Consider the following 43827-nt stretch of genomic DNA (forward strand, 5'->3'; position numbering starts at 1 on the left):
AAGTTGATTCTTGGACACCTGATCATCAGGATGCTGCCTATCCAATTTTAGTTCCTGAAGCGAACTCTGCTGATAACTTTGTTGCATCAGATAAATGGGTTAAAAACGGAGCTTACCTAAGATTGAAAAATATTGTTTTAGGATATAGTCTTCCAAAAACATTTTTAGAAAAAGCACATATTGACGGTCTTCGCCTTTATGTAAGCGGACAAAACTTATGGACTTTGAGTCATTTCTTTCCAGGATATGATCCAGAAGTAAGTTACGGAGGAAATCTAGGAGGAGAGTTTTACCCAATCATGCAGACGGTAACAGTAGGTGCTAACTTAAAATTTTAACAAGATGAATTTAATTAAGAAAACAGTTATAGGATTAAGCCTTATCGTTGGGTTAGGATCTTGTGATGATTATATAGACAAAGAGCCTTTGAGTGATTATTTATCCTCAAACTTTTACAACAACGAAGCAGCAATTAAACAAGGTACGAACGGTTCGTACCAAGGTTTATACATGGAAAGCAGCCAATTGCCGTTTTTCACGCTTTATGATATGTACACTCCAATGGGAATTGAAAGAGCCGATAACAGCTCGATTGGAGTAAACAATGTAAACTTGGAAAATAACTTTATTGTAGAAGCACAATGGGCCAACTTTTATAAAGGAGTTGCCAGAGCAAATACGGTTATTGAAGGTTCTGCACCATACATTGACGATTTAAGCGATAAAGCAAAACAATATGTGGCTGAAAATAAAGTAATCAGAGCGACTCACTATCATTATTTGATTTCTTTATACGGAGATGTACCTTTCTTTACAAAATCGGTTACGCCAGAAGAGCAAAAAAGTGCCACAAGAAAACCTTGGATGGAAATTGTTGATTATTTATTAAATGATCTTGAAGAGGCAAGCACGCAATTGCCTTGGCAAGCTACAGAACAAGGACGTGCAGATAAATCGTATGCTTTGGGTCTAAAAGCTAGAATTGCTTTATACGCTGGATCTTGGTGCAAAGAAGGTTTCGGTCAAAAAGGAACAAAAGACGCAGCAAAAGCCGCTTATTATTTCGACATTGCAGCTCAGACTTCAAGAAGGATTATTCAAGAATCAGGGAGAGGTTTAGCACCAAATTTTGATGATTTATTTACAAGAGCAGGACAGCTTACTGGACCAGCAAAAAGAGAAAATATTTTCGCACTTGCTTATTCTGATCAAGCATCAAAAAAGACACATTATCAGTCATTTGGTGAAATGGCAAGAACAGTTGGAGGACAATCAGGAAGATTCCCAACGCAATTATTAGTGGATACTTTTGAAATGGCAAACGGAAAAAGAATTGACGAACCAGGTTCTGGTTATGATCCTAAAAATCCATTTGCCAATAGAGATCCTCGTTTAAAAATGTCTATTTATACGCATAAATCTAACATAATCGCGAACAATGGAGGAGTAAAATTGAACATCACTATGGAGTTGTACAAACCAACCACTTTGTCATTTGATGCGGCAAATAATTCGACTTCAATTTCAAATCTTGATTATACAGGATCTGTGGCTCAGTATGGTTATATTCAGAGTGGTGTTGGATATTTATGGAGAAAATACAATTATTTTAATGATGAAATTGTTTCTGAGCCTTCATACAATATTTTGATGATGCGTTATGCAGAGATTTTGTTAATGTATGCAGAAGCAAAAATCGAATTGAATCAAATTGATGGTACAGTAACAGGTGCTATCAACGAAGTAAGAGGGAGAGTAAACATGCCAGCAACAACACTTACAGATCAAGCAAAATTAAGACAATTGGTTCGTAGAGAGCGTAAAGTAGAACTTATCAGAGAAGCAGGTTTGCATTTCTTCGATATGAGAAGATGGAGAACAGGAGCTTTAGAAAATGCTGAAAGAACATACGGTTTCCCAATTGCGACTGGAGTAAATGCGGCTACGAATACTTATCCTGATGGATATACTCAAGTTACTGCAGACATGGTTCCAACTTATGGAGCGGCAGGTTCTGAAAGAGATTTGAATGATTTGGCGCTTTACGGTGCTTATGGCAGCAAATTACGTCAAAGAGATGCCGACAGACCAAACAACTGGAATGACAAATTCTATTTATGGCCAATTCCACAAGTAGAAAGAAACAAAGCGCCTTGGTTGACGCAAAATGATGGCTACGGTCAATAATCGTTAATTAAAAAGATAAAGATAGAAAATGAAAAAAATATTTTATTTGCTTATGAGTCTGCTGCTATTGTCCTCGTGTGACGATAGTTTTAAAGACGAACGCAGCTATCAATCGGCGAAGATTGTAGCCGTTAAATTGAATAATGTTTTATATAACATTGCAGAGAATGACGCGAACGAGGCAAAGGTTGTTTTGCCTGCTGGTACTAATCTTAAAGATGTTAAAACAGAAATATTAGTAACTAATGGTACTGTTGTAAGTCCAGAAAACAATGTTAATCGTGATTTGACTAAACCAGTAGATGTTTCTATTTCGGGTCAAGACGGTGAAAATAGTGTTTGGAAACTTATTGTACAATCACCTCCAAAATTGACAAATCTTAGTGTTGTTGGACTTCCAATCGCAAAAGACAAAATCTTCTTTGGAAAAACTTCGATAATTGTTCAAGTTCCAGTTGGAACAGACATTACGAATTTGGCTGTTACTTATGATTTCTCAAATGGTACATTGAAAAATTATGTAAATGGAACAGCGAAAGATTATAGTTTTAATCTGCCAAGTAAAGCGCCTTTTAGCTTAGAAGTGCTTGGAGTTGACGGTGTAACAGTTTACAAATACGATGTAGTATTTACTTCAGAAGCTGTTGGTCCTGCAAAAATCAATAGTATGGTAATTAATGGAGATGTAACTTCTGAAATTATTATCGTTGATGCAGCTAAAAATATTGTACAACCTGTTGTTCCTTATTTGACTAGTTTCTCAGACGCAACAGTTGTCATTAATGCTTCTTTTGGAAATACAATTGATCCTGCTTTCAAAGGAACAAACGTAAATACATTAGCTGGATTTAAAGTTAAAATAACGGGAACTGACGGAATTGAACGCGAATTCACAGTGAAGAATCCTTTGATTAAATCAAATCCAATTTTGGAAAAATCTCACGCTGATTTTGGTTTTGCAGCAAATGCAGGTTCATCTGCAGGATTCAGTGGAAACAATATCGTAATTGCGACAAATGCAATGAATGCAGGACAAACTGCGGTGTTAGGTATCAACGCTTACGACTTGTCAGGAAACTACTTAAACGGACTTGCGAAAACAGGTACAAATTTCGACGGTGGTGCAGTTACAGGTATTAGAAAATTAGCTACAGATGACAACGGAAAAATCCTTGGTGTACAGCTTGGAGCTGGAGCTGGTGCCGCAACCACTTTATCAATCATCAAATGGAATTCTATTTCAGATGCAGCGCCAACGAACTACATTACGTATTCTCAAAACAGTTTAGGTTTAACATTTGCACCAAGAAGTGCTGGCATCAGCATCTCGGGATCATTGGATGGAAATGCTACAATTACAGTTCCTTTGGCACAAAAAACAAATGTATTAATCTGGAAAGTAGTTAATGGAGTTTTAAATCCAACACCAACACAGCAATCATTCCCTTACTCAGGAACTGGTTTCTACTATAGTGTTCAGCCAGATGATACAGGATTTGTTGGAGCTTCGACAGGAACAGCATATAGCGGAATCAATTTGATGAGTGGTTCTTTCTCTGAGACTTTTAAAACAACTTCAGGATCAGTAACAACAGATTGTAAAACAATTGTTTATAAAGGAAGAAAATACATTGCTTATGTTGCATTTGTTGGCGGTAAACACGTTTTCAGATTAGTAGATTACACTACAGCAAGTACAGCTGCTCTTGAAAGTCCAATTTTAGAAATTACAGGAGCTGCAGTTTCAAATGCTAATAATACTGTAGATGCTGACTTTGCAGTAATAAATGGCAAATTGCATGTGTTGTATTATGGAACAAACGATAAACTAGCAGTTTACAAATTAGAAAAATAAAACTTTAGGAGATTTTCTTTGAAAAGAGAAAATCTCCTTTAAAAACAATAAAAATGAAAAAGTTATTAATCTTATCTCTTGCTGTATTATTTTTTGCGTGCAATAGCGAAGAACCGCCAAGAGTTTATCCAAACAATCCAGTTCAAACAGGAAAAGCCATGAAGGGTGTTTGGGTTACCAATGTAGCTTCAACGGCTTTGGGTTCGTTAAATGCCATTAAAGAAACGGTACAGACCTGCAAAAAATCAAACATTACAGATATTTATGTGGTGGTTTGGAATAAAGGAAGAACGCTTTATCCAAGTGAAATCATGAATAAAGAATTTGGTATTTCAATCATGGAAGGTTATGAAGGGAGAGATCCATTGCTGGAAATGATTACCGAAGCACATAAAGAAAAAATAAAAGTTCATGCTTGGTTTGAATATGGTTTTGCTGCTTCAAATGGACAGCAAGGTGGCGTGATTTTGAAAAAATATCCGCAATGGGCTGCTAAAGATGCTTCTAAAAATTTATTGGTTTCGTCAAATGGTTTTGAATGGATGAATGGAATAAATCCAGATGTCCAGAATTTTATGAAATCTTTGATTTTAGAAGTGGTAAAAAAATACGATGTTGACGGTATTCAAGGTGACGACAGACTTCCAGCAATGCCAATCGCAGGTGGATATGACGATTATACTGTTCAATTGTATAAGACAGAAAAAGGTGTTAATCCGCCAACAAATGAAAAAGATGCAGCATGGCAAGATTGGAGAGCAAATAAATTGACTGAATTCTTAGGCGATTTATACAAAGCTGTAAAAGCCGCAAAACCTACTGTAATTGTTTCAATGGCACCAAGTGTGCATCCGTGGGCAAAGGATAATTATTTGCAGGATTGGCCAACTTGGTTGGATAAAAAATATTGCGATTATGTAATTCCACAGATTTATAGTTATGATTTTTCAGCTTATTCACAAACATTAAAATCACAAGTTTCTTATGTTAAGAATAGCGCAGACCGTTCAAAATTGTTTGCTGGGGTTTTGATTCAATCTGGAACGTACAACGCCACGAACCAGTTTGTAGAACAAATGGTGAACGAGAACAGAAACAATTATGTAAACGGAGAAATATTCTTCTTTTTTGAAGGATTAAAATACAATTCTGAATATTTTACTACCAAATACGCTTCAAAATAATTTAAAATATACTACTGCCAGAATCTATTTTTGGCAGTAGTATTTACATAAAAAAATCAAGCAGAGAAAAATTTAGATATGCGCCAGAGAAAAAATACAATATTATTTTTTGCACTCATTTTCTTAATGAGTTTGACTGGTTATGCTCAAAATCAATTTGCTGCTTTTGCTAAAAAAGAATCGAGAGAAAAGTTAGTAGTAAAACTAAAGGATTCCATAATCAATCAGGAAGCGACGGCTTATTTAAATTTCAATAAAAACATAAACTGGAATAGCTATGCATGGGCAACTGCTTTCGTGATAGATAATTCCGAACAGAATTTTAAAGTCCTAAAAAAGGCATTATCAGACTATAAACTACTATCAAAACGTGATCTAAAGAAAGTTTTTGAATCGGTATTTGCTTGTTTTCCAAATGAATTTGTTTTAGAAATGACTGATATTGCAAAAAATGAAACTGAGAACGTTTCAATCTTTGCAACATCAATACATTATTTAGCACAAAATAACATAGAGGTAAAACAGCTTTTACAAACGAAGTTTATTGATGATAATAGCGCTGTAATGCAGGCTCTGCGAAATGAATTGAAATCAGATTATAAACCAATTTCAATTGCTGATTTGATTGAGTTGGTAAAGTTTAATGCCGCTAAAAAAGAGAAATTTTTATACTCCATTCAACATACAAACAGAGATTTGCCAGGAAAAGCTTTTGTTCAGAATGAAAAAGGTTTCTTAGAAAAAGAAAATGGAAAAGTTATTCTTGTAGATCAATTGGCCAGAAGTGCTACTAATTTGCCAATGTACATTACAAACGGCAATACACCGACTGGTTTGTTTAAAATTGAAAGTCTTGCCAAGTCGGAAAATGTTTTTATCGGACCGACTTTGAGTTTTGTTACTTTTTTGCCTTTTGAATGTGACGCTTCGGTCTTTTACAATAATGATAAAAAGGATTTTCTTTTGGAAGATTATCTGAAGTTTTTCCCAAAAAAACTGCATTCAAATTTAAGCATCCAGCAAACTTTTTGGGCAGGAAAAGCAGGAAGAGACGAAATTCATTTTCACGGAACAACTATAGATCAAGAAATATACAAAAAACAGATTTTCTACGGACAAACGCCTTCAATGGGGTGTTTGTGTGCGAAAGAAATTTGGAATGAAAACGGTAATTTGACTCAAAGCGATCAGCAAAAATTAGTTGATATTTGGCAAAAATCCAATATTGAAAAAGGTTATGCCTATGTTTTGGAACTACAAGAATCAGATTGGATAAAATTTGAAAAAAGCATAAACACAAAATTATAATGAAAAAGTTAATCCCAGTTTTAATCTTAGCCTGTTTGTTTATTTCGTCAGGCAAAATGGACAAAATAAATGACGTTACCCAATATGTAAATCCGTTTATTGGTACCGGCGGGCATGGCCACACTTTTCCCGGAGCAGTAGTTCCTTTTGGAATGGTGCAATTGAGTCCAGATACTAGAACGCAAGGCTGGGATGCTTGCAGTGGTTATTATACAGAAGACACCAGTATTTTAGGATTTTCACACAGACATTTAAGCGGTACCGGAATGACCGATTTTGCAGATGTACTTTTTACGCCGTTTACGGGTAAACTGCAATTAGAAAACGGGAATCTGAAAGAATATTATCCATTGAATTTTTCGCATGAAAATGAAAAAGCTTCAGCTGGTTTTTATACGGTGAATTTTGATAATGGCATAAAAGCTTCTATGACAGCATCAACAAGAGCGGGATTTCACGAATACAAATTTCCTTCACAAGAAGCCGGAATTATCGTCGATTTGCATCATAATCTGAACAATCAAAAGGTTTTGCAATCTTTTATAGAAATTGTCAGCGATACCGAAATTAGAGGAATGAGATTGACTGAAGGCTGGTCAAAAAGAGATTATGTTTATTTTCATGCGAAATTCAATAAACCGTTTAAAGTTGAATTGTACAAGGATAATAAAATTGTTTCCGCAAAACAGCTAAATGCAGATCATATCAAAGCGGTTTTATATTTTGAAAATCCGAAAGAAGTGAAAGTAAAGGTTGGAATTTCTCCAGTTGACGAGAGAGGCGCTTTGCAAAATCTGGATGCTGAAATCCCGCATTGGGATTTTGATAAAACCCAAAAGCAAGCAGCAACATTATGGAAAAATCAGCTTGAAAAATTTAAAATTGAAGGCGGAACAGCAGATCAGAAAACTATTTTTTACACTGGATTGTACCATGCTTTTATTCATCCGTCAACGTATTCAGATACAGATAAAAGATATAGAGGACAAGACCTAAAAATTCATACGCTTGATTCTGGAACGTATTACACGGTATTCTCGCTTTGGGATACCTACAGAGCGCAAATGCCTTTAATTGATTTGATTACGCCTTCTAAAACAAATGAATTTATCAATTCACTTTTGATAAAATACCAACAAGGCGGTTTGTTGCCAATGTGGGATTTGGCAGCCAACTACACAGGAACAATGATCGGAGCACATTCGACATCTTTAATTGCGGATGCTTACGCCAAAAACATACGCGGTTACGATACAGAATTGGCCTATAAAGCCATGATGCGTTCAATACCTTATGACACAACAGGAGTAAAAGTAAATCATCCTGCAATCTGGGAATGGCTGATGACAAAAGGAAAAAAATACAATCAAGAAATGGGTTTTATTCCTGCTGATAAAGATGTGATTTTTGCTACTTCAAGAGGTTTGGAATATGCTTACAACGATTGGGCTTTGGCTCAAGTGGCAAAAGATATGGGAAAAACGGAAGATTATAAATGGCTTTCAGAACGTGGAATGCGTTACAAAAAATACTACGACAAAGAAACCGGTTTCATGCGTGCCTTAGACAGCAACGGAAAATTTATTGGGCCATTTAATCCTTCTTATTCAGATCATATGAACAGTCCATATTGTGAAGGGAATGCTTGGCAGTGGACTTGGTTTGTACCACAAGATGTAAACGGACTTATTGATTTGATGGGCGGTAAAGCTTCTTTTGAAGAAAAATTAGATGCCTTGTTTAATACGACTGCTAAATTGGAAGGAGCAGATGCATCTGCCGATATTTCGGGACTAATTGGGCAATATGCACACGGAAATGAGCCAAGTCATCACATTATTTACTTTTATAATTATATCAACAAGCCTTTTAAAACACAAGAATTGGCCGATAAAATCATGAAAGAGCAATATCGAAATGCTCCTGATGGTTTAAGTGGCAATGAAGATTGTGGACAAATGTCGTCATGGTATATTTTGAATGCAATTGGTTTTTATCAAGTTGCGCCAGGAGATCCTACTTATACGATTTCTAGACCATTGTTTGATAAAGTTACAATCAATTTAGAAAAAGGAAAAAAGTTGATTGTGAAGACTATAAATAATGCTCCAGAAAATAAATATGTCGAATCTGTGACTTTGAACGGAAAGACTTTGAACTCGTTATTTTTTAAACACGACCAAATTGCATCTGGCGGAGAATTAGTTTTCAAAATGACAAACAAAGCTCCAAACAATTAATTGTACAAAAAAAATAGTATTATGAAAAAAAATATAATCTGTTTTGTTCTTTTTTTAAATGCTCTGATGCTTTCTGCACAGGGGAATAAGTGGGACGTTTATCGTACAATTCCGTTGGCGCAACGAATAAATGAGGTCGAAGGAAAGCCTTTCATCCTCAATTCAGATTCAAAAATATTTTATCCAAAAAAGAATGACAATTTAAAGCAGATTGCTGTTTTTTTATCAGAATACATTCAGATTGCAAATGGATTAAAAATTGAAATTTCAACAGAAAATCCGAAAGCTAATGGAATTATTTTACAAGATAATTTCAAAAATGATAATAAAGAAGCATACAATTTCGCAGTTAATCAGAATCAAATTTTGATTGATGGAGCAACAAGTGCAGGAACTTTTTATGGTGTGCAGCTTTTGCGAAAAGTATTGTTGGAAAACGAAACTAAATCGGTTATTGAACTTCCAAGTGTACAAATTACAGATTATCCGCGATTTGCTTATCGTGGCATGCATTTGGATGTTGCGCGTCATTTCGCATCAGCAGAATTTGTCAAAAAATATATTGATTTGCTGGCTTTGCACAATATTAATACTTTTCATTGGCATTTAACCGATGATCAAGGATGGCGTGTCGAAATTAAAAAGTATCCAAAATTAACTCAAATAGGATCTGTACGAACAGAGACACAAGTAGGAAAACAGGTTGGAGTTTATGATGGGAAACCGCACGGAGGATTTTATACACAAGAACAGATAAAAGAAATTGTTGCGTATGCACAAAAACGCTTCATTACTATTATTCCCGAAATTGACTTGCCGGGTCATATGGTTGCGGCTTTGGCATCTTATCCAGAATTGGGTTGTGTTGGAAAAGGATATGAAGTGTATAAAAAATGGGGAGTTTCAGACGATGTTCTTTGTCTTGGAAACGAAAAGACTTTTACTTTTTTAGAAGGAGTTTTTACAGAATTAATTCCGCTTTTTCCTTCCAAATATTTCCATATTGGAGGTGACGAATGCCCTAAAAAAAGATGGGAAAAATGCCCAAAATGTCAAGCAAAAATCGCCGAATTGGGTTTGCAAAAAGACAGCAAACATTCAGCTGAAGAAAAATTACAGAGTTATTGTATGTCTAGAATTGAAAAATTCTTAAATGCAAAAGGAAAACAAGTCATAGGCTGGGATGAAATACTCGAAGGAGGAATAGCGCCAAATGCTACGATAATGTCTTGGAGAAGTGCTCAAGCAGGAGTAGAAGCTGTTAAACAAGGGCATAAAGCGATTATGACACCGAGTTCGCATGTTTATTTTGATTATTATCAAAGTACAGATGCAGCTTCTGAACCTTTGGCAATTGGCGGTTTTACAAATTTAGAGCGTGTCTATTCCTTCGAACCAATTCCAGATGGATTGACCGAAAATGAAAGAAAACTTGTTATTGGCGCACAAGCAAACCTGTGGAGAGAATATATTGATACGGATGCGCAAACAGAATACATGATTTTGCCAAGACTTGCCGCTTTAAGCGAAGTGATTTGGACAAATGCCGATAAAAAGAATTACAGTAATTTCTTGAATCGTTTATCTGATTTTTTAAAGATCTATAATAAACTGAACTACAATTATGCGAAACATATTTTGGAGGTTTCACCAGAATACAAAGTAGATACAGAAAATGGTCAATTGATTTTAAATTTAAGAACGTCTAGCAAATTTCCTATTTATTATACTTTGGATGGTTCAGAACCAACTTTGCAAAGCAAAAAATATACAGAAGGAATAATTGTCAATAGCGCCGTAACTGTAAAAGCTGCCGTTCTTTCAGAGAATTATAAAAGCAAAGTTTTCATCAAAAAGTTTGAATTCAACAAAGCGACTGCAAAACCTATTGTTTTAAAAAATGAGCCTGTTGATCGTTATCGTTTTAATGGCGGAAAAACGTTGGTTGACGGAAGAACTGGAACAACAGCTTTTAGCACGGGAGACTGGATCGCACTTTACAAAGATGATTTTGAGGCAACTATAGATTTGAAATCAGTTCAACAAATTTCAGAAGTTACTATGAATAGTTTTACGTCTCCAAACGACTGGATTTTTGGACCTAAACAATTTCAGGTTTTAATCTCAAACGACGGAATAAATTTTAAGGAAGTTCATACTCAAGATTTAAAAATCGCTCAAAAAGAGGATGGGCCAAAGATTACAAATTTAAAAGCTGTTTTTGCCAAACAAGACGCAAGGTTTATTAAAATAAAGGCTCCAATTTTTGAGAAAATTCCAGAATGGCACTATTCTGCGGGACAGCCTACATTTTTATTTGTTGACGAAATTTCAATTAACTAATACCATATAAATAACCATGAAAAAAAGCTGCTTATTTCAATTATACGCCCTTTCATCAATGCTTTTTCTGGCTGGTTGTTCTGAAAGCAATTCACAGTCGAAACCAACTGTAAAAACAAGCATAGAAGAACAAATTAAAACCAAATTTGAAAAAGAAACATTGCCTGCGCCTTCGAGTCCTTGTTTTGCAGGAGCTTATTACAGAAAAGCTTATTCCAGCAAAGATTATTGGTTAGGAATTGGAGGAACAGTTGTATTGCCAGTTTTGACGTACGATCCTTCAAGAACAAATCCGAATAAACCTGGCGCATATTTAGACAATGCTTCAATTTATTTAGGCGGAAATTCTGATGAGCAAGAAACCGATATCGGATTGACTTGGGAAGTAATTCGCGAAGCAGATGGCACAGTAAGTAAAGAGCATAAAGCATTTCGCCCGTTTTTGCGACGTACAGGTTATAGATCTGGACAAAAAGTACTTTACATGAATGCACCTGCAGAACCTGCTTATTATTGGTATCCAGGAGAAACGGTTACCATCAGTATTCAGTTGATAGAGTCGAAAAAACTAAAATTCATTGTCGAAGGTGCTGGAAAAAAATATGAGCAAATATTTGATGTTGATGGCTACGATCCAACATTTATGGCACAGTACAAACGTGTAAACGCCATTGATCAGGTAGCAAATGAAGGAAAACCAGCACAACCGACTACAGCAAAAGTAACGGGAGCAAAATGGACAGAAACTTTTTTGTTTCGCTCTGTAAATGGAAGTGTAGTAAAAGCGCCAATGCATACGAAACGCTTTACAGATATGCAATGCCCGGCAAAAAGTTACTTTAATTTAGCTCCATTTGGTGAAAGTGGCGAATCAATTGATATTTTTGGTTCCAGATAAAATTTAAAATTAATATTAAACACATAGAAACATAGTTTTTTATAACCTGAATTAAGATGATTGAAAAAGCCAGCTTTCACACATAGAACTATGTGCATTAATGCAAGTGAAACGCCTTTTTTAGACTGCAAAATCTATGTTTCTATGTGTTAAAAAATAATAACGCATAAAGAAGTTAACTACTAAGCTATAAAAACATAAAAAATGAAAACCAGAAGAGATTTTTTAAACCAATTAGGATTGGGCGCGGCATCTGCAATGAGTATTCCTTTATTGAGTTCTTTTGAAAGTGCTTCAGCTATAAAAACTGAAGAAAGACCAGAATTAATTACACAAGATCGTCCAGAATTATTGGTTCCAAAAGGAAATGCATTACGAATTACGGGAACTTTCCTTGACGAAATTTCACACGATATTCCGCATCAAAACTGGGGAGAAAAAGAATGGGATCAAGATTTTGCGCACATGAAGGCTATTGGTATTGATACCGTTATCATGATTCGTTCAGGCTATAGAAAATTCATTACCTATAATTCTGATTATTTGATCAATAAAAGAGGCTGTTATAAACCGGGCGTTGATCTTTTGGATATGTATCTGCGTTTGGCTGACAAGCATAAAATGAAGTTTTATTTCGGATTATATGATTCTGGTGTTTATTGGGATACGGGAGATATGACAACTGAAATCGAAGCCAATAAATTTGTTATCGAGGAAGTTTGGAAAAAGTACGGACATTACAAAAGTTTTGCAGGTTGGTATTTAAGTGGAGAAATTAGCCGTAAAACCAAAGGTGCAATTGAATCATTCAGAACTTTAGGTCAGTTGTGTAAAGATGTTTCTGGAGGTTTGCCAACCTTTATGTCGCCTTGGATTGACGGCAAAAAAGCAGTAATGGCTGCTTCAGGAAAACTTTCTAAAGAAGATGCAGTTTCAGTTCAGGAACATGAAAAGGAGTGGGGCGAAATTTTTGACGGAATCAAAGGTGCTGTTGATGCTTGTGCGTTTCAAGACGGGCATATTGATTATGATGAATTAGATGCTTTTTTCTCTGTAAATAAAAAACTTGGAGATAAATATGGTTTGGAATGCTGGACAAATGCGGAGACTTTTGACAGAGACATGCCAATCAAATTTTTCCCAATCAAATTTGAAAAATTGAGATTAAAATTAGAAGCTGCACAAAGAGCAGGATACCAAAAAGGAATCACTTTTGAATTTTCACACTTTATGAGTCCGCAATCTGCTTATTTGCAGGCAGGTCATTTGTACGACAGATACAAAGAGTATTTTGGTATCAAATAATAAAGTCTTAAAATTTTAATCACAAATAAAAAAATGAATCAAAAAGAGAATATTAAGTATATAATTTTCCTGTCGGTTATTGGCGCTATAGGAGGATTTCTTTTCGGATATGATGTAGCTGTTATTTCTGGAACTATAGAGCAAGTAACCAAACAATTTTCACTTGATAATGTTTCAGTGGGTTGGTACGTTGGTTGTGCTTTAATTGGTTCTATTATTGGAGTAGCCTTTGCAGGCAAAATCGCCGATCTTTTAGGACGCAAATGGACAATGCTTTTGGCTGCCGCGCTTTTTACAACTTCGGCAGTTGGATGTATGTTTGTTTCGAGTTTTGAAATGTTAATCTGGGCGAGAATCCTTGGCGGAATGGGAATCGGAGTAGCTTCAATTGTTTCTCCTTTATATATTTCAGAAGTTTCGCCGGCACGTTTTAGAGGAACTTTGGTAACACTTTATCAATTGGCAATCACAATTGGTATTGTGGCTTCGTATTTTGCGAATGCTAAAGTTTTGGCGTGGGCAACATCAGGCCATTTTGAAGCGCAATGGGCAACAGTTATTTTCCAGACAGAATATTGGAGAGGAATGTTGGGATTATGTGGTGTTCCATCTCTTTTATTTTTTATAATCATCTTCTTTATTCCAGAAAGTCCAAGATGGCAGATTTCTAAGAATAATTTGGCTGCAGCCGAAAAAACATTAACACAATTATTTGGTGCAGATGAAGCTAAAGAACAAATCGAAAACAACCAAAAATCACTTTTAAATAAAGAAAAAACAGACTGGAGAATATTATTTCAACCAGGTTATAGGACGGCTTTATTTATTGGGATGAGTTTGGCGATTTTGGGACAGTTTATGGGAGTTAATGTGATTTTCTATTACGGACCAATAATTTTCAAAGAAGCAGGAATGGCTTCGCAAGGCTCATTAGATTTTCAAATCGTAATTGGAGTCGTGAATGTGCTTTCAACTATTTTAGGAATGTATTTAGTAGATAAAATTGGAAGAAAAAAACTTGTATATATTGGCGTAACAGGAATGTTTGTAATGCTTATTGCTATTGGGGCTTATTTCTATTTAGGTTTCAACAATCCAAATATTTTGTTGTACCTAATTATCGGATATATTTTCTTTTGTGCAATTTCTATCTGCGTGGTAATCTGGGTGTTGATTTCAGAAATGTATCCAGTAAAAGTGCGCGGATTGGCAATGTCAATGGCAGGTTTTTCGCTATGGATAGGTTCTTATCTTATCGGACAACTAACGCCAGTATTATTAGAATCATTAAGTCCAGCAATTTCATTTTGGATTTTTGCAGTAATGTGTATTCCATATCTTTTGATAACACGTTTTTATGTCCCTGAAACCACAGGAAAATCTCTTGAAGAAATTGAAGATATCTGGATTGCACATTAATTTTTATATTTACTATTCCGTTGGATGTAATTTTAAAAAAATACATTCTAACACATAGAAACATAGATTTTTTCTTCTCCATTTTGAAGGTAATAAAAAAAGCCAGCTTTCACACATAGATAACTATGTGTGTTAATACAAGTGGAACGCCTTTTCTACAGAGAGTTAAACTATGATTCTATGTGTTAAATAAATTGTACACAACGGTTATTTACTACTAAACACTATCAAACCAAAACCAATTATGAAATTCTTTTCAAAGCTCCAAACCAAAGAACCAAAGTCGATTTTAAATGCTGCCGTTATTGTAGCTGCTTTAGGTTATTTTGTTGACATTTATGATCTTTTATTATTCGGAATTGTCCGAACAGATAGCCTCAAGGATTTAGGAATTACTGGCGATGCCATCCGAAATCAAGGCGAGTATCTCATCAGTATGCAGATGTTCGGAATGTTGTTTGGAGGAATTCTGTGGGGAATTCTTGGAGACAAAAAAGGAAGAATTTCAGTTTTGTTTGGCTCTATTCTGATTTATTCTGTTGCTAATATTGCTAACGGAATGGTAACCACAATTGATGGTTATGCTTTTTGGAGATTGATCGCAGGAATTGGACTTGCAGGAGAATTAGGCGCCGGAATCACACTTGTAGCAGAATCTTTGCCAAAGGAAAAACGTGGTTACGGAACTATGATTGTAGCTTCGGTTGGAGTTTCTGGAGCAGTTGCCGCTTATATAATTTATGAAGTTTTCCAAGACTGGCGTTTGTGTTATTATGCAGGTGGCGTTTTAGGAATCTTATTATTGTTTTTGAGAATCAGCATTACAGAATCAGGAATTTTTAAAAGAGTTCAGGAAGAGAATGAAAAGAAAGGAGATTTTTTGTCCTTATTTACAGATAGAAAGCGATTTTTTAAATACATAAACTGTATTTTGATCGGAATGCCTCTATGGTTTTTGGTTGGCGTATTGATTACATTTTCCCCTGAATTTGCAAAAGCATTAAACATACAGCAAGCCGAAACGATTGAAGCCGGCAAAGCGATTGCATTTTGTTACGCAGGATTGGTTTTTGGAGATATCGCCAGCGGACTTTTGAGTCAGTGGCTGAAAAGCAGAAAAAAAGTAATGTATTGGTTTTTGGCTTTCAACCTATTAATGGTATTTGTTTATCTGAATGTTTCTGCTATTTCAACAAATGTGTTTTACTTTCTTTGTCTTTTAATGGGAGTTTCTGTTGGGTATTGGGTACTTTTTGTAACCATTGCAGCAGAGCAATTTGGAACAAATATTAGGGCAACGGTTACTACAACGGCACCAAATTTTGTGAGAGGGTCGCTTCCCTTGATCATCTTGATTTACTCTTATTTCAGAGATTCGATTTTTGAAGGAGATATTATCAAATCGGGAATGGTCGTGGGATCTTTATTATCTATAATTTCATTGTTGGCTTTGTCACAATTAAAAGAAACTTTCTCTGTAGATTTAGATTATTCTGAAAAAGCATAATAAAAAATCAATGTTAAATTATTTCATTTACCTAAGTTGAGTGCTTAATGGTTTGGTTATCAATTGCACCAGTCGAATTCAATAAAATGGTTATTTTTTAGTAAATTTAATTTTACTTGTAGATTATTGATGAAGATTGTTTTTGTAAATAATTTAATAGAAAAGGAAGGTAGAAATGCCTTCCTTTTTAAATATTAATTCAATTGAATATGAACCGAACTGCTAAAATAAATTTTATGAATAAATTCCTTTTTTTATTTTGTCTTCTATGTTTTCTTTCAGGTTGTAAATCAGCAAAAAATAGTCCTATTACTCAAATTTTAAAAAGTGATAACAGTGCTATTAAAAAAGTGGCAGAACAGCCGGAACATTATGAATTGCAGATTATTTATACTTCGATAAAAAGAAAAAGCGATGGAAAAGTTATTTTAAAAGATTACAAATACAACGTCGATGCTTCAAATTATTTTTACCCGGCAAGTACAGTAAAACTTCCGATTGCAGTGCTGGCTTTGGAAAAATTGAACAAGATGAAAGATGTTGATGTAAATACCGTTTTTACCGTTGATAATGATACAACCAAAGCATCTTTTTCAGACAATTTGCGTAAAATTTTTGCGGTGAGTTCAAATGAGGCAAGTAATGATTTTTATGAATTTATGGGACGCGATTATATTAATTCAAAACTCCATGAAAAAGGATTAAAAGAAGTTCAAGTAAATCATCGTTTATCAACTCCGAACTCAGGAGCTTCGCAGACAAAAAAAATAACGTTTTATAAAAAAGATGGTGAAAAAATAATCATTCCAAGTGTTAACGATAGCAAAATTATTCCGTTGAAATTAAATAAAACGTTAAAAGGGAAGGGCTATCTTGAAGACGATAAACTGGTTAATTCTCCAATGGATTTTAGCAGAAAAAATTATCTTCCGTTAGAAACTTTGCACGGAGTTATGAAAAGAATTGTTTTCCCGAATAATTTTTCAAGCAAAGAACGTTTTGATTTGTCAAAAGAGAACAGAGAACTTCTTTTGTTTGATATGCAGAATTTGCCTAGAAATGCAGGTTTTAATCCAAAAGAATATTACGACGGATACTGCAAGTTTTTAATGTTTGGCGATACAAAAGACCCAATTCCAAGTAACATAAAAATATATAATAAAGTTGGTGATGCTTACGGAACATTAGTCGATTGCGCTTACATTGTAGATGAAGTTAATCATGTCGAATTTATTCTCAGTGCTACTTTATTGGTCAACGAAGACCAAATTTTCAATGATGGGATTTATGAATACGAAAAGATAGGATTGCCTTTTCTTGCACAACTTGGACGCGCTTTTTATGATTTGAATTTAAAGGAAGGTAAAAAAGATCAGTTGTAATCAAATTTTAGATTTTTAAAAGTATAATTGGCTTTATTTGAAAACAATAGAGTCAATTCGTTTATAGTTTTATTATTAAAATATTTTAATAATAAAATATTTAATGGTAAAATATTTTATATATTTGTTTTTGTAAAATAAATTTTGAAAATATCATTAACCATACTTTCACATAGTCTAGTACCAAAATATTTTAACTTATTTTAATGAAAAGCAAAACCGTTTCTATAAAGAATATTGCCGACGAATTGAAGATTTCAATAACGACGGTTTCTTTTGTATTGAACGGTAAAGCTGCAGAAAAGCATATTTCAAAAGAAGTGACGAAAAAAGTGCTCGATTATGCGAAACGAATAAATTATAGACCCAATTTAATTGCCCAGAGTCTTAGAACAGGAAAATCAAAAATCCTGGTTTTCATGGTTGAAGATATTTCAAATAGTTTTTTCTCGAAATTGGCAAGGATCTTTGAAGATATGATTTATGAAAAAGGCTATAAAGTTATATTTTGCAGTAACGAGAATAATGACGAGAGATCGAGAGAACTTATAGAATTGTTTCATTTCAGGCAAGTTGATGGATTTATAATTGTTCCATCCCCAGGAATAAAAGATACGATCGAAGGACTTATAAAAAATGATATTCCAGTTGTTTTAATGGATCGATTTTTTGATGATCTAGCTTGCAATTATGTTGGAATTGATAACGAGCGCGCTTCAAACGATGCTGTAACGCATTTGATTGACAATCAGTTTAAGAATATTGGTTTTGTTACAACAACATCCAATCAGTCTCAGTTGAGAGATCGTTTGCAAGGATATGAAAAAGCTATTGCGGCGCACGGATTAAATCCTGCAATCTTGCGAATCCCAGAAGACAAATTGATGGATGGAAAAGAATACATAAGCGATTTTTTCAATAAAAATACGGATCTAGATTCTGTTTTTTTCTCCACGAATTATCTTGCACAACACGGGTTAGAGACTTTTAAGGATAATGATTATCATTTATTAAAAAAACTTGGAATAATTTCTTTCGATGATCACGATATGTTCCGTTTATGCCCAACTTCGATTACCTGCGTATCTCAACCTCTTTCTGAAATTTCTGCTAAACTTATAGAAAAGATGCTATTTCTGCTAGATAGCAAAGAGGAAAACAAATCATTTAAAAAAGACGTATTAAAAGCAGAGTTAATTATACGTGAGTCATCATTAGCGAAAAAATGTATTGAAAATCAGATTGTATAGAACAAAATGCTTTTGTTTATTTCTATCTTAACTTAATAGACTGCGACATCCCAAACATTCGCCATACGCGCTTTTCCTGAAGGTCCTTCGATATCGAGTATTACAATATATTTGCCGGCATTTTTATATTCATGAATAGGATTTTGTTCATTTGAAGTGGTGCCATCTCCAAAATCCCAATGCCATTTAGTAATCTTGCCCGTACTTTCGTCTATAAATGATACCTGTCGTTTGTTCATATTTGTCACTTTAAATGACCATTTCGCATCAAATGCTTTCTGATATTTCTGGTCAAGTGGTTGTAAGGTAAAAATGGTTCCCAAACTTGAGTTGCCATACATTTTGTGATTTTTAGATAGGTTCCAAAAGCCTTTTTTCTTTTCGTCGTTTACATCATCATAATCAATTACCGCCCAAGTAAGTCCAATTTTTTTATTATCATACAAATTAGATTCGACGGCTCTTTCCGGGCTTTCGCCAGCATAATCAAAAAGTGTAATCCAAAATTCTGCAATAAGTTTTCCGGGTTCGCCAGGCTTAAAGTTATAGGAATAGGCAATATTTGAATAAGGCATTTTTTTGATCCATGGCTGACTGCCCCATGCAAGCGCCCAATCTTTGCCAACAGCCGGCGTAAAGATGTGGTAATTCTGTGCGTGTACACCGTGAAAATCAAAATAGCGTTGGCGCCAAGAAAGGTCTTGATTCAAATGTAGTTGATCAGTTAAAGGGCCACCAGAGAGATCGCCATCTACTACAATTTCAAAAATATCATTGTGGAGATCGGGTAAAGAAAAATCCCAATAATCATCATAAGCTTCATATAAAAAGTATAATCGGTTTAGGCCTTTTACCCATGCTACTCTCACTTTTACATCTAAATTTGAAGGATCTGTCTTTGGATAATGTTTTGAATCATCCCACAATTGGTCTGTTCCTACAATATATTCTGCAGGAAAAGCATCCCAATCCTCTGTATTGCCATCAATTCTTGGAATCATATTGGCTGGAAACTGATATATTTTATAGCCTCTATCTTCTTGGGAATATGACTTTGAACTTAAAAATAAGAAAGCACTAATTAGCAAGAGAAATTTGATTTTCAAAATGACTTTCATTTCTAAAATGTTTTCGTTGTTGTTTTTTGAATTTCTAAATCTTTGAAAGGTTTGCTGTCTTTAATGGAAAATTCGCTAACATCTTTTAAGACAAGGATTCCTGATTTTCGATTTTCTGGCACATTTACATTACGCATTTTTATATTTTCTATATCTGTTAGCATTATAGCGGGGCGCATTTCTTTCCCTAACAAATAAAGATTGATATTCATAAGTTCCATGTTTTTTGCATGCCGAATAAAAAATCCATAAGCAGGCAATATTCCAAATTTTTGTGGTTCGGGATAGGCTTTTTCAAATTCAGGAACTTCTTGCTGTACATTGGTTTCCAAAGAATCAAGAGCTCGATACCAGATACTGATATTGCTAAGGCGAATGTCCTCAATTGGATGATTAGGGATTCCGCTTATAAGAGTCGCAAAACGGGAATCGGCATTATATACATTTATGTTGCTGATATTTATACGACGCAACACGCCAATGGGAGTGCCATCTGGCGCTCTCATTCGACCACCAAGACGAAGAAAAATAGGAGAGTTGACAATATCTCGCATGGTTATATTGGTAATAGTTACATCTTCTAATATGCCACCGTCAACGGTTTCGAGTGCAAGTCCGCGACAGTTTTCAAATGTGCAATTGCTTATAGCAATATTTTTAAAACCACCGTTTGATTCTGTACCAAACTTGATTCTCCCAGTAGGGCCTTCTTTATCTGGAACTAAATGTCCTTCATTGCGTAAGTAAGTGCCATTGTAAAAAGTGCCACGATCAAAACCGCTTACGCTGCAATTTGTTATGGTGACATTTTCAGTAGGCCGGGAGTAGCCGAGGGCAAATGAACTCTTAAGACAAATTCCATCATCCCAAGGAGAATTTACGGTGCAGTTTGATATTCGAACATTTTTGCAACAGTCAATATCTATTCCGTCACGATTGGTGTCAATTTTTAGATTGTCGATCGTAAGATTGTCAACGCCAGTGGCAAGAATACCAAAATGACCGCCAAATAGTATAGTAAAATCTTTCAGTGTTACATTTCGGCAAAGTTTAAGTGCAATTGCCTTATTCCCGATTGGTGCCTTAAAAGGTCCACTTCGGGACAATCCTTTTCCGTGAATTATTCCTGGTCCAAGAATCGAAATATCTTCTAGATTTTCGCCCCAAATCAAACTATTGCGCCAATGACTATGTCCAAAATCCTGAAACTGATCATTTAAAGCTGGTTCTGGTGCATCATAACCAATCTCTCCATCAGGTGAAGCGCCAATAAGAGTGGCTCCTTGATCTAGATAAAGTGCAATATGGCTTTTCAAACGGATAGAGTAACTTAGATAAGTTCCTGCTGGGAAATATACTGTGCCACCGCCTGCTTTTGCGGCTGCTATTATTGTATTGTTTATAGCATCAGTATCAAGTGTAGTGCCATCGCCTTTGGCACCATAACTCTTAACATTGAAAGTTGTTTCTGGAAATGCCCAAATAGTGTTGATTGTGATAAAAAACAAACACAAGCTAAAAATGTATCTATAGAATAATAGGGAAGAAGCAGTAAGAGGAGTTTTCATATAGCTGAGACAAATTATAGACTAATTGTTTCTAAAGTAGTAGTTTGTTTAGAAACAAATATCCTGTACCATCCTGCTTTCTAAATCATGTGGTTGCTGTTTTTGTATGTTTATAAAAAAAAGCGATTGAAAAATTCAACCGCTCTTTAATTTTAAATGCTTCTTAAAGATTATTTTCCAGAAATCAATTCCATGATTTTATCATAAATAGCAGTATTTTGATAAACACCTTTAAAATTATCAGCTCCAGGCCCATAAGCAAAAACAGGAACCGGAACTGCTGTGTGATCATTTGTGCTAAAACTTCCATGAACATAACCTTTTTCAATACTTCCGTCGATTAACGATAATCCGCCCGTTTCATGATCTGCTGTTACGATTATTAAGGTTTCTGGATTTTTGTCTGCAAATTCCATTGCTTGTCCTACTACTTTATCAAAATCCAACATTTCTCGTACAACATATTCTACATTATTCTGATGCCCGCCATAATCAATTTGCGCACCTTCGGCCATGATAAAAAACGGATTTTTGGTTTTTGAGAAAGTGGCAGTTGCTTTCGCTAAAGATTTAGTTAGAAAATTTCCTCTTCCGTTTTTGATTGAAACCACAGCTTGATCTTCTAAAACTACAAATTGGCTGTTTTTTATTGTATCTAAACTTGCAAACTTATCCGAAAAAGTATATCCTTTTTCAGTCAAAATTTTAGATAAATCTTTGCCGTCTTTTCGGGATTTAAATTCATTTTGTCCTCCTCCAATTAAAATATCCGAAGGATTTGCTAAAAAATCATTTGCTATAGGTTCGCTGTAACTTCTTTCTGGTTGATGCGCATAAAACGCTGCGGGTGTTGCATCTGTAATGTTTCCTGCAGAGATAATGGCAGTTTTATAGTTTTTCTTGGATAATTGTTGTGTAATTAATTCAAGCGGTTTTCCTAGTTCATCGACACTGATAAATCTATTGTTGGTTTTGTGTCCCGTTGCCATTGCTGTTGCGCCCGCAGCAGAATCGGTAATATAGCTGTCTGATGCTTTTGTGATAGAAAATCCTTGAGTTGGAATGTTAAAAAGGTTTAACTGTCCTTTGTTTGCCGTATAACCAGCATAAATCTGAGTTAGTCCCATTCCGTCGCCAATAAGCAAAATAACATTTTTAGGGCGTTTATTTTTGAATGCATTTTTTGGGACATAAGCTTGGTGAAAATCTGTATTCTGGTAAAACGTAGTTTTAATGCTGTTAATGAATTGAGTCAATTCAGCGACTTTATCAGTTCCAATAAAATCGACTTTTAAATTCATTAAAGTCATGTAAGTATTCACATTGTCTTGTGTTGCCCAAAATCGCACTTTTTTGTTTTGACTGTGGACTTTCTTTATGATTGCCTGAATTTTTTCAGAATCAGCCTGGGTCAATACTCCTTTTCCGTTCCAAATGGTAATTTCTTTTAAATCTTCACTAATCATTTCCACACGAGCTAGTTGATCTGGCGTGTATTCTTCGTTTATTCTTCCATCAAAATAAATGAAATCAGGAAAATCTTTCCAAAGAGAAGGCAGCGGTCTATTTCCTGAAATGACCACTTTTATATTTTTATTCGAAATGATGTCGGGAAAAGTTTTTAACTGTTGCACAATTGTTTTCAAGGTAGCATCAGCATCAGACTTAATATCGATCATTAAAATTAAAGGCTTGTTGCTTGGATAGGCTTTTCCTTCTAATGTTTTTAATTTAGAAGAAAGTGGTTCAAGATATAAACTTTTAAGCGTGTTGTAATTTTTGATCTCTTTTGAAGTATGAGCAACAAATAACTCATTATTTACAAAAAAAACATCGGCTTCGATAACGCCGGTTTCATTAGAATAAGCGCCATAAAAAGGCAGTTTGCTTTCATAATCGTTATGAGAATGAATATTGGAAGAACTGTATTCCTGCGCTTGCGCAAAAAAGAAAAACTGAAGGCAAAAAAGGGTGATTATTTTTTTCATCGAAAATTGATTTGATTCTTTTAAAGCTGTAGGTAGCTTTATTAGAAATTGGTTTATGTTATTTATTTTTAACACACAGAAACATAGCTTTTCTTTATTCATAAAGGGGTTTCACCTTTTTAAATGCACATAGTGAAAAATATTAAGTTTTATTTGTCATTCCGAGGAACGAGGAATCGCACTCGGGATTCGACAAAGATTGTGGGATTCTATGCGGAATTTCTAGTGCGATTCCTCGTTCCTCGGAATGACAAACTTTACTTTTTTACAACCGCAGTCTCCTGACTAAGACTGCAGCGTAAAAAAAACTAACAACAAAAAATGAAACTATTTGTTACCAACCCTGGTTTTGAGTCAATGATCCTTTGCTTACAGCAATTTCATCTGGCGGAATAGGCCAAACGTGGTGAATCGCTGGATTGAAATTACGTGCTGGGTAAATTACGCTTCCGTTATAATGATGCAATGGTTTTGCATAGGTTTCTTTTGCATCGCCCCAGCGCACTAAATCAAAGTGGCGATCTGTCCATTCTCCTGCTAATTCACATCTTCTTTCTCTTTTCAAGTCGGTCATTGTAGCTCCTGAAAGATCTCCAAGTCCGGCACGACGACGAATCATATTGATTTCGGTATCTGCATTTTGGCCTTTCATTAATTTGGCTTCAGCCAACATCAGAATCACATCAGCATAGCGCAAAAGCGGTACATTTAAAGTTGTTGAAGGTTTGTCTCCGTTTGCATTTACGTAACGAATATCTACAGCTCCAGATCCCGTTTTTGGATAACTGAAAGGCTCCATGTATTTTTTAAACTGATATCCTGTTCTGTTGCTTGAACTTACAGTATATTTTCCTTCATTAAAAGTCACTTCCTCGCCAAAATAAACGAATTTGTCTCCTTTTTGTAAAATAGTAGCGCCACGTCTTTTATCAGTTGGAGCATAGGCATCAAACAATTCTTTTGTTGGGTAGAAATTTCCCCATCCGTTATAAGCTCCCCATCCTTTATCTTCTAGACATACTCCAGGAAAAATAGAACCTAAAGAAGTATTATCAGCACTTGATGTTACAGACCAGATATATTCTGTTGACCAGTTATTTTTGATTTTGAAAACATCTTCAAAATTGTCTAGCAACTTGTGTTTGCCACTGTTTACAATCAAATTGGCGTATTTAATTGCATTATCCCAATCTTTAGCATACAAATAGGTGCGAACTAAATATCCCCAAGCCGCAGTTTTATGAGCACGGCCATAATTGTCAGGTGACAATTCATTGAAGTACGGAAGCAAATCAGCAGCTTTAATCAAATCGGCAGCAATATAAGCGTAATTTTCAGCTACGTTTTTTGCACGAGGCACATAAACGTTTGATGGATTTGTTCGGTCTTGAATTGGAATTCCTGCACGGTCATCTCCATAATGGTAAGCTAATTCCAAATGCATTACAGCATGATTAAAATAAGCTTCTCCCAACATTCCGTTTTTTGTTTTTTCATCCAAAGGAATATTCGGAATATTGCGAATGACATCATTACAGCGTTTCATGACTTCGTAGTGTAGTCTCCAAATATCTTTAGTATCTGATTCTGCTCCGTCAACAATAAAGTTTTTGATACGTTCTGCATTTTGTCTTGGTTTTGTTCCGATATCATCACTGGCATTGTTAAGCCAGAAAAAACCGCGACCGTACATATTGTCATCAGAATATAAAGCATACATTGCATTTACTCCCGCCTTTGCATCTGCTGGAGTTTTCCAGAAATTCCCGCTTGAAGGCGCTCCTTGTGGAATCACATCAAGTTCGCTTTCGCAAGCTGAAGTGCTTACCAACAGCACAAAACTTAATACTAATAGACTTAAATTTTTCATTTTGTTAGTTTTATATTTTTAAAATGTTGCGTTTACACCCGTCATATAAATGCGAGAAAGTGGATATTTGCCTAAGTCTAGACCAAAATTGGTAAGTCCAACTTCTGGATCCATTCCTGAATATTTTGTAATCGTAAATAGGTTTTGTCCTGAAAGAAAGAATCTCAGTTTTGCTTTTCCGTTTAACCAGCTATCTTTAATGGTATAACCAATAGAAACGTTTCTTAATCTTAAGAAAGAAGCATCTTCGATATAAAAGTTCGAGATTCTTCCGAAGTTGTTATTGTTATCGGTTGCCGAAAGTACTGGAATATCAGTATTTGTATTTGTCGGTGACCATGCATTTTTTGATTCTGCCAATAAATTGTAGCCAGGGAACGAACCATTTAATCCAGTATATTTTATTGCATTAAAAACACTATTTCCGGCAGCTCCACTAAAAAAGATATTCATATCAAATCCTTTGTATTTAAAGTTTGCATTTAAGCTGAATGTCGTTTTTGGAAACGGACTTCCTAATACATGTCTGTCGCTATTATTAATTACGCCATCACCGTTAAGATCTTTAAATTTGATATCTCCAGCAACAGCATTTGGTTGATATACTTCGCCTTTAGAGTTTACATAAGCTTTTGCTTCGGCAGTACTTTGAAACAATCCGTCAGTTTGATATCCGTAAAAAGCACCAACTGGACTTCCCACCTGATAGATATTCGCCAACGGCAAACTTCTAACTCGGCTTAAATTCAAAGGTTCAAGTGAAGTCAAATCATCTTTAATAGAAACAATTCTGTTGCTTAAGAATCCTGCATTTGCAGTAACATCAAATTTAAATTCACCACGTGTTTTTTGGTATGTCAAACTAACCTCAATACCTTTATTTTCAACATCACCAGAGTTCACGATTCTTCCTTGCGGCGTTCCTGAAACACCTGGCAATTGGTCGCGGACAAGCATATCTTTATTTGTTTTTACATAAGCATCAACAGATCCTAAGAATGTATTATTGAACATGGTGAAATCCAAACCAACGTTTGTCTGTTCTGAACTTTCCCACTTTAAATTCGGATTTGAAAGTTCTCTTTCAGAATAACCGTAGTTGATAACAGGAGTCGCTCCAATTAAAGCTGTAGTTTGAGTCAAAGGAACACTAAACTGGTATGGTCCAAGATTTCCTAAGTTTCCTATTTCTCCCCAGCTTGCACGTAATTTTAAACTGCTTACAATTGGATTGATGCTTTTCATAAAACTTTCTTCGGAAATCAACCAACCTGCAGAAACAGAAGGATAAACTTTCCAGCGGTTTTCAGATAAAAGTTTTGATGTTCCGTCACGACGTACAATTCCGGATAATAAATATTTTTGATTAAAATCGTAATTGATTCTTCCAACATAAGATGAAATAATCTCATCTGACATTCCTGCACCGGTCTGCTGAATTAATTTCGCATTCAATAAATAACGTTGCGATGGATCTTCATTGTCAAATCCTGTTCCTTCAACGGTATAAAAGTCTCTTTTAGTTTCTTGGTACGTGTATCCTGCTAAAGCTTTCAGATTGTGTTTTCCAAATGATTTCTCATAAGAAATTGTCTGTTCGCTCAACAAATCACTTATTGTCAAAGATTTTTTAGTCAGACGATTGAAATCGAAAATTTTTCCAGGTTCTGTAATTTTAACTGTAAAATCTGTTGCGTTATCTTGTATTCTGGTATATCCCCAGTTTGATTTTACTTTTAAGCCTTCGATAATTTCCCATTCTGCATACGGATTGATCAAAATTGTAGAAACCGGATTTCTATTGTCCAATCTTTTCAAATATGCTACAGGATTGATCACATCTCCATAAGATCCAATATATTTTGTAGGAACACCGCCAAATTGCCCCGAACCATCTTCTTTATAAATAGTAGCATTTGGCGGATAAAAAATAGCTCCCAAAATTGCTCCAGTATAAGCACTTGACGTATTAGCACTCTGGCCATCTGTCAAGGAGTACGATAAATTTTCGCCCAAAATAAAGTTTGGCGCCAATTTAAAAGAAGAGTTTGCTCTAACAGTATAGCGCTCTGAATAAGTATTTAGCAAAATCCCCTCATTTTTTCTATAACTTCCAGAAAGAAAGAAGTTTGATTTTTCTGTTTTTCCATTTACAGAAAGAGACAAATCCTGAATTTCTCCGGTATGAAAAATTTCATCCATCCAGTTTGTCTTCGTTGTTCTTGCTGTTGGTTCAAAAGCAGTATTAAAAGCAGGAATTCTAGGCAGTCCTGCATTATCTGTGGCAGTATTCATTGCATCGGCATATTCTGCAGCATTTAAAACTTCTAATTTTTTTGCTACATTTTGAAAACCTCCCTGATAGTTTACATTTACATTAATACGATCAGAAACTCCTTTTTTAGAGGTAATTAAAATCACCCCGCCAGAAGCTCTAGCTCCATAAATTGCTGCAGAAGCCGCATCTTTCAAAACACTGATTGAGCCAATATCATTTGGATTTATCGTATTTAAAGAACCACTGTAGATAATTCCGTCCAAAACAATCAATGGTGTTTCGGCATTCAAAGAACCAATTCCACGAATATTAATTGTTGGCGAAGCTGTTGGATCACCTCCGTCGCTTATTACCGTTACACCGGCAACAGTTCCTTGCAATAATTCAGCAGCATTATTATACGTTCTGCTTGAGCTTTCTTTCATAGAAACAGTACCAACAGCTCCAAGAACCTCATTTTTTTTCACACTTCCGTATCCCATTACAATTACTTCCTGAAGTTGCTTAACATCAGCAGCTAGTTTTACCGTAATGTTTTGAGTGCCGTTTATTTTTACTTCTTGAGTTACATAACCTACATATGAAAAAATAAGCGTCGCTTCAGATGCATTGATTTCCATTTTGAATGTTCCGTCAAAATCTGTAGTTGCAGTTGCTTCAGAAGTTTTATCTTTAATTCCGACACCTGGCAAAGGCATATTGTCATCTCCTCCAAAGACAGTTCCCGAAACTGTAATTTTATTCTGATCTGAACTTGCAACTTTCTGATTTTTTTTGATTACGATATTATTGCTTACAATTTCGTATCGAAGTGCAACACCGCAAATTTTGTCGAGTGCTTGTTCAAGTGTTACATTATTTAATCTTAAGCTTAATTTCTGATTTGTGTTTACTTGACTGCTCTCGTACATGAAATGCACATCAGCTTGATTTTCAATTTTATGGAAAATATTTTTTATACTTTCATTTTCAACTTTTAAAGTTACTCTTTTGTTAATGTCAACATTACCGGCATTTACTGTTAATGATGCAAAAAATAAAGTAATAAAGAGGAATAATTTGATTCCCATTGTCCTTATGCTTTCACACTTTACGGTATTCCGCATTTGTTTTTCATTCATAATTTTTAGTTTTAATTGTTTTGTTTGTGGGTTTTCTACGTAGTTTTATTTTTGATTCGTTTATTCTATTTTATATATTCCAGAATCTATTTTATAATTAGCATTGATGATATTGCAAACAAGCCCTATTACTTGATCAGCTGGTAATTCTTTGAAGTAGGCGCTAATTTTTAATTCGTTTAAATTTTTGTTTTTGATTTCAATCGCCACATTATAATTGCGGTTTATGGTCGCCACAACTTCTGCAAGGGGTGTTTCTTCAAATACCATAATATTTTTCCGCCATAGCGAAATGGTGTTTACAGGAACATCTTTAAAAGCTTGCAGTTTGTTGTTTTGAGATCTAAAAACCGCTTTTTGGCCAGGAGTTACATACACATTTTCTTCTGTAACTGTAGATTTTACATTCACTCTTCCGGTTAAAACCGAAACTTCTTGTGTTCTTTGATCCGGATAGGCCTGAACATTGAAACTGGTTCCAAGAACTTTGGTGTCCATTTTATTGGTATGTATGATAAAAGGATGTTTTTTGTCTTTGGCAACATCAAAAAAAGCTTCACCGCTCAGGTAAACTTCTCTGGTATCTCCTTTAAATTCTTTCGGATATTTTAAAACGCTTCCTGCATTTAGCCAGATTTGAGTTCCGTCGCTTAATTTTATTTTGGCATGTTCACCGAGTTTTACGGCAAATTGTTTGTTCTCAACCGATGTGGATGATTGGTAAAAGAAAATTGATAAACCAATTAATAAGGTTAAAGATGCAGCAACGGCCCAGTTTTTATATGGAAGCGAAATGACGTTATTGGTATTCTTAATAGCTTTTAGTTCTTTTTTAAGTTTCGAACGATTCGATTGAATCATTTCCATATTTTCAAAAAAATCATCGGTACGGTCGTACCATTTGTTCCACATTTCTTGTCCTTTTGGAGAATATTTTCCGTCTAAAAAATGTTTTATTTCTTGTCTTAATTTATCAGGCATTATAATTTCTTTATGTCTTTAATAGTATGTCTTCGGAATTGTAATTTCAGGTAGGCGCAAAAGGTTACGCTTTTGTTAAGAAAAAAGCTGGTTACTTAATCTGAATTTTACTTTTTAATTAAACTCACCTAAATAAGTACGCATGAATTTCAGCGAATATGTAATGTGATATTTTACAGTTTCAATTGAAACATTGAGTTCGTCCGCTATTTCTTTGTTGGAATAATGTTTTATGCGGCTTAGGATAAAAACTTCTTTTGATTTTTTAGGAAGAAGCATAGTCGCTTTATCAACTGCTTTTTGTAATTCTTCATAATAAATAAAATCTTCGGTTGCGTTATGACTGGAAAACGAAACCGTGTTTTTATCTAAAACTTCTTGTATGTATTGATCAGTAACACTGTGTGATTTAAAGTAATCTAAAGTCATATAGCGGACAGAGGTATAAATGTATGCAGCAAAACTTTTTTGAATTACGATAGTCTTTCGACGTTCCCAAATACTGGTGAAAACTTCCTGAACGATTTCTTCAGAGATTGCGACCGATTTCATTCTGAGGTAAACAAATCGCACAAGGATATCGCGGTATCTAAAATAAAGTTCGTCAAAAGCTTTATCCTTGCCCGATTTTAATAATTCGACAAGTTCTTCGTCTGTAAACTTCTTATACATGAGACATTATTTTGGTGTGGATAATCAAATGAATCGTGCAAGATGGATCACTCTTTCTGATTTCGTTTGAATAATGATCATGCGCTTTTAAAAATGACATATATAAAGTTTTGGGTTCTTTTTATATGTCTTCAAAAGTAAAGATGAGGGTAGGTGTGAAAGGTTACGTTTACATTAATAAAATCACCTTAAAACAAAACATATTATTAACATTTGAAACCAATGTTAGCTAAACATTTGAGGATTAAATTTCTTAAAGTATAGGTAAATGTCTTTTAAAAGTGATTTTTCGGGTTATTTTTTAAACCATTACGGGGGTGAATATAAATGTGTTTAAGTGGTAATTGTTTATTTATTAATGTTTTATGTAGGAAAAAGATAGTGAAAAAAATAAATAATAACACCATTAGATGGTAAAAAAAATAAACATTAATCGGTTGATTATTAATTGATTAGCTATAAAATGAGAGAAATTTGAATATTTACGAAAATAACCACGTAATGGTTATGAAAAAATAAAATGTAAACAATTGATTTTCAGTGGATTTGCTCTTTTTGATTCAGAAAAAGGATTCATTTCTGAAAAAAAAGAAAAAAAAGTAAGAAATTATCATAAAGAGAAAATAATATCAATCGTTTTGAAAAATATATTTGTAATGTCAAACTGCAGTTGAAGACAAAGAAAGATGAAAAAATATAAAAAACTAAAAACTAAAATTATGTCAGACTTTTTAAATCAATTCGGAGAGGATCTAGAAAAAAATTGCCCAGGTTTTATTGCAGTATCAATTGCAGAAATTCAAAGTGGTATGTCGTACTTCTCACTTTCAGCAGTAAAAGATTTTGATCCTGAATTAGCTTCTGCTTTCAACCTTGAAGTTGTTAAAGCGAAACTTAATGCAATCAGCGCCTTAGGACTAAAAAATCAAATTGTTTCAGATATCATGATTACCTTATCATCTCAAATTCATATTATTGACATTTCTGATAATAATTTGTACATGATTTATCTTGCAGTTGACTCAACTAAAGCTAATATGGGAATGACAAAAGCAATTCTTAATAAGTATAAAAAAGAGATTGCTTCCAAATTATAATGGATTTTGAAATTGTGGGAAGGCTGACTTTATATGGTTAGCCTTTTTTTTAAAATAATTTAAAAAGAAGAAGTTATGAAAAAGAAAATATCCCTACTTGTATTTTTTACTTTCACATTATTGGGTAACGCCCAAAACATCAAAGGTATCAGCGGCGATACGAATTGGTTAAATATGTGGACAAACTTCAACCCCAAAACCACCAGTTATAATGAGGCTTCTCAAATTATAACTGGTGTAATTACTTCAAACATGACATTAAAAAAAGAAAATGTCTATGTTTTGGTAGGGGCGGTTTATGTTGCCCCAAATGTTACTTTGACTATTGAACCCGGCACGTTGATAAGATGTGATACGAAAACGTTGAGCATATTAATCGTCACCAAAGGCGCCAAAATTATTGCCGAAGGCACTGAAACAGACCCAATTGTGTTTACTTCCGACAAGAACTCAGGAGACAGAAATCCGGGTGATTGGGGAGGTATTATTCTTTTAGGAGATGCCCCAATTAATAAAACTGGAGGAATTGGTATTTTAGAATTCGATCTTGATCCGCAAAAAGCAATGTATGGCGGAGATAATAAAGACAGTGATTCCGGTATTTTAAAATATGTCCGAATTGAATTTTCAGGAAAAAAAACAACGACGAATAAGCCTTTGAACGGATTATCATTGGCTGGAGTTGGCAAAAAAACAAAATTAGAATACATACAAGTCACCTTTTGTGATGACGATTCTTTTCAGTTTTACGGAGGATATATAGATACTAATCATTTAATATCTTTGCGTTCGGCTGATGATGATTTTGATTTTACTCAAGGTGTGCAATGCAATATCTCTAATAGTATTGCAATTAGAAGTCCGTTTTTATCTGATAAATACGGATCTCGTTGTTTTGAAATGGAAACTGTTGATACCAGAAAAGGAGAGGCTTTAGACAGTAGAAAAGAAATGACAAGAGTTAATGCTTCAAATTTTACAATGATGCATACGGAAGATATTGGGCCTGAAATCCAAGGTCTTAAATATGAAGCAATTCTAATTCGAGAAAATACCTTTTTGACCTTAACGAATTCGGTGATATCTGGATTTAGCCAACTCATCGTATTTGCAGACACAATTCCGATTACAAATGAATATTTGGACAAAATAATCTTAAAAGATTTGCTTGTAAATGATACCAAGACTCTTGGAATAACTCAAAATAAAGACTACAATTTCCTTATCAACAATTGGTATCAGGACAAACAATACGGAATTGAGTTTATAAAACTTAAAAACAGTGAGTTGTTTGCAAGTGCATCCATGAAGAAAAAACCTGATTTTAGAATTAAAAACTAAGTTATCCTTATAGTAGGATTTGCGAAAATATACTTGATTTTAAAAAATAAAGCGTTTTTTATAACTTATCTACCTACCAAAAAAATCAACAAAAAACCAGTAATCGATTCGGTTACTGGTTTTTTTATTGATTCAATATTTTTAAGTGTATCTTGATCTTCGTAATCGTTGTCTAAATATAGAAGTACAACTTTATTTTAAATGGAATTTTCGCAAAGATGCAGCTTGGAAAGAGTTAATTTTTAACGGATATTTTTTGCTCTCTTCGCAGAATCTGCAATATAGGAAAGGAGCCAGGCCATTTGTCCTTGTTTTGTAAAATAGATGTTTTTAGATTTGATATCAGGCATTTTTTCTAACAAAGTCAGTAATAATGAATTTGCAGCAATCAAGTATTTTTGAGAATAGGTTTTTAGTACTTTCTCAATATCCTTGTTTTGAGACGCCAACGCTTCAAATTTTGCATAATCAGTTTTTATCATTTTGTTGTAGGCTACAACATCTTTGACTTCAAACGGATTAAAATTTTCTGTTGCACCATTTCCTTTGTACAAGGTGTAAAATGCCCATACTGCGCCACCTGACATGTATATGTTATCCTTTTTGAAAATTTTTGCATTTTGCTGATACAAACTATTAGTCTGATCGTTTAATTCAGGTAATGCAGAAGACAATAGCTCATTAAATTCTTCGATGGAATTGGTTTTTGCGTTTTTGCTTATTTTTTCTGTAAAAGTTACAGTTCCTAAATCTAATGTTACAGGATAAAATACCAAAATATCTTCTTCATTGAATTCTTCAACATAGCCGCCTTTTGTATTTCCGCCACCAATATCAAGAATTAAAGAATCTGAATACTCTTTTGGCGGAATGCATCCTTTTAACAATAACTTTGCTTCTGTTTCAGAAGTAATTATTGCTACATCAATGTTTGTAAACACATGCAGTCTTTGCCGTAAAACATCTATATTTTTGGCCATTGCAACTCCTGATGACACTACTATAAAGATATTTTGTTCTTTAATTTTGTCCTCCTTAATTAATTTGGTGTAATTTTTTACAACCACATTAAAAGCAGTTTCAATATCGTTTTCGGCTAAATTTCCATCTTTAGATATTCCTTTTGCAATACCTACATTTTCTGTCCAAAAATCAACTACATCATATTTCCCTTTTTTTATGTTTTGAACATTGATTATCGACATTTTTACTCCCTTGCTTCCTATTTCAATTCCGCCATAAAGTTCTTGTGAAATTATGCGTGAAGGGATAAAAAAAATAAAAACAATTATGACCTTTAGTGCAATGTATTTTTTCATATTGAATGTTTTTTTTAAATACTAGAAAGAAGGAGCTCCCTTTTTATTTAAATACTGAAAAGGAATTAATATTTCATTTTCATATTAAAGCAAGCTAAGATCTCTTTTTCTTGTCTATAAAAATTGATTGCACTATTTTTATTTTAGTTTCAATTGTTTCTTTTTCAACCATTTTCACCAAAAAGTAACATAGCGTAATAGCAAGTATGCCTATTAAGCTCATAAATATAAAATCGGCTCTGTAGCTTGCATAGGCAACGATTTCCATTCCTGTTTTGGCACTTAATATATGCGCAAGACTAAAACTCATAGTAAATACAGACATGTATCTTCCTTCCTGATTATTATGGGATCTGGTCATGGCAAATGAGTTCGAAAAAGGGAAAGTCAACATTACGCCTAGTGTCATAAAAAACATCATTACATACAATATTCCATACCATTTGTCATTTAATAGCAGAAGAATATAACTAAGCACCATAAATGATAGTCCGACCATTATGACATTCAGCTTGTTCATTCTGTTTTTTTCAACATAATTAACAATCGGTAATTCGAACAGCAAAGTCAATATCCCACTAAAACTTAAAAGCAAGCCGCTGTTTACTTCTGATAGATTAAATTGCTCCTTGTGATAAAGCGTCAAAGTCGTGAATACTTGGAAATACATAATTCCTGTAATAAGCGAAATGAACATATGAGTTAAAAAAGTTCGATCTTTTAATATGGCATATTTATCTACTCCATAATTATGTGATTTTAGTTTGAAAGGTAATTTTCGTTCTTTTACTAATAAGACAAAAACTAAAACTGCTAAAATACAGGTAGCAGAATCTACATAAAAAAGATATTTGTAGCCAACTAATATGATTATAAGCCCGCCCAAAGGAGGTCCAAATAGAAAACCAAGGCTTGTTGCTGATCTTACCAAAGACAAAGCTCTGGTTTTATTTTCTTTTCTTGTATATGTGTTTAAAGATACCAACATGGCTGGTCTGAACATATCTGCAATGGTTGTCAAAAGCAGAATCGACAAACAAAATCCTTCAAAGGATGTGATAAACTGAAGCATAAAGAAGATTAATCCACTGCCAAATAGACTGCCAATCATTACTTTATAAAATCCAATTCTGTCAGATAAAACACCGCTTAACCAGGTGCCTATAAAAGAACCAACTCCAAAGCAAACCATAACCCAGCCAATCTGATTGTATTCAAAATGCAGGTTCTCTTTCATATATTTTGACAGAAAAGGAATTACCATGGTTCCTGTTCTGTTTATAAAAGTTATTAATGTCAAAATCCAAATTTCTTTTGGAAAACCACTATAATTTTCGATGTATTTTTTTCTTAAGTCGTTTATCATTTTCTTTTTTTTTTGGGGGTGAAGTTTTTTCTTTTTAATCTAACTTTAATAAATCAAAAACGATTTATATTATTCTCGTTTTAATTTAAATATGAAGTAGCACTATAGTAATAATTTCTGCCAATGGGCAAAAGTCATTTTTACTATGAATAATTTTTAAAAAATAATTTGATTTACTCTTTTTACTTTTAAGAGGATGAGTCTTTGTTGAAAATAATAGTATTTACCACAACCTCTTTCATCCATTTAATAGTTTCAATTACACCTGTTTCTTTACAAATCATATTGCAATTTTGGTGTCCCCAAGCTAAATTATAGGGGGCGTGATTGAATTCACCAGTTTTCAGTTGATTAATATAAAAAAGGTTAATAGGACTAATTTCCTTACTGAGATCTAATTTCTCTGCCGATTCAAAGAAGTTCAGCAGGAAGGCGTCGGCACTTAATTTTTTTAAACAAAGCGGACAGATCGTATTTTTGGCATTATCAATAATCCGAGTTTTATAAAGTCGGTCAGTATTTGATAATTTTTGATTGTTACAAGCCGTAGTTATAGCTGCTATTCGATTTTCGATCTCGCTCTCTGTCATTCCGGCTCCAAGTGCTATTTCTTTAGAATTATAGCAAAGCCAGAATAAATATTCTAATTGTAAATGAGAGGATTTTATCGTTAAGAGAGAAGCATATTCTGCAACTCTAATTCCAGCGCCTTTACAACTACTGGTATTAAAGCCAAGAATAATTTTTTCTTCTTTTGAAGAGGAAGATGGTATTCGAGCAACAAAGTGTCCCTCAATAGGAGAGGTTCTTTTTTCAGCTACACTAAGCTTGTTTTTATAAGGATTAAATTCATTCCACTGCGCTCTCGTCTCATAAAGCAAGATCGCATTGACACCAAGTTTTAATTTGCGAGCCTTCATTAAATCTTGCGTGTCGGGATTTGTGTAATATTCTTCAGGACTAATTACAACGATAAATCCACTTTCAAATCTGTTGGAAGTGAAGTCGGAAATGTCAAATAAAGGGATTGATTCAAATGGAATCAAAACGGTACCATTTCTATTAGCTCTGTTTTGATAGATTACATCATCATTAGCACTTCTGGTTTGTCCGGTCTTGTAAATTTTGCTTTGCAGCAAAGGAGGTAGTTTGGGTAGTCTTTTTGCCATAGGTTAGTGTTAAGTTGGTTGTATGGTTGATTATGGGACTGACAGATATGGAAAAACTATTAAAATGGATAAGCCCATTATCTGGCAGAATTGAGCAATTGAACTAACTTTAGTACGTTAAGTTTATATCATAGGCATATCAAATTTGTTAAAGTTTGGTAAAAGCAAACTAAGATTAAAGAAATATTCTCAACATCCTTTAAGCTTTTCCTTTGCACAATATTAAATATATATTCTTAAAGTTGTTTAACTTTTTTAGTTAAATTTCAATCCGTTTTCAGCTGTTTTTTTTCCATCGTTTTTTTGAAATAAATTTAATGTTTTGCTTATGTCTTAAAAATGAGTGTTTTAATGGCTATTGTCTCGTTTTTTAGAGCTAAAAAAACAAAAAATATATATTTTCCTTTTTATTTAACAACTTGAACGTTTGTTAAATAAAAATAAGAAAAATTTAACCGCTTTTTTCTTCTTTTTGAAATATTTTTTTAGAGATAGATGAATAAATAGAAACTGGAAATAAAACAAGCGGGGTGTTAATCCAGATAAGGTATTTTGTCAACTATCATATTATATATTACGATTTTTGAAAAAAAAAATAATGGTTTAAAAATGTCTTGCTTTTCAGTTAGTTAAATTATTTAAATTTTTGATTATGCCGATAAGTATAAATACGGTATTTTTATCTTAAGCATAATTTTAGAATAATTATAAACAATTGTTTATGGATTTATCCCTTTCCCTTTTTCATAAATAAGATGCAAATTTTAAAGTTGTATACTTATTAATTATGCGCTGAGCAAGCGCTCGACAAAAATTTCTTTCTTCTTTTGTTAATTTAATTTTGCGTAATCCATCAATTTTTAAGATTCGATTTTTAATTAACGGGTTATTAGTGTTTTAGGTTTACGCACTTTCTTCATAAAGAAGTATTGAAACGTAGTATTTTTCTTTAAAACACAAATAACTCTAAAATTTTTAAAATATTTTATTAACAATTGTTAATTATTTCCTACTAAAAATTTTCTTGTGTTTATAAGGTTTTATGCATTATTGGAACATGTGTTTGCGTTTTTTTGCATGTTTTAGATTGAAATACTATTATTGAATAAGTGTTTTTGCATGTTTTTTATAATATATTTACTAATATTTTAACTAAAAACAACCAAATTTATGAAGCAAAAACTACTTAATCTATTCTTTTTGATAATTGTCAATAGCTTAGTGTTAGGCCAAGGAACCAATATTCCACTGGGATGTTCTAATAGTGGCGCCGAAATAAGCCCTAGTCCTAAAGCCGATTTAAGAGGCACCTATTTGACATCTGTTTATAATCTGGATTGGCCTAGTAACAGAACTGCAACTCCTGCAGTTCAACAAGCCGAGTTGATTACCATTTTAGACAAATTGGTTCTTACAGGAATCAATACAGTTTATTTTCAGGTTCGACCAGAATGCGACGCTCTTTATAATTCATCTATAGAGCCTTGGTCTTATTGGTTAACAGGTACTCAGGGCGTTCCGCCGAATCCTTTATGGGATCCTTTGAGTTTTGCAATTACAGAATGTAGAAAACGTGGATTGGATTTACACGCATGGTTAAATCCATATCGTGCAAGTGTCGGTGGTTATACACTGGCAAATAATCACGTTTCTAAACTGAATCCTTCTTGGGTTTTTACAGCTTCAAATAATGTTAATCTTAAAATTTTGAATCCGGGCTTGCCAGCAGTACGAAACTATATTATTAGCATTGTGCAGGATATTGCGTCGCGATACGATATTGACGGAATTGTTTTTGACGATTATTTTTATCCGGATCAGGGAATGGCAAATAATCAGGACGCAGCGACTTACGCCAATAATAATCCGACAGGAATAAGCAATATTGATGATTGGCGTCGTGATAATGTGAATAAAATGATTGCGGGGGTTTATGACGCTTTACAGGTTATCAATACCAACAATAATAAAAATATCGTTTTTGGAGTTGCTCCGTTCGGAATTTGGAAAAGCGGAGTTCCGCCTGGAATTGTTGGAAATCCTTCTTATAGTGCATTATATTGTGACCCAATAAATTGGTTGCAAAATGGTAAAGTAGATTTTATTTCACCTCAATTATATTGGAAAATTGGCGGTTCTCAAGATTATATTAAACTTTCGCAATGGTGGAATGATCAAGTAGCAACTTATGGCAGACATTTATATGTGAGCCAAGGTTATGATCGTTTACCGAGTACTTCTTCTCAAAATTGGCCTGCTTCGGAAATTCAAAATCAAATTGATCAAAATCGAATTCCGGGAATGACAAATACTTTCGGCCAGACTTCTTATTCGACTCAATATATAATGAGCAATGAAAAAGGAATTGCTACAACTTTGCAGAATAATCAATACAAGTATAAATCTTTTCCACCTTCGATGCCATGGAAAGACAATATTTGCCCATTGGAACCAACAAACATTAGATTTGAAGGAAATGTTCTGAAATGGGATGCTCCAGTAGCCGCTACGGATGGCGATTTAGCAATAAAATATGTAGTGTATGCATTTGCCACACAGGCCGATATTCCAAATTTTAAACAAGATGGCACAAAAGTTTTGGATATTATAAATGCTACACAAATTACGCTGAATTCGACTCAATTGGCTTCTCCAAACAATTATTTCTTAGTAACGGCTTTGGATAAAAACAACAATGAAAGTGCTAATATCACAGGTGTTTCATATAGTAGTTTGCCAGATGCTCCAGTAGCTATAAGCCCTACAGAAGGACAATTGTATGTAAGTTCTCCGGTAAATTTCTCATGGAATTCTACTGTTACTAATGGTGATTACCGTATTCAGGTTTCTAAATCTAATTCAGGCTGGACAGAAGCTAACGGATTTACAAGCTCAACAACGCCAAATGCAACAGTTGTGGTAAATGCTGCAGTAAATACAACAATGAATTATGTTTGGGATCAGGCCAATGCAGTAGTTTATGAAGCTCCAGTAGGAGGAACGACATATTATTATACCATAAGAAGTTATAGTGCGGCAACGGGAACTTCAAGATATTCTGCTCCTGTGAGTTTTACTCCAAAAAGTGCCAATTGTACAGTACCAGGAACAACTGTTATTACGATTGATAATGTTGATGCCACACTTGTAGGATCATGGACAGCAACATCGGCAACAGCAGGTTATGTTGGGTCAAATTATATTCATGATGGAGATACTGCTAAAGGTACAAAAACAGCAACTTTCACCCCAACAATTACACAACGAGGCAAATATGAAGTTTTTATTAATCATACTGCTGGAACCAATCGCGCGAATAATGTCCCTGTGGATATTATTCACGAAAGTGGAACTACAACTGTCCCTGTAAATCAGCAAATTAATAATGGAACTTGGGTTTCATTAGGAACTTATAATTTCAGTGCAGGGACAAATAATAAAGTGGTTATACGTACAACGGGCACTTCGGGCGTTGTTATTGCAGATGCTGTTCGTTTTTATTTCATAGATTGTTTGCCTGACGCTACACCGCCAGTAGCTGATTTTACACCGGCTTCGGCAACCGTATGTGCGGGACAGACAGTTGCTTATACAAATGCATCAACAAATGCATCTTCTTACAGCTGGTCATTCCCAGGAGGAACTCCGAGTACAAGTACTGCTGCAAGTCCGGTTGTAACTTATAATACCGCTGGAACATTTAATGTTGTTCTTACGGCGACGAATAGTGCAGGTTCAAATACAAAAACATTAACGAATGTAATTACTGTAAATCCTTCGACGGCTATAACAGCAGGATTTACGGCTCCTTATACAGAAGTGGCGACTGGTGAAAATATGACGTTGACCAATACTTCTATAGGTGCGACAACTTATGCTTGGACTTTCCCTAATGGATCTCCGGCAACAAGTACGGCCGCAAACCCAACAGTGAATTTTACAACAACAGGAACTAAAACTATTACTTTGGTAGCTTCAAATGCCTGCGGAAGTAATACATACACGATGACGATTTGCGTTGGCACAAATACCAAAACTACGCTGGAAACTTTTGAAGCTTCTGCAGGAAGATTTACTAGCGTCCCAACGGCATCTGGTTCGACGGTAGGAATTGCGACAACATCAACATTAGCACGAGCTACAGATAGTTACAAAAACGGAACAGCGAGTCTAAAAGCTGTTTTAAATGATAATACTTCCGTAACTACAAACTGGTTGGTTCGTTTGCTTTCTGGCGGAGGAACTCCGGCAAACAATCAGGCTTTTGTTGGAAACCAAGGATCTTTTGGATTTTGGCTGAAAACAAGTACTGCAAATGCAGGAGCAACCGTAACGGCTTGGATTGATGATACCGATGGTTTAGAAGAATTGCCCCCGCAAACGATCATCAACAACGGAGCTTGGAATTACTACGAATGGTTTTTACCGACTTCAGTTGGAACAACTATCACAACAGGAAACGGAATTGTTGGCGGTGCTTCTGTAACCTTAGACGCCATCGTAATCAAACAAAATAATACGGCAACTTCAATGACAGTTTGGATTGATGATATTCAGCACAATTATATTTCGGCTTGTTCTGGAACCAGAAAAATGTCGAAAGAAGAAGATGTTGCAGCGCTCGAAGATGCTGAAGATATTAAAGTTTCAGATGAATTGATAGTGTATCCAAATCCAACAAACGGAATCTTGAATTTGAAATTAGACAGCAATATAAAATCAGATGTTCGCTTGTTTAATGTTCTAGGACAGCAAATGCTGAATACCATTTTTGAAGGAACAGAACAACAACTTGATCTGAACAATCTAGGAAAAGGAATTTACCTTCTTCAAGTTGAAACCGATGGAAAAATCACTACGAAGAAAATTATCTTAAATAAATAATGTTTGGTTTTTGGACTAAAAGACCGCTAGGCATTCTGGCGGTTCTTTTAGGTTTTAAAAATTACATTTTTATGTGATTTCGTACTATTAATAACCCCAATGTAAGCTATTTATTAACTAAATCAAAAAGTATGAAGAAAAACAAACCTATTAATCTTCGAAACCAAGTTGCTGCAATTATGGTTTTGTTTAGTGTTGCAACTGGTTCGGCGCAAACTACGCCAGACTCTAAAAAGCCTAGTGATGCGCAACTGTACACGTTGGCTGATAAATATTTGAAATCTTCGATTAAAAAAGAAATTAAACCTGATGGTGAAGTATTTCTGCAAAGAAATATGGATGATTACCTAGCATTAACAAATAAGAAAAATGCGGTCACTAGTAAGCCAGGCTCAGCTGAAAAACATGATGAGTTAGAATGCGATCATAATGGAGAACTTTTGAAAGAGTACCTAAACAGACCTCATCCTTCTGTGCTAACAATGACTAAATATTTTGCTGATGCCAGCAAGGAGTTTGGTGTTCCTGTAGAAATTTTGATGGCTGTTGGACAAGTTCAAAGTAACTGGGCACAGGTATCATCTTCTTTTTATGGATCTTGGGGTGTAATGGGATTGATTGAAAGTGACTATAACAATCAAATTGTTGAAGGCGCAAAATTAATCAAATCTACTCCGGAGGCTATTAAAACAGATGCAAAAACGAATATTAGAGCAGCTGCAGCTTTGCTTAAAAGTTATCAGAAGAATGCAAATCCAAAAGGACTGGCAGATTGGTTTGATGCAGCTCGTGAATTAACTGGTTTGAAAGATGAAGCGATGAAAACTTCATTGGCAGAACGTTTTTTTAAAGTAATTAAAGAAGGCTCCAAAACAGTTACACTTTGGAAAGAAATCATTGACATTAAAGGAAATGTAGTAACGATTCCAACGGCTAAAACTTCAAAAGGTTCTACTGCTAAAGGAAGTGCGACTGAAGCAGTTATGGCTGTTGATTACCCTGGTGCTTTATCAAGAATTACAGCTTGTAATTATGGTGTAGGACGTAATGGATATGGTATTGATTACTATTTTGTACACTATATGGCGACAGGTACTTATGAAGGTGCTATTTCTTATTTTAATGATTGCAGCAGAACAACGCCAACTTCGGCACACTATTGTATTCGTAATTCCGATGGTCAGATTTCGCAAGTAGTTCGTGAGGCTGACCGTGCTTATTCTCAGGGAGTTTCTGGATATCCACAGTGGAATGGAGCAGGAGTTAGTACAGAACATGAAGTATTGGCAACAAACTTATCAATGTGGGACAGCCAGCCAATGTTAAATGCCGCCGCCGCTCTTGCAATTGATGTTTGTGATAGAGCGGGTGTTCCAAAAACAAGACGAGTAACTAATGGAAATCGTGGAATTTACGGTCATAACGACGTAAATACAGGAACAGATTGTCCTAACCTTACAACGGCTCGTTGGAATGTTTTATTAGCTAAAATTGCTGCTGGAAGTACAACGAATGTTCCTGTACCTACAGCGCCTACAGCAGGCCAAATTTATGTGAGTACACCAGTTAACTTTACTTGGGATTCTACAGTTTCAGGAGCAGATTACCGTATTCAGGTTTCTAAATCGAGTTCAGGATGGAATTCTACAGACGGATTTACATCGGCAACTACGCCAAATAGTACTGTAGTTGTAAACGATGTTGTAAATACGGTAAAAACATATTCTTGGAATGCTACAAGTACAGCTGTTTCAGAATCTCCAATAGGAGGAACTGTTTACTATTACACTATTAGAAGTTACAGTGCTGCAACCGGAACTTCAAATTATTCTTCTCCAGTAAGTTTTACTCCAAAAAGTGCTGGCTGTACTGTGCCGGGAACAACCTCAATTACGGTTGATAATTTAGCTGCGACTTTGGTTGGAGCTTGGACATCTACTTCAGCAACAGCAGGATACATTGGGACAGATTATATTCATGATGGCGATACTGGAAAAGGAACTAAATCGGCGACTTTTACTCCATCAATTGCACAAAGAGGCAAATATGAAGTATTCATCAACTTCACAGCAGGAACAAATCGTCCAACAAACGTTCCTGTCGATATTATTGATGAAAACGGAACAACTACCGTTACAGTAAACCAACAAATCAATAATGCGACTTGGGTTTCATTA

The 43827-nt window shown here is 34.6% G+C and carries 27 protein-coding genes (1 of these 27 cut by a window edge); 17 read left to right on the top strand and 10 right to left on the bottom strand.

Translation table 11 applies throughout. The annotated features are described in order from the left end of the window. From EYY60_RS03395 to EYY60_RS03455, 13 genes are all read left to right on the top strand, one after another. On the top strand, window positions 1-338 hold the 3' end of the coding sequence (locus tag EYY60_RS03395; RefSeq protein WP_132987994.1) for a SusC/RagA family TonB-linked outer membrane protein. It extends 2683 nt beyond the left edge of the window; the window shows 338 of its 3021 coding nt (coding positions 2684-3021); the start codon falls outside the window, past its left edge; it ends in the stop codon at window positions 336-338. 4 nt (window positions 339-342) lie between these two features. Next, on the top strand, window positions 343-2187 hold the full coding sequence (locus tag EYY60_RS03400) for a RagB/SusD family nutrient uptake outer membrane protein (RefSeq protein ID WP_132987995.1): 1845 nt from the start codon (window positions 343-345) through the stop codon (window positions 2185-2187). 28 nt (window positions 2188-2215) lie between these two features. Next, entirely contained in the window at window positions 2216-4042 is a 1827-nt protein-coding gene (locus EYY60_RS03405; RefSeq protein ID WP_132987996.1) for a hypothetical protein, read from the top strand. Between the two features lie 53 nt (window positions 4043-4095). Further along, window positions 4096-5226, top strand: coding sequence for a glycoside hydrolase family 10 protein (locus tag EYY60_RS03410; protein ID WP_132987997.1), 1131 nt, complete (start codon window positions 4096-4098; stop codon window positions 5224-5226). A 78-nt stretch (window positions 5227-5304) separates the two neighbouring features. Continuing rightward, complete coding sequence (locus EYY60_RS03415; protein WP_132987998.1) at window positions 5305-6534, top strand: hypothetical protein; 1230 nt, start codon at window positions 5305-5307, stop codon at window positions 6532-6534. Further along, window positions 6534-8774 (top strand): GH92 family glycosyl hydrolase, encoded by a 2241-nt coding sequence (locus tag EYY60_RS03420; RefSeq protein WP_132987999.1) that lies wholly within the window; start codon window positions 6534-6536, stop codon window positions 8772-8774. Before EYY60_RS03415 ends, EYY60_RS03420 begins: the two co-directional genes overlap by 1 nt. Window positions 8775-8795: 21 nt before the next feature. Next, window positions 8796-11117, top strand: a complete 2322-nt coding sequence (locus EYY60_RS03425) for a glycoside hydrolase family 20 protein (protein WP_132988000.1) — start codon at window positions 8796-8798, stop codon at window positions 11115-11117. 16 nt (window positions 11118-11133) lie between these two features. Continuing rightward, window positions 11134-12015, top strand: a complete 882-nt coding sequence (locus EYY60_RS03430; RefSeq protein ID WP_132988001.1) for a hypothetical protein — start codon at window positions 11134-11136, stop codon at window positions 12013-12015. A 204-nt stretch (window positions 12016-12219) separates the two neighbouring features. Next, a complete protein-coding gene (locus tag EYY60_RS03435; protein ID WP_132988002.1) occupies window positions 12220-13320 on the top strand; it encodes a DUF4434 domain-containing protein in 1101 nt (366 codons plus the stop codon). A 33-nt stretch (window positions 13321-13353) separates the two neighbouring features. After that, window positions 13354-14739, top strand: coding sequence for a sugar porter family MFS transporter (locus EYY60_RS03440; protein WP_132988003.1), 1386 nt, complete (start codon window positions 13354-13356; stop codon window positions 14737-14739). A 244-nt stretch (window positions 14740-14983) separates the two neighbouring features. After that, the gene (locus EYY60_RS03445) at window positions 14984-16246 is read left to right on the top strand and encodes an MFS transporter (RefSeq protein WP_132988004.1); all 1263 of its coding nucleotides are present in this window, start codon (window positions 14984-14986) and stop codon (window positions 16244-16246) included. Window positions 16247-16482: 236 nt separating this feature from the next. Beyond that, entirely contained in the window at window positions 16483-17628 is a 1146-nt protein-coding gene (locus EYY60_RS03450) for a serine hydrolase (protein ID WP_132988005.1), read from the top strand. Window positions 17629-17834: 206 nt separating this feature from the next. Next, window positions 17835-18878, top strand: a complete 1044-nt coding sequence (locus tag EYY60_RS03455) for a LacI family DNA-binding transcriptional regulator (RefSeq protein ID WP_132988006.1) — start codon at window positions 17835-17837, stop codon at window positions 18876-18878. A gap of 32 nt (window positions 18879-18910) precedes the next feature. On the opposite strand, the gene EYY60_RS03460 is transcribed toward EYY60_RS03455, so the two are convergent. The 7 genes from EYY60_RS03460 to EYY60_RS03490 all read right to left on the bottom strand — a co-directional run bounded on the left by EYY60_RS03460 (window position 18911) and on the right by EYY60_RS03490 (window position 30474). Beyond that, window positions 18911-19996 carry a PKD domain-containing protein gene (locus tag EYY60_RS03460; protein ID WP_132988007.1) on the bottom strand — a complete coding sequence of 362 codons (1086 nt, stop codon included), beginning with the start codon at window positions 19994-19996 and terminating at the stop codon, window positions 18911-18913. A 2-nt stretch (window positions 19997-19998) separates the two neighbouring features. Next, a complete protein-coding gene (locus EYY60_RS03465) occupies window positions 19999-21564 on the bottom strand; it encodes a rhamnogalacturonidase (RefSeq protein ID WP_132988008.1) in 1566 nt (521 codons plus the stop codon). A 170-nt stretch (window positions 21565-21734) separates the two neighbouring features. Beyond that, a complete protein-coding gene (locus tag EYY60_RS03470; protein WP_132988009.1) occupies window positions 21735-23552 on the bottom strand; it encodes an alkaline phosphatase in 1818 nt (605 codons plus the stop codon). A 334-nt stretch (window positions 23553-23886) separates the two neighbouring features. Further along, window positions 23887-25422: a RagB/SusD family nutrient uptake outer membrane protein gene (locus EYY60_RS03475; protein ID WP_132988010.1), complete on the bottom strand. Its 1536-nt coding sequence runs from the start codon at window positions 25420-25422 to the stop codon at window positions 23887-23889. A gap of 18 nt (window positions 25423-25440) precedes the next feature. Further along, window positions 25441-28821 (bottom strand): TonB-dependent receptor, encoded by a 3381-nt coding sequence (locus tag EYY60_RS03480; protein WP_132988011.1) that lies wholly within the window; start codon window positions 28819-28821, stop codon window positions 25441-25443. Between the two features lie 60 nt (window positions 28822-28881). Beyond that, window positions 28882-29802 (bottom strand): FecR family protein, encoded by a 921-nt coding sequence (locus tag EYY60_RS03485; protein ID WP_132988012.1) that lies wholly within the window; start codon window positions 29800-29802, stop codon window positions 28882-28884. Between the two features lie 114 nt (window positions 29803-29916). Beyond that, on the bottom strand, window positions 29917-30474 hold the full coding sequence (locus EYY60_RS03490) for an RNA polymerase sigma-70 factor (RefSeq protein WP_132988013.1): 558 nt from the start codon (window positions 30472-30474) through the stop codon (window positions 29917-29919). Between the two features lie 719 nt (window positions 30475-31193). Between EYY60_RS03490 and EYY60_RS03495 the strand changes: the two genes are divergently transcribed. Both EYY60_RS03495 and EYY60_RS03500 read left to right on the top strand, forming a co-directional pair. Continuing rightward, the gene (locus EYY60_RS03495) at window positions 31194-31571 is read left to right on the top strand and encodes a hypothetical protein (protein ID WP_132988014.1); all 378 of its coding nucleotides are present in this window, start codon (window positions 31194-31196) and stop codon (window positions 31569-31571) included. A 75-nt stretch (window positions 31572-31646) separates the two neighbouring features. Further along, window positions 31647-32912, top strand: coding sequence for a hypothetical protein (locus EYY60_RS03500; protein WP_132988015.1), 1266 nt, complete (start codon window positions 31647-31649; stop codon window positions 32910-32912). A 242-nt stretch (window positions 32913-33154) separates the two neighbouring features. On the opposite strand, the gene EYY60_RS03505 is transcribed toward EYY60_RS03500, so the two are convergent. The 3 genes from EYY60_RS03505 to EYY60_RS03515 all read right to left on the bottom strand — a co-directional run bounded on the left by EYY60_RS03505 (window position 33155) and on the right by EYY60_RS03515 (window position 36766). Continuing rightward, complete coding sequence (locus EYY60_RS03505; RefSeq protein WP_132988016.1) at window positions 33155-34231, bottom strand: Ppx/GppA phosphatase family protein; 1077 nt, start codon at window positions 34229-34231, stop codon at window positions 33155-33157. A gap of 94 nt (window positions 34232-34325) precedes the next feature. Next, window positions 34326-35597, bottom strand: a complete 1272-nt coding sequence (locus EYY60_RS03510) for an MFS transporter (protein ID WP_132988017.1) — start codon at window positions 35595-35597, stop codon at window positions 34326-34328. Between the two features lie 188 nt (window positions 35598-35785). Next, on the bottom strand, window positions 35786-36766 hold the full coding sequence (locus EYY60_RS03515; protein WP_132988018.1) for a BstXI family restriction endonuclease: 981 nt from the start codon (window positions 36764-36766) through the stop codon (window positions 35786-35788). 1170 nt (window positions 36767-37936) lie between these two features. Here EYY60_RS03515 and EYY60_RS03520 point away from each other — a divergent pair. Both EYY60_RS03520 and EYY60_RS03525 read left to right on the top strand, forming a co-directional pair. Next, window positions 37937-41650, top strand: coding sequence for a family 10 glycosylhydrolase (locus EYY60_RS03520; RefSeq protein ID WP_132988019.1), 3714 nt, complete (start codon window positions 37937-37939; stop codon window positions 41648-41650). Window positions 41651-41781: 131 nt separating this feature from the next. Then, the coding region (locus EYY60_RS03525) for a golvesin C-terminal-like domain-containing protein (protein WP_132988020.1) at window positions 41782-43827 on the top strand (2046 nt) is incomplete at its 3' end.

This window comes from Flavobacterium zhairuonense, assembly GCF_004352915.1.
GTDB lineage: Bacteria > Bacteroidota > Bacteroidia > Flavobacteriales > Flavobacteriaceae > Flavobacterium > Flavobacterium zhairuonense.

Excerpts from the sequence above, each read along its gene's own strand:
- EYY60_RS03440 (WP_132988003.1), top strand. The coding sequence starts at position 13,354 with ATGAATCAAAAAGAGAATATTAAGTATATAATTTTCCTGTCGGTTATT.
- EYY60_RS03430 (WP_132988001.1), top strand. The coding sequence starts at position 11,134 with ATGAAAAAAAGCTGCTTATTTCAATTATACGCCCTTTCATCAATGCTT.
- EYY60_RS03425 (WP_132988000.1), top strand. The coding sequence starts at position 8,796 with ATGAAAAAAAATATAATCTGTTTTGTTCTTTTTTTAAATGCTCTGATG.
- EYY60_RS03480 (WP_132988011.1), bottom strand. The coding sequence starts at position 28,821 with ATGAATGAAAAACAAATGCGGAATACCGTAAAGTGTGAAAGCATAAGG.
- EYY60_RS03510 (WP_132988017.1), bottom strand. The coding sequence starts at position 35,597 with ATGATAAACGACTTAAGAAAAAAATACATCGAAAATTATAGTGGTTTT.
- EYY60_RS03460 (WP_132988007.1), bottom strand. The coding sequence starts at position 19,996 with ATGAAAGTCATTTTGAAAATCAAATTTCTCTTGCTAATTAGTGCTTTC.
- EYY60_RS03485 (WP_132988012.1), bottom strand. The coding sequence starts at position 29,802 with ATGCCTGATAAATTAAGACAAGAAATAAAACATTTTTTAGACGGAAAA.
- EYY60_RS03465 (WP_132988008.1), bottom strand. The coding sequence starts at position 21,564 with ATGAAAACTCCTCTTACTGCTTCTTCCCTATTATTCTATAGATACATT.
- EYY60_RS03415 (WP_132987998.1), top strand. The coding sequence starts at position 5,305 with ATGCGCCAGAGAAAAAATACAATATTATTTTTTGCACTCATTTTCTTA.
- EYY60_RS03455 (WP_132988006.1), top strand. The coding sequence starts at position 17,835 with ATGAAAAGCAAAACCGTTTCTATAAAGAATATTGCCGACGAATTGAAG.
- EYY60_RS03410 (WP_132987997.1), top strand. The coding sequence starts at position 4,096 with ATGAAAAAGTTATTAATCTTATCTCTTGCTGTATTATTTTTTGCGTGC.
- EYY60_RS03490 (WP_132988013.1), bottom strand. The coding sequence starts at position 30,474 with ATGTATAAGAAGTTTACAGACGAAGAACTTGTCGAATTATTAAAATCG.
- EYY60_RS03420 (WP_132987999.1), top strand. The coding sequence starts at position 6,534 with ATGAAAAAGTTAATCCCAGTTTTAATCTTAGCCTGTTTGTTTATTTCG.
- EYY60_RS03405 (WP_132987996.1), top strand. The coding sequence starts at position 2,216 with ATGAAAAAAATATTTTATTTGCTTATGAGTCTGCTGCTATTGTCCTCG.
- EYY60_RS03520 (WP_132988019.1), top strand. The coding sequence starts at position 37,937 with ATGAAGCAAAAACTACTTAATCTATTCTTTTTGATAATTGTCAATAGC.
- EYY60_RS03435 (WP_132988002.1), top strand. The coding sequence starts at position 12,220 with ATGAAAACCAGAAGAGATTTTTTAAACCAATTAGGATTGGGCGCGGCA.
- EYY60_RS03515 (WP_132988018.1), bottom strand. The coding sequence starts at position 36,766 with ATGGCAAAAAGACTACCCAAACTACCTCCTTTGCTGCAAAGCAAAATT.
- EYY60_RS03445 (WP_132988004.1), top strand. The coding sequence starts at position 14,984 with ATGAAATTCTTTTCAAAGCTCCAAACCAAAGAACCAAAGTCGATTTTA.
- EYY60_RS03450 (WP_132988005.1), top strand. The coding sequence starts at position 16,483 with ATGAATAAATTCCTTTTTTTATTTTGTCTTCTATGTTTTCTTTCAGGT.
- EYY60_RS03475 (WP_132988010.1), bottom strand. The coding sequence starts at position 25,422 with ATGAAAAATTTAAGTCTATTAGTATTAAGTTTTGTGCTGTTGGTAAGC.
- EYY60_RS03505 (WP_132988016.1), bottom strand. The coding sequence starts at position 34,231 with ATGAAAAAATACATTGCACTAAAGGTCATAATTGTTTTTATTTTTTTT.
- EYY60_RS03470 (WP_132988009.1), bottom strand. The coding sequence starts at position 23,552 with ATGAAAAAAATAATCACCCTTTTTTGCCTTCAGTTTTTCTTTTTTGCG.
- EYY60_RS03400 (WP_132987995.1), top strand. The coding sequence starts at position 343 with ATGAATTTAATTAAGAAAACAGTTATAGGATTAAGCCTTATCGTTGGG.
- EYY60_RS03500 (WP_132988015.1), top strand. The coding sequence starts at position 31,647 with ATGAAAAAGAAAATATCCCTACTTGTATTTTTTACTTTCACATTATTG.
- EYY60_RS03495 (WP_132988014.1), top strand. The coding sequence starts at position 31,194 with ATGTCAGACTTTTTAAATCAATTCGGAGAGGATCTAGAAAAAAATTGC.